At 72.3% G+C, this 55,560-nt stretch carries 53 protein-coding genes and 2 riboswitches (2 of these 55 only partly in view); of the genes, 20 read left to right on the top strand and 33 right to left on the bottom strand.

Features of this window, described 5'->3' with window-relative positions:
* The 3 genes in view from FHX45_RS20735 to FHX45_RS20745 are tightly spaced (at most 20 nt apart) and all read right to left on the bottom strand, a layout consistent with a single transcriptional unit that may run on beyond the window.
* Nucleotides 1-395, bottom strand: partial view of an ABC transporter substrate-binding protein gene (locus tag FHX45_RS20735; protein WP_167104564.1) — the 5' portion only. The gene continues 589 nt to the left of window position 1, outside the view; 395 of the gene's 984 nt are visible here — the first part of the coding sequence; it begins with the start codon at nucleotides 393-395; its stop codon lies beyond the left edge, outside the window.
* Between the two features lie 20 nt (nucleotides 396-415).
* Nucleotides 416-1,450 (bottom strand): FecCD family ABC transporter permease, encoded by a 1,035-nt coding sequence (locus FHX45_RS20740; RefSeq protein ID WP_167104566.1) that lies wholly within the window; start codon nucleotides 1,448-1,450, stop codon nucleotides 416-418.
* The gene (locus FHX45_RS20745) at nucleotides 1,450-2,478 is read right to left on the bottom strand and encodes an iron chelate uptake ABC transporter family permease subunit (RefSeq protein WP_167104568.1); all 1,029 of its coding nucleotides are present in this window, start codon (nucleotides 2,476-2,478) and stop codon (nucleotides 1,450-1,452) included. The genes FHX45_RS20740 and FHX45_RS20745 overlap by 1 nt, the downstream gene beginning before the upstream one ends.
* Before the next feature lie 197 nt (nucleotides 2,479-2,675).
* On the opposite strand from FHX45_RS20745, the gene FHX45_RS20750 reads away from it, so the two are divergent.
* A complete protein-coding gene (locus tag FHX45_RS20750) occupies nucleotides 2,676-4,130 on the top strand; it encodes a CehA/McbA family metallohydrolase (protein ID WP_341771551.1) in 1,455 nt (484 codons plus the stop codon).
* A gap of 63 nt (nucleotides 4,131-4,193) precedes the next feature.
* Here FHX45_RS20750 and FHX45_RS20755 read toward each other — a convergent pair whose 3' ends face one another.
* The 3 genes from FHX45_RS20755 to FHX45_RS20765 form a co-directional block, all read right to left on the bottom strand.
* Entirely contained in the window at nucleotides 4,194-4,757 is a 564-nt protein-coding gene (locus FHX45_RS20755) for a LysE family transporter (protein ID WP_167104570.1), read from the bottom strand.
* 123 nt (nucleotides 4,758-4,880) lie between these two features.
* Entirely contained in the window at nucleotides 4,881-6,392 is a 1,512-nt protein-coding gene (locus FHX45_RS20760; RefSeq protein ID WP_167104571.1) for an ATP-dependent DNA ligase, read from the bottom strand.
* Nucleotides 6,353-7,282 carry a DMT family transporter gene (locus FHX45_RS20765; RefSeq protein WP_167104573.1) on the bottom strand — a complete coding sequence of 310 codons (930 nt, stop codon included), beginning with the start codon at nucleotides 7,280-7,282 and terminating at the stop codon, nucleotides 6,353-6,355. Before FHX45_RS20765 ends, FHX45_RS20760 begins: the two co-directional genes overlap by 40 nt.
* Before the next feature lie 69 nt (nucleotides 7,283-7,351).
* Between FHX45_RS20765 and FHX45_RS20770 the strand changes: the two genes are divergently transcribed.
* Both FHX45_RS20770 and nicT read left to right on the top strand, forming a co-directional pair.
* Nucleotides 7,352-7,933, top strand: a complete 582-nt coding sequence (locus FHX45_RS20770; protein ID WP_167104576.1) for a TetR family transcriptional regulator — start codon at nucleotides 7,352-7,354, stop codon at nucleotides 7,931-7,933.
* Between the two features lie 87 nt (nucleotides 7,934-8,020).
* Nucleotides 8,021-8,190: riboswitch (cobalamin riboswitch) on the top strand.
* 26 nt (nucleotides 8,191-8,216) lie between these two features.
* The gene (gene nicT / locus FHX45_RS20775) at nucleotides 8,217-9,287 is read left to right on the top strand and encodes a Nickel transporter NicT (protein ID WP_424923817.1); all 1,071 of its coding nucleotides are present in this window, start codon (nucleotides 8,217-8,219) and stop codon (nucleotides 9,285-9,287) included.
* Here the strand turns inward: nicT and FHX45_RS20780 are convergent.
* Nucleotides 9,276-9,830 (bottom strand): sigma-70 family RNA polymerase sigma factor, encoded by a 555-nt coding sequence (locus FHX45_RS20780; RefSeq protein WP_167104578.1) that lies wholly within the window; start codon nucleotides 9,828-9,830, stop codon nucleotides 9,276-9,278. The genes nicT and FHX45_RS20780 overlap by 12 nt on opposite strands.
* 129 nt (nucleotides 9,831-9,959) lie before the next feature.
* Between FHX45_RS20780 and FHX45_RS20785 the strand changes: the two genes are divergently transcribed.
* Nucleotides 9,960-10,682, top strand: a complete 723-nt coding sequence (locus tag FHX45_RS20785; RefSeq protein ID WP_167104580.1) for a zf-HC2 domain-containing protein — start codon at nucleotides 9,960-9,962, stop codon at nucleotides 10,680-10,682.
* Here FHX45_RS20785 and FHX45_RS20790 read toward each other — a convergent pair.
* Complete coding sequence (locus tag FHX45_RS20790) at nucleotides 10,649-11,521, bottom strand: helix-turn-helix domain-containing protein (RefSeq protein ID WP_167104582.1); 873 nt, start codon at nucleotides 11,519-11,521, stop codon at nucleotides 10,649-10,651. The genes FHX45_RS20785 and FHX45_RS20790 overlap by 34 nt on opposite strands.
* Nucleotides 11,522-11,649: 128 nt before the next feature.
* Here FHX45_RS20790 and FHX45_RS20795 point away from each other — a divergent pair, with 128 nt between their 5' ends.
* Nucleotides 11,650-12,669: an aldo/keto reductase gene (locus FHX45_RS20795; protein ID WP_167104584.1), complete on the top strand. Its 1,020-nt coding sequence runs from the start codon at nucleotides 11,650-11,652 to the stop codon at nucleotides 12,667-12,669.
* A gap of 57 nt (nucleotides 12,670-12,726) precedes the next feature.
* Here the strand turns inward: FHX45_RS20795 and FHX45_RS20800 are convergent, their stop codons facing one another.
* On the bottom strand, nucleotides 12,727-14,124 hold the full coding sequence (locus tag FHX45_RS20800; RefSeq protein ID WP_167104586.1) for a class II fumarate hydratase: 1,398 nt from the start codon (nucleotides 14,122-14,124) through the stop codon (nucleotides 12,727-12,729).
* 105 nt (nucleotides 14,125-14,229) lie between these two features.
* Between FHX45_RS20800 and FHX45_RS20805 the strand changes: the two genes are divergently transcribed.
* On the top strand, nucleotides 14,230-15,204 hold the full coding sequence (locus FHX45_RS20805) for an NAD(P)/FAD-dependent oxidoreductase (RefSeq protein ID WP_167104588.1): 975 nt from the start codon (nucleotides 14,230-14,232) through the stop codon (nucleotides 15,202-15,204).
* Here the strand turns inward: FHX45_RS20805 and FHX45_RS20810 are convergent, their stop codons facing one another.
* The 6 genes from FHX45_RS20810 to FHX45_RS20835 all read right to left on the bottom strand — a co-directional run bounded on the left by FHX45_RS20810 (nucleotide 15,205) and on the right by FHX45_RS20835 (nucleotide 19,687).
* Nucleotides 15,205-16,080, bottom strand: coding sequence for a trypsin-like serine protease (locus tag FHX45_RS20810; protein WP_167104590.1), 876 nt, complete (start codon nucleotides 16,078-16,080; stop codon nucleotides 15,205-15,207).
* Nucleotides 16,077-17,147, bottom strand: coding sequence for a class II fructose-bisphosphatase (glpX, locus tag FHX45_RS20815; protein ID WP_167104592.1), 1,071 nt, complete (start codon nucleotides 17,145-17,147; stop codon nucleotides 16,077-16,079). Before glpX ends, FHX45_RS20810 begins: the two co-directional genes overlap by 4 nt.
* Before the next feature lie 85 nt (nucleotides 17,148-17,232).
* Nucleotides 17,233-17,448: an exodeoxyribonuclease VII small subunit gene (locus tag FHX45_RS20820; RefSeq protein ID WP_167104595.1), complete on the bottom strand. Its 216-nt coding sequence runs from the start codon at nucleotides 17,446-17,448 to the stop codon at nucleotides 17,233-17,235.
* Nucleotides 17,445-17,843: a hypothetical protein gene (locus FHX45_RS20825; RefSeq protein WP_167104597.1), complete on the bottom strand. Its 399-nt coding sequence runs from the start codon at nucleotides 17,841-17,843 to the stop codon at nucleotides 17,445-17,447. Before FHX45_RS20825 ends, FHX45_RS20820 begins: the two co-directional genes overlap by 4 nt.
* Before the next feature lie 3 nt (nucleotides 17,844-17,846).
* Complete coding sequence (gene xseA, locus FHX45_RS20830) at nucleotides 17,847-19,085, bottom strand: exodeoxyribonuclease VII large subunit (protein ID WP_167104599.1); 1,239 nt, start codon at nucleotides 19,083-19,085, stop codon at nucleotides 17,847-17,849.
* Nucleotides 19,082-19,687, bottom strand: coding sequence for a lipid droplet-associated protein (locus FHX45_RS20835; RefSeq protein WP_167104601.1), 606 nt, complete (start codon nucleotides 19,685-19,687; stop codon nucleotides 19,082-19,084). Before FHX45_RS20835 ends, xseA begins: the two co-directional genes overlap by 4 nt.
* 137 nt (nucleotides 19,688-19,824) lie before the next feature.
* On the opposite strand from FHX45_RS20835, the gene FHX45_RS20840 reads away from it, so the two are divergent.
* Nucleotides 19,825-20,778, top strand: coding sequence for a 4-hydroxy-3-methylbut-2-enyl diphosphate reductase (locus FHX45_RS20840; protein WP_167104604.1), 954 nt, complete (start codon nucleotides 19,825-19,827; stop codon nucleotides 20,776-20,778).
* A gap of 581 nt (nucleotides 20,779-21,359) precedes the next feature.
* Here FHX45_RS20840 and FHX45_RS20845 read toward each other — a convergent pair.
* The 3 genes from FHX45_RS20845 to rmuC all read right to left on the bottom strand — a co-directional run bounded on the left by FHX45_RS20845 (nucleotide 21,360) and on the right by rmuC (nucleotide 23,815).
* Complete coding sequence (locus FHX45_RS20845) at nucleotides 21,360-21,596, bottom strand: hypothetical protein (RefSeq protein ID WP_167104606.1); 237 nt, start codon at nucleotides 21,594-21,596, stop codon at nucleotides 21,360-21,362.
* A 137-nt stretch (nucleotides 21,597-21,733) separates the two neighbouring features.
* Nucleotides 21,734-22,744: a DUF6542 domain-containing protein gene (locus FHX45_RS20850; protein WP_167104609.1), complete on the bottom strand. Its 1,011-nt coding sequence runs from the start codon at nucleotides 22,742-22,744 to the stop codon at nucleotides 21,734-21,736.
* A 153-nt stretch (nucleotides 22,745-22,897) separates the two neighbouring features.
* On the bottom strand, nucleotides 22,898-23,815 hold the full coding sequence (gene rmuC / locus FHX45_RS20855; protein ID WP_167104611.1) for a DNA recombination protein RmuC: 918 nt from the start codon (nucleotides 23,813-23,815) through the stop codon (nucleotides 22,898-22,900).
* A gap of 164 nt (nucleotides 23,816-23,979) precedes the next feature.
* Here rmuC and FHX45_RS20860 point away from each other — a divergent pair, with 164 nt between their 5' ends.
* Entirely contained in the window at nucleotides 23,980-25,131 is a 1,152-nt protein-coding gene (locus FHX45_RS20860; protein ID WP_167104614.1) for an exonuclease SbcCD subunit D C-terminal domain-containing protein, read from the top strand.
* Nucleotides 25,128-28,091 carry an AAA family ATPase gene (locus FHX45_RS20865; RefSeq protein ID WP_167104617.1) on the top strand — a complete coding sequence of 988 codons (2,964 nt, stop codon included), beginning with the start codon at nucleotides 25,128-25,130 and terminating at the stop codon, nucleotides 28,089-28,091. Before FHX45_RS20860 ends, FHX45_RS20865 begins: the two co-directional genes overlap by 4 nt.
* 4 nt (nucleotides 28,092-28,095) lie before the next feature.
* On the opposite strand, the gene FHX45_RS20870 is transcribed toward FHX45_RS20865, so the two are convergent.
* On the bottom strand, nucleotides 28,096-28,605 hold the full coding sequence (locus FHX45_RS20870; RefSeq protein WP_167104620.1) for a methylated-DNA--[protein]-cysteine S-methyltransferase: 510 nt from the start codon (nucleotides 28,603-28,605) through the stop codon (nucleotides 28,096-28,098).
* A 20-nt stretch (nucleotides 28,606-28,625) separates the two neighbouring features.
* Entirely contained in the window at nucleotides 28,626-30,128 is a 1,503-nt protein-coding gene (locus tag FHX45_RS20875) for an AlkA N-terminal domain-containing protein (RefSeq protein WP_167104623.1), read from the bottom strand.
* 106 nt (nucleotides 30,129-30,234) lie between these two features.
* On the opposite strand from FHX45_RS20875, the gene ychF reads away from it, so the two are divergent.
* Nucleotides 30,235-31,317 (top strand): redox-regulated ATPase YchF, encoded by a 1,083-nt coding sequence (gene ychF / locus FHX45_RS20880; RefSeq protein WP_167104626.1) that lies wholly within the window; start codon nucleotides 30,235-30,237, stop codon nucleotides 31,315-31,317.
* A gap of 427 nt (nucleotides 31,318-31,744) precedes the next feature.
* Here the strand turns inward: ychF and FHX45_RS20885 are convergent, their stop codons facing one another.
* The 3 genes from FHX45_RS20885 to FHX45_RS20895 all read right to left on the bottom strand — a co-directional run bounded on the left by FHX45_RS20885 (nucleotide 31,745) and on the right by FHX45_RS20895 (nucleotide 35,265).
* Complete coding sequence (locus FHX45_RS20885; RefSeq protein WP_208406024.1) at nucleotides 31,745-32,005, bottom strand: SUMF1/EgtB/PvdO family nonheme iron enzyme; 261 nt, start codon at nucleotides 32,003-32,005, stop codon at nucleotides 31,745-31,747.
* 149 nt (nucleotides 32,006-32,154) lie between these two features.
* Nucleotides 32,155-33,420, bottom strand: a complete 1,266-nt coding sequence (locus FHX45_RS20890; protein ID WP_167104629.1) for an MFS transporter — start codon at nucleotides 33,418-33,420, stop codon at nucleotides 32,155-32,157.
* A 66-nt stretch (nucleotides 33,421-33,486) separates the two neighbouring features.
* A complete protein-coding gene (locus FHX45_RS20895; RefSeq protein WP_167104632.1) occupies nucleotides 33,487-35,265 on the bottom strand; it encodes a glycoside hydrolase family 3 protein in 1,779 nt (592 codons plus the stop codon).
* 186 nt (nucleotides 35,266-35,451) lie between these two features.
* On the opposite strand from FHX45_RS20895, the gene FHX45_RS20900 reads away from it, so the two are divergent.
* Nucleotides 35,452-36,561 (top strand): substrate-binding domain-containing protein, encoded by a 1,110-nt coding sequence (locus FHX45_RS20900; protein WP_167104635.1) that lies wholly within the window; start codon nucleotides 35,452-35,454, stop codon nucleotides 36,559-36,561.
* Nucleotides 36,562-36,869: 308 nt separating this feature from the next.
* Here FHX45_RS20900 and FHX45_RS27825 read toward each other — a convergent pair whose 3' ends face one another.
* The 3 genes from FHX45_RS27825 to FHX45_RS20915 form a co-directional block, all read right to left on the bottom strand.
* Nucleotides 36,870-37,487: a VldE C-terminal domain-containing protein gene (locus FHX45_RS27825; protein ID WP_341771552.1), complete on the bottom strand. Its 618-nt coding sequence runs from the start codon at nucleotides 37,485-37,487 to the stop codon at nucleotides 36,870-36,872.
* 425 nt (nucleotides 37,488-37,912) lie between these two features.
* Nucleotides 37,913-38,134, bottom strand: a complete 222-nt coding sequence (locus tag FHX45_RS20910; RefSeq protein ID WP_167104638.1) for a hypothetical protein — start codon at nucleotides 38,132-38,134, stop codon at nucleotides 37,913-37,915.
* Nucleotides 38,135-38,197: 63 nt separating this feature from the next.
* Nucleotides 38,198-38,488 (bottom strand): 4a-hydroxytetrahydrobiopterin dehydratase, encoded by a 291-nt coding sequence (locus tag FHX45_RS20915; RefSeq protein ID WP_167104641.1) that lies wholly within the window; start codon nucleotides 38,486-38,488, stop codon nucleotides 38,198-38,200.
* A gap of 33 nt (nucleotides 38,489-38,521) precedes the next feature.
* Nucleotides 38,522-38,631, top strand: a riboswitch (TPP riboswitch).
* A gap of 21 nt (nucleotides 38,632-38,652) precedes the next feature.
* Here FHX45_RS20915 and FHX45_RS20920 point away from each other — a divergent pair.
* The 3 genes from FHX45_RS20920 to FHX45_RS20930 are packed head-to-tail and all read left to right on the top strand — an operon-like array spanning nucleotide 38,653 to nucleotide 42,304.
* Complete coding sequence (locus FHX45_RS20920) at nucleotides 38,653-39,693, top strand: thiamine ABC transporter substrate-binding protein (RefSeq protein WP_167104644.1); 1,041 nt, start codon at nucleotides 38,653-38,655, stop codon at nucleotides 39,691-39,693.
* Complete coding sequence (locus tag FHX45_RS20925; protein WP_167104646.1) at nucleotides 39,690-41,291, top strand: ABC transporter permease subunit; 1,602 nt, start codon at nucleotides 39,690-39,692, stop codon at nucleotides 41,289-41,291. Before FHX45_RS20920 ends, FHX45_RS20925 begins: the two co-directional genes overlap by 4 nt.
* A gap of 2 nt (nucleotides 41,292-41,293) precedes the next feature.
* A complete protein-coding gene (locus FHX45_RS20930) occupies nucleotides 41,294-42,304 on the top strand; it encodes an ABC transporter ATP-binding protein (protein WP_167104649.1) in 1,011 nt (336 codons plus the stop codon).
* Here the strand turns inward: FHX45_RS20930 and FHX45_RS20935 are convergent.
* The 3 genes from FHX45_RS20935 to FHX45_RS20945 all read right to left on the bottom strand — a co-directional run bounded on the left by FHX45_RS20935 (nucleotide 42,301) and on the right by FHX45_RS20945 (nucleotide 45,375).
* Nucleotides 42,301-43,170: an ABC transporter permease subunit gene (locus tag FHX45_RS20935; protein WP_167104652.1), complete on the bottom strand. Its 870-nt coding sequence runs from the start codon at nucleotides 43,168-43,170 to the stop codon at nucleotides 42,301-42,303. The two genes, FHX45_RS20930 and FHX45_RS20935, sit on opposite strands and share 4 nt — an antisense overlap.
* Nucleotides 43,171-43,315: 145 nt before the next feature.
* Entirely contained in the window at nucleotides 43,316-44,320 is a 1,005-nt protein-coding gene (locus tag FHX45_RS20940) for an ABC transporter ATP-binding protein (RefSeq protein WP_167104655.1), read from the bottom strand.
* The gene (locus FHX45_RS20945; RefSeq protein ID WP_167104658.1) at nucleotides 44,317-45,375 is read right to left on the bottom strand and encodes a LolA family protein; all 1,059 of its coding nucleotides are present in this window, start codon (nucleotides 45,373-45,375) and stop codon (nucleotides 44,317-44,319) included. Before FHX45_RS20945 ends, FHX45_RS20940 begins: the two co-directional genes overlap by 4 nt.
* Nucleotides 45,376-45,518: 143 nt before the next feature.
* Between FHX45_RS20945 and FHX45_RS20950 the strand changes: the two genes are divergently transcribed.
* The 3 genes from FHX45_RS20950 to FHX45_RS20960 are packed head-to-tail and all read left to right on the top strand — an operon-like array spanning nucleotide 45,519 to nucleotide 47,955.
* The gene (locus tag FHX45_RS20950) at nucleotides 45,519-46,223 is read left to right on the top strand and encodes a response regulator (protein ID WP_167104661.1); all 705 of its coding nucleotides are present in this window, start codon (nucleotides 45,519-45,521) and stop codon (nucleotides 46,221-46,223) included.
* Between the two features lie 32 nt (nucleotides 46,224-46,255).
* Nucleotides 46,256-47,551 (top strand): sensor histidine kinase, encoded by a 1,296-nt coding sequence (locus FHX45_RS20955; RefSeq protein WP_208407370.1) that lies wholly within the window; start codon nucleotides 46,256-46,258, stop codon nucleotides 47,549-47,551.
* Complete coding sequence (locus FHX45_RS20960) at nucleotides 47,548-47,955, top strand: NUDIX domain-containing protein (RefSeq protein ID WP_167104664.1); 408 nt, start codon at nucleotides 47,548-47,550, stop codon at nucleotides 47,953-47,955. Before FHX45_RS20955 ends, FHX45_RS20960 begins: the two co-directional genes overlap by 4 nt.
* Nucleotides 47,956-48,042: 87 nt before the next feature.
* On the opposite strand, the gene trpS is transcribed toward FHX45_RS20960, so the two are convergent.
* Nucleotides 48,043-49,008 carry a tryptophan--tRNA ligase gene (gene trpS / locus FHX45_RS20965; protein WP_167104667.1) on the bottom strand — a complete coding sequence of 322 codons (966 nt, stop codon included), beginning with the start codon at nucleotides 49,006-49,008 and terminating at the stop codon, nucleotides 48,043-48,045.
* A 296-nt stretch (nucleotides 49,009-49,304) separates the two neighbouring features.
* On the opposite strand from trpS, the gene FHX45_RS20970 reads away from it, so the two are divergent.
* A complete protein-coding gene (locus FHX45_RS20970) occupies nucleotides 49,305-49,604 on the top strand; it encodes a YciI family protein (RefSeq protein WP_167104670.1) in 300 nt (99 codons plus the stop codon).
* On the opposite strand, the gene FHX45_RS20975 is transcribed toward FHX45_RS20970, so the two are convergent.
* Nucleotides 49,601-49,759 carry a hypothetical protein gene (locus FHX45_RS20975; protein WP_167104673.1) on the bottom strand — a complete coding sequence of 53 codons (159 nt, stop codon included), beginning with the start codon at nucleotides 49,757-49,759 and terminating at the stop codon, nucleotides 49,601-49,603. The two genes, FHX45_RS20970 and FHX45_RS20975, sit on opposite strands and share 4 nt — an antisense overlap.
* 144 nt (nucleotides 49,760-49,903) lie before the next feature.
* Between FHX45_RS20975 and typA the strand changes: the two genes are divergently transcribed.
* A complete protein-coding gene (gene typA, locus FHX45_RS20980) occupies nucleotides 49,904-51,826 on the top strand; it encodes a translational GTPase TypA (protein WP_208406027.1) in 1,923 nt (640 codons plus the stop codon).
* Nucleotides 51,827-52,025: 199 nt separating this feature from the next.
* Entirely contained in the window at nucleotides 52,026-53,753 is a 1,728-nt protein-coding gene (locus FHX45_RS20985) for an ABC transporter family substrate-binding protein (protein WP_424923818.1), read from the top strand.
* Nucleotides 53,754-53,863: 110 nt separating this feature from the next.
* Here the strand turns inward: FHX45_RS20985 and FHX45_RS20990 are convergent, their stop codons facing one another.
* Nucleotides 53,864-54,916, bottom strand: a complete 1,053-nt coding sequence (locus tag FHX45_RS20990; protein ID WP_167104678.1) for an ABC transporter ATP-binding protein — start codon at nucleotides 54,914-54,916, stop codon at nucleotides 53,864-53,866.
* Nucleotides 54,913-55,560, bottom strand: the 3' portion of a protein-coding gene (locus FHX45_RS20995; protein ID WP_167104681.1) for an ABC transporter ATP-binding protein. 438 nt of this gene lie beyond the right edge of the window; only the last 648 of its 1,086 coding nucleotides appear in the window; its start codon lies off the right edge, out of view; its stop codon occupies nucleotides 54,913-54,915. Before FHX45_RS20995 ends, FHX45_RS20990 begins: the two co-directional genes overlap by 4 nt.

A 55,560-nucleotide genomic window follows, 5' to 3' on the forward strand; every position in this document is an offset into this window, starting at 1 on the left:
GTCCCGGCGCTGTCCACCGGGTAGGCGTGGGTGAGGATCAGGTCCGGCTTCGCGGCGGCGAGGGCTTCGATGTCGATCTCGCCGTAGGTCCGGCCGACTTCCTTGACCTGGCTGAGGTCGCGGCCGCGGAAGTTCACGTCGTCGGCCATCGCCGTGTAGCCGAACGCGGCGGCGGGGGTGATCCCGTAGTTCCACAGCGACGCGACGGCGTCGGTGAGGCCGGCGATGCGCGCCGGACGGGCGTCGAGATCGACCTTGGTGCCCAGGTCGTCGGTGAACGACCAGGCGCCGCCGCTCGCGGCCGGGTTCGATCCGCTCGAACCGCAGGCGGCGAGGAGACCGGTCGCGGCCACGGCCAGGCTGCCGGTGAGGAATGTCCGGCGGGTGGTCGTCATGGAGTCACCTTTCTTCGGGGTCAACGACGTCGGAGGAGCAGCCAGATGAGGTAGGGGGCGCCGATCGCGGCGGTGATCAGGCCGACCGGGACCTCCCACCCGAAGGCGGTGCGGCCCAGCAGGTCGGCGGCCTGGACCAGAAGGGCGCCGCCGAGTGCGGACGCGACCAGCGGCGGCCGGGACCCGCCGGTGAGCCGCAGCATGATCTGCGGGGTCACCAGGGCGACGAAGCCGACCGGCCCGGCGGCGGCGACGGCCGCGGCGGTCAGCCCGACGGCCACCGCGATGGTCGTCAGCCGCGTGGTCTGGACGCGCACGCCGAGCCCGGCGGCCGCGTCGTCGCCGAGCTGGGTGACCGCGAGGGTGCGGGGCAGCGTGAGCGCGGCCGGGACGAGCAGCGCGGCGAGAACGATCAGCGGGACGGCCTGGTCCCAGCTGACCGCGCTGATGGACCCGACCAGCCACACCGTCGCCTGGGCGGCGCTGTTGATGCCGGCGAGGATGAGCAGCCAGTTGGTCAGCGCGGTGAGGACGGCGCCGCACCCGATGCCGACCAGCACCAGCCGGAAGCCGTCCACGCCGTGGCGCCAGGCGAAGCCGTAGACCGCGAGGGCCGCGAGGAGGCCACCGGCGAGCGCGGCGACGGGTACCCCGAGGGTGGTGATTCCGCTGGCCAGCCGGTAGGCGCCACCACCGGAGACGATCACCGCGACGGCGGCCGCGGACGCACCCCCGGTGACGCCGAGGAGGTCGGGCGTGGCCAGCGGGTTGCGCGAGATCGTCTGGGTCAGCGCGCCGGCCATGGCGAGGCACGCGCCGGCGAGGCATCCCGTGACGGCGCGCGGAAGCCGCAGGTCGAACAGGATGTGCCGGTCGATCCGCGCGCCGCCGCCGGCGAGGAGCTCGGGCAGTTGCCCGAGCGTGACCGGGTACTCCCCGATGGTCAGTCCGATGGCGGTGACCAGGAGCAACGCGCCGAGCGCGACGAGGCACACCGTGGCCGCGCGGATGTGCCGGCGCGCGCCGAGGGCGGCGGTGCGGGTGAGCGGCGCCATCAGAGCTTCGCCATCCGGGTGCGCCGGGCGATGACGACGAAGGCGGCACCACCGAGGACGGCGAGCGTGATTCCGGCCGGGATCTCGGCGGGCCCGGCGACCAGGCGCCCGACCACGTCGGCGAGCAGCAACAGCACCGCGCCGGCGAGCGCCGAGCACGGGACGAGCCACCGGTGGTCGGGACCGGTCACCGCGCGGACCGCGTGCGGGACGATCAGGCCCAGTGCGGCGATCGGGCCCGCGGCGGCGGTCGCGGCGCCGGCGAGCAGGGTGACCGCGGCGAGCCCCACCAGCCGGCTCACCGCGACCGACTGACCGAGCCCGCGCGCGGTGTCCTCGCCGAGCGAGACCGCGTTCAGGGCGCGCGCGTTGACCATGGCCAGGATCAGCCCGGCGACCACGAACGGCAACACGGTGACGCTGATGCTCGCGTCCCGGCCGCTGACCGAGCCGACGACCCAGCGGCGGTAGACGTCGAGGGTCGGGTTGTCGCTCAGGACGACCAGTGAGGTGAAGGTCGACAGCAGCGCCATCACGGCGGCCCCGGCGAGCGCCATCGGCACCGCGTTGAGCTGGCGCCCGCTGGACCCGATCGCGAACACCGCCGCGGTGGCGATCAGTGCTCCGGCGAATCCGAACGCCACCTGCCCGCGCGGGTCGCCGATCCCGAACAGCTGCGCGGCCAGTGCCACCGCGAGCGCGGCGCCCGCGTTGATGCCGAGCAGGCCGGGGTCGGCCAGCGGGTTCCGGGTGTGCCCCTGCATGAGGACCCCGGCGGCGCCGAGGGCGAGGCCGACGAGCACGCCGAGCGTGGTGCGGGGCAGGCGCAGGTCCCGGACGATTGTGGCCGCTTCGCTGCCGTCGTCGTGCAGCAGTACCCGGACCGCGGTGCCCAGCCCGAGGTCGTTGCTTCCCAGGACCAGGCTGAGCGCGACCGACACGGCCAGCGCCACCAGCAACGACATCAGGAGCACCGGTGCCCTGCGCGGCGTCCTGCGGGCCGGTGGGGACGACACGATCGCGTTCACGGTTCGCAACTTAGCTTAGCCGAACCTAAGTCGGAAGTGTGACATTCGTTCAGATTCTGGACACGCGGTGGACCGTCCGGCGGCCCGCGACGGTCACCCACCGCTGATGACATGGCCGCATGTGCATGAATTGCGGGGTTTCCCGGCGCGGCTTCCTCCAAGCGGCGTCGGTGGCCGGGGCGGTCACGCTCGCGCCGGTGACGTTCGCCGAAGCGGCCGAGGGGCAGGCCGAAACCAGGGTGCTGACCGGCCGGTTCGAACCGGGCACCGCGGACTTCGTCTACCTGCCGGTGGAGGTGCCCGCCGGGGTGAACCAGCTGTCGGTGGTCTACAGCTACGACAAGCCGGCCGTGCCCAGCGGGACGCCCGGCAACTCGTGCGACATCGGCATCTTCGACAACCGCGGCACCGCGCTCGGCGGTGCCGGCTTCCGCGGCTGGTCCGGCGGTTTCCGCGACCGCTTCACGATCAGCCGCACCGAGGCCACCCCGGGCTACCTGCCCGGTGACATCACGCCCGGCACGTGGTACATCGTGCTCGGCCCGTACATGATCGCCCCGCAGGGCCTGAACTACCGCGTCGAGGTGACCCTCACCCACGGCCCCGCGGGCGCCGCGTACCGGCCGAACTACCCGCCCGAGCGGACACGGACCCGCGGCCGCCGGTGGTACCGCGGCGACTGCCACCTCCACACCGTCCACTCGGACGGCAAGCGGCTGCCGGCCGAGGTGGCCGCGGGCGCGCGGGCAGCCGGGCTCGACTTCATCACCTCGACCGAGCACAACACGTCCTCGTCCCACGGCGTCTGGGGCGAATTCGCCGGGGACGACCTGCTGATCATGCTCGGCGAGGAGGTCACCACGCGCAACGGGCACTGGCTCGCGCTCGGTCTGCGGCCCGGCCAGTTCGTCGACTGGCGATACCGGTCCCGGGACGGCAAACTGCCCGAGTACCAGCAGGCGGTGCACCGTTCCGGCGGACTCTGCGTCGCCGCGCACCCGAACGGCCCGTGGGTCGCGAGCAACTTCAAGTTCGGCTACACCGGCTTCGACGCGGTCGAGGTGTGGAACGGCCCGTGGACGTGGGACGACGAGGCCACATTGGCCGACTGGGACAACGGCCTGGTGGAATCCCTGCGTGGCAAGGGGAACTGGGTTCCCGCGCTGGGCAACAGCGATGCGCACAGCCCCGACAACACGATCGGGCTGCCGCAGACCGTCGTCTCCGCCGACGCGCTCACCCGCGACGCGATTCTCGCCGGGATCAAGGCCGGGCGCAGCTGGATCGCCGAATCGGCGGGTGTCGACCTGTCGCTCGTCGCGACCGGGCCGCGCGGCCAGGCCGCCGGGATCGGTGACCGTCTCCCCGCGGGCGACGCCGACAAGGTGGCCGTGCGCCTGGACGTGTCGGGTGTGCCGAACGGAACCGTGCGGCTGATCACCGACGAGGGACAGGTGTTCCAGCAGAGCCTGCCCGCTTCCGGGAGCGGCAGCGTGACGTGGCTGACCACGCCCGCGGTGTCGGCGTACGTGCGTGCCGAGGTGCGTCACCGCCGTGCCGACGGTTCCGCGGGTGCCCCGGCCGTGTCGCCCGAACTGAACTTCGGACCCATGGCGGCGATGACCAACCCGATCTTCCTCGGCCGCGCGTGACGTCCTGATGATCCCGCGCGGCCAGGGGCGGCCGCGCGGGATGGGGCGTTGTCCGCGGCCTGCTCAGTGGTCGACGGCCAGCCGGATGCCGAGGCCGATGAAGATGCCACCGCTGGTGACCTCGATGCGGCGCCGTGCGGCGTGTTTGCGGCGCAGCCACCCGCCGATGCGGCCGGCCAGGACGCCGACGGTGCCGTCGACGATGAACTCGAAGGCGATCATGATCGCGCCGAGGATCACGAACTGCAACCAGACCCGGCCCAGCGCCGGGTCGATGAACTGCGGGAGGAACGCGATCGTGAAGGTCACCACCTTCGGGTTGAGCAGGTTGGTCAGCAGGCCGGACAGGTAGGCGCGGCGCCCCGGGACACCGGTCGTGTGTTCCTCGTCCGCAATGGTGCCGCGCTTGCGGATGGCCTGGACACCGAGGTAGATGAGGTAGGCGGCGCCGACGATCCGGACGACGGTGAACGCGACGGGCACGGCGGCGAACAGCGCGGCGAGCCCGGCGGCGACGGCGACGTGCCGCTCGGTGCAGGCGAACCGTTTTCCGCCGGCACCACATCCGGCGGCCGGTCGCCGGCCGGGGCACGGCCGCAACCCCCGGCGGCCATTGCGTCGGGGCACGGCTTGATCATCGTCGCCCGCGCGGAGCGCACCGGCGGCAAGCCGCCGTGGACGAGACCGGCTGGTCCCGCGTTGTGCCACGCCGAGGTGCACGGAATTAGCCCCGCCACGCACGGCAGTTATTCATCCGCGCAACGTGGCACGGACCGCGTCGATCGTGTCCGCCTCCCCGGGGTCCTTGTCCGGGCGGTACCGCACCACGCGCGCGAACCGCAGTGCGACGCCACCCGGATAGCGGGTGCTCACCTGCGCACCGTCCAATTCGATCTCGACGACCAGCTCCGGCCGGACGTACACCGTCCACCGGTCGCGGTGGGACTCGATCTCCTGGAACACCCTGGTCTGCCACGCCAGGAGCTCGTCGGTCAGCCCCTTGAACGTCTTGCCCACCATGATCGGCGGCCCGCCGTCCGGGTCCCGGGCACCGAGGTGCAGGTTCGACAGGTAACCGGTGCGGCGGCCGTGGCCCCACTCGGCGGCGAGGACGACGAGGTCGAGCGTGTGCACCGGCTTCACCTTCAGCCACGCCCGGCCCCGCCGCCCCGCCGCGTACGGCGATTCGAGCGCTTTCACCATCACACCCTCGTGCCCGGCATCGAGGGCGGCCGCCAGGATCGCGTCCGGATCGGACGGTTCGGACCGGCCGGGGATGAGGTGCTCGCCGGCCACCCGGCGCAGCGCCTCGTTGCGGTCCCGCAACGGCTTGTCCAGCAGGTCCGTGCCGTCCAGGTGCAGGCAGTCGAAGAAGTACGGCCGCAGCAGCAACGCGCGCACCTGCTCCTCGCGCGTGCTGCCGAACCGGCTCATCGTCTCCTGGAACGGCCGGGGCCTGCCGTCATCGGCCAGCGCGAGCGTCTCGCCGTCGAGCACCACCGACCGGCACGGCAGTGCGCGCACCAGCGACACCAGCTCGCCGACGTGCTGGGTGATCTCCCGCAGTGTTCTCGTGTAGACGTGCACCTCGTCGCCGTCGCGGTGCACCTGTATCCGCGCTCCGTCCATCTTGTACTCGACGATGGCGGACGGGTGCTCGCGCACCGCCTCGCCGAGTGATTCCGCCGGGGACGCCAGCATCGGCCGCAGCGGACGCCCCAGCTCGAGCCCGAACCGCCCGAGCGCGGCCTCGCCACCGGTGACCGCGGCCAGCGCGGTGACCGGCAGCCGCCCGGACAGCATGAACGCGCGCCGGACCGCCTCGGCCGGCACGTTCGCGGCGGCGGCGATGCCGTCCAGCATCACGCCCTCCAGCGCTCCCTGCCGCAGCTCCCCGGTGAGCAGGCGGAACAGGAACTGCTGTTCGGCCTCGGTGGCGCGGGTGAACAGCTCCGCCAGCAGACGGGCCCGGCGCCGGGCCGATCCGCTGCCGGAAGCGGCACCCACCTCACCGAGGACCGCGTCGACCTCGGCCACCGTGAGGTTCGCGGTGTCAGCCGGGCTCGCGCCCAGCTCGGCCAGCGTGCGCCACCCCGTCCCGATCCGGCCCTGGGTGGGCCGTCCGGTCAGGAACGCCACGACGGCTGGCAGCTCCCGCTCATCCGCGCGGTTGAGCAGGTCCGCCAGCGTCGTGATCTTCGCCTTGCGTGAGCGGGTGGCCGCTAGCGCGGCGGAGGCGGTGACGACGTCGGCGAGGAACATGCCGACATCATCTCCCGGTCCACCGACAATTTCCGCGGACGGCGCAGGACCACCACCACTGCCGCCAGGCACACCACCAGGCCGAGCAGACCACGCGGCGTGATCGTGTCACCGAACATGATCCAGGCGAGCACCATCGTCGTCGGCGGGGTGAGGTACAGCAGGGTGGACACGGTGGTCACCGAGCTACGCCGGAGCACCAGCCAATAGCAGCCGTATCCCCCGAACGTGGAAAACAGCACGACCCACCCGATCGCGACCCAGAATTCCGGGACCGGCGGCGGGGTCAGCCGGCCGGTCGCGGCCGCGATGCCGGTGAACAGCACGGCGCTCGTGACGCACTGCACGACGAGACCGTCCATCAGGGGCACGTCCGGCGCCGTGCGGCGTTCGAGGAAAGTGGCGGCCACCAGGGCCAGCATCGCCAGGAACGGCAACCCGTAGGCCAGTGCCGGGGTGCCCGGGCGTCCCGAGAGGTCGCCGCCCACCACCAGTGCGACCCCGGCGAGCCCCGCCACCAGGCCCGCCCATCGCCGCACCCCGGCTCGTTCCCCGAGCACGAACTGCCCGAGCACCACCGCGGCGATCGGCTGCAGCGCGGCGATCAACGCCGTCGTGCCTGGCGGCACACCGAGATCCGCCGCCGCGTACGTGAAGTACAGGTACGCACCCTGGGAGAGCACGCCGAGACCGACGTGGACCGCGACGTCGCGTGGCCGCATCGAGCGCCGCCGGACCAGCCACCACGCCCCGAGCAGCAGGCCCACCACGATGAACCGCCAGGCGAGCAGGGTCACCGGACCGCTGGACCGGGCACCCAGCGTCGCGCCCACGAACCCCGAGCTCCAGAACAGGACGAACCCGGCTCCGGGGATGACGTTCCGGCCCATACGGTCTCCTCCCAGGTATACAGATCGGTATAGCTACCGTAGCTATACCGGTGGGTGTACTGTCAAGCCGTGGAGACGAAGAAGCCGCTGACCCCAGCCGCCGAACGGATCCTCACGGTCGCCGAGGAACTGTTCTACGCCAACGGGATCCACGCGATCGGCGTCGACACGATCGCCGCCGAGGCGGGGGTCACGAAGAAGACCCTCTACGACCGGTTCGGGTCGAAGGCCGAACTGGTCGCGCTCTACCTGCGCCGCCGGGACGAGCGGTGGCGGGAATGGGTGCACGGGTACGCGGACCCGCGCTCGGCACCGCAGCGCCGCCTCCTGCGCGTGTTCGACGCCCTCGCCGACTGGATGCGCATGGCGAACGCGCGCGGTTGCGCGTTCGTGAACGCGCACGCCGAGCTGCCCGCGGCCGACCATCCGGCGCAGCAGGTGATCGCGGCCTCCAAGGAGTGGCTGCTGGACTACCTGCGGCAGCTCGCGGCCGAGGCCGGGGCGCGCAACCCGGCACGACTGGCGGAGGCGTTGCTGATCCTGATCGAGGGAGCCACGGTGGTGGCTTCGCTGGACGTGCTGCCGACGGCGGTGGCGGCGGCGAAGCGGGTGGCGAAGTCGCTGATCGACGAGGCGACCGCGGCGCGCTGACCGGTGGACCAGCCGATCCCGGCCAGGCGGACGGGACGTGCGGTGCTGGTCACCGGGATGGCTCTTGCCCCGGCCCGCCGGCGAACCGTACGGTGATCGAGCCGTGGTGCTCGGGAAGTCCGGTGAAAAACCGGCGCGGCCCTCGCCACTGTGAACGGGAAGTCCCGGCCCGGGACAGCCACTGGACGCGAGTCCGGGAAGGCGGGCCGCGGATGTCGATCCGGAGCCAGGAGACCGGCCACGGCGCGAAGGACCATCCACGAGGTGCTGGAAGGCGGTCTCCATGGGGACTTCACGCGCGCTGTCCTGGCGTCGGCAGGACACCTACCGAACCGGTCTGCTGCTGCTGGCGATCGTCGCTGTGCACGTGGTCGCGTTCGGGATCCTCGCGCTGCTCGTCGTGCCCGGCCACTACACGGTCGGCACGCAGGTGTTCGGTTTCGGGCTGGGCATGACCGCCTACACACTCGGCATGCGGCACGCGTTCGACGCCGACCACATCGCCGCCATCGACAACACCACCCGCAAGCTGATGGCCGAGGGCAAGCGCCCGGTGTCGGTCGGGTTCTGGTTCGCCCTCGGGCACTCCACGGTGGTCGTCGTGCTGGCCGTGCTGGTCGCGGTCGGCGCGAAGGGGGTTCTGAGCTGGACCGAGGAGGGCTCCTCGGCCCACCGGGTGCTGGGCTTGGTGTCCACCGGCGCCTCCGGCGGCTTCCTCTACCTGATCGGCGTGCTGAACCTGATCGCGCTGGCCGGTATCGCCAAGGTGTGGCGCGAGCTGCGCCGCGGCCGGTTCGACGAGGCCGAGCTGGAGGCCCGGCTCGACTCGCGCGGGTTCGTCAACCGCTTCCTCGGCAGGCTCACCCGCTCGATCCGCCGTCCGGGTCAGATGTACCTGGTCGGGCTGCTGTTCGGCGTCGGGTTCGACACCGCGACCGAGGTGCTGCTGCTGGCGCTGGCCGGGTCCGGTGCGGCGGCCGGCCTGCCGTGGTACGCCGTCCTGTGCCTGCCCCTGCTGTTCGCCGCCGGGATGAGCCTGTTCGACACGCTCGACGGCACGTTCATGAACTTCGCCTACGACTGGGCCTTCGCCAGTCCGGTGCGCAAGATCTACTACAACCTCGTCATCACCGGGCTGTCCGTCGCGGTGGCATTGATCATCGGCACGATCGAGCTGGTCGGTGTCGCGCGGGACGACCTGGGCTGGTCCGGTGCGCTGATCGAGTGGATCGCGGACCTGGACCTGGACAACGTCGGCTACATCGTCGCCGGGTTGTTCGTCGTGGTGTGGGCGGTGGCGCTCGCGTACTGGCGGCTGGCCCGCGTCGAGCACCGCTGGAGCTCAGCCCAGTGACGCGGCCCGGCGGGCCGGGCTGAGCGCGGCGGTCAGGTCCTCGCGCGCGCGGAACACGCGGGACCGGATGGTGCCGACCGCGCACTCGCACACCGCAGCCGCGTCCGCATAGGACAGACCGACGACCTGCGTGAGCACGAACGCCTCCCGGCGTTCCGGCTCCAGCCCGGCGATCAGCGTGCGCAGCACGACGAGCCGGCCGTGGTCCGGCGTGTGCGCGCCGCTCTGTTCGGCGGTCGCGACCCAGTCTTCGACCTGGTTGGTCCGCGGGCGCCGCCGGCCGGTGCGCAGGTGGTCGGCGGCGACGCGCTTGGCGATCGACAGCAGCCACATCCGGGCCGGTGACCGCCCGGCGAAGGACGGCAGGGCGGCGAAGGCGCGCAGGTAGGTTTCCTGCACGAGGTCCTCGGCCACGCCGGGGTCGGACAGGTAGGTGAGCAGCCGGTGCAGCTGCCGCTGCGTCGCCGACACGAAGCGCTCGGCGGCCACCTGATCGCCGCGGGCCGCCAGGAAGGCGTGCCGGGTGATCTCGTCGTCGTCCACTTCGCGTTCCTCCCGCGAGCTTGATCCTCGGGCGTCCATGGAACCGCACACCCCGGGAAATCCCAACCGGTCCCACATCGCGGGGCGGCGCGGCGGAACTATCCCACCGCCCGTGACGACCAGGCAGGTATGGACTGTGCGACCGCGCGCGAGGCGATCTCGGCCACTCTGGACGGTGAGGACCCCGGGGTGGCTCCCGCCGCGCTGGACGAGCACCTCACGCGCTGCGCGGCATGCGTGGTCTGGCAGGACGAGGCCGCGGCCGTGACCCGGCTGGTGCGCCTCGAACCGGCCGCCACCGCGCCGGATGTGACCGAGCGTGTGCTGGGCCACGTGCCGTCACGCACCACCGGAGGCGACTGGCCGCGCTGGGCACTCGGGCTCGCCGCGGCCGCCCAGATGTCGATCGCCGTGTCGCTGCTGTCCGGGCCGCACGCGATGGCAGGCGGGATGGCGGTCCAGCCCGGCTCCCACCTGGAGCACGAGTCCGCGGCGTTCAACTTCGCCGTCGCGGTCGCGCTGCTGTGGGCGGCCGTGAAACCGGGGCAGGCCCGCAGCCAGCTACCGGTGCTGCTCAGCTTCACCGCCGTGCTGGGCGGGCTGTCCCTGCTGGACGCGCTGGGCGGCCGGGTCGGCTGGGAACGCCTGGCCAGTCACCTGCCGCTGGTGCTCGGCGTGTGCTGCGCGGCGCTGATCGCGCGCCGGGACGGCCGGTGGCCGTGGCCGGGCAACCGGGCGGGCGCCGGGCCCGGGCGCAGAGCGGGCCGCGGCGGCAGCGCGCACGAGCTCGCCGAGCCGCGCACGCCGTCCCGTGAGCATCAGCCGCCGGCGGCCCGCCGCAGGGTGGCCTGATCGACGTCCTCGGTGCTGATCCAGCTGGCCAGCAACCCCAGCGCGCGCTCGGACTCCGAGCCCGGCTCCGCCGTGTAGGTGATCAGCGCCTGGTCGGGTTCGTCCGGCAGGCGGAACGTCTCGTACCGCAGGTGCAGCTCGCCGACCAGCGGGTTGTGGATGAGCTTGTGGCCGTGGGCCTTCTCCCGCACGTGGTGCCCGGCCCACAGCCGCCGGAACCGGTCGCTGCCCAGCGACAACTCACCGATCAGCTGGGGCAGCCGCGCATCGTCCGGGCACCGGCCAGCCTCGGCCCGCAGGTTCGCCACCAGGTCCTGGCAGACCTGGTCGAACTCGGGGTGCAGGGCACGGGCCTCGTCCTCGTTGAGGAAGAACAGCTTGGCCATGTTGCGGTCCTCGGCCCGCACCGAACCGAAGTCGAAGGTGAGGATGCCGCCGAGGTCGTTCCAGGCCAGCACGTCCAGGTAGCGGCCGAAGACGAACGCGGGCACGGCCAACGCGTCCAGCAGCTGCTGCAGCGCCGGCCGCACCTGCTGGGCGGGGCACCAGCCCGGCCGTTTGTGCCGCGGGACGGCGAGGTTGTGCAGGTAGGTGCGTTCGTCCGGAGCCAGCCGCAACGCCCGGGCGAGCGCATCGAGCACCTCGTCCGACACGTTGCGCGCGCGCCCCTGTTCCAGCCGGGTCAGGTAGTCGACGCTGATCCCGGCCAGCTGGGCCAGCTCCTCGCGCCGCAGCCCGGGCACCCGCCGCCGGGTGACTCCCTCGGGCAGTCCCAGCTCGCGCGGATCCAGCGCCGCGCGCCGCGCCTTGAGGAATGCCCCGAGATCAGCTCCGTCCATGCCACCCAGTATCCCAGGGTCGCAGCCCGTTGCCTGGTACTGCCGGACCCAGGCTGGACGTTGCCTGGTCCGCTCCTCCCGCCGGCGGCAACGTGGTCGGCACAGGCACTACGAGGGAGGAACCCGACATGCGACGACGGATTCTCGGCGGCACCGGCATCGAGGTCAGCGAGTACACACTGGGCGCGATGATGTTCGGCGCGTGGGGCAACCAGGATCACGACGAGTCGATCCGGATGATCCACACCGCGCTCGACGCCGGCATCAACTTCGTCGACACCGCGGACATCTACTCCGACGGCGAGAGTGAGGTCATCGTCGGCAAGGCGCTGAAGGGGCGCCGCGACGACGTGGTCCTGGCGACCAAGGGGCACTTCGAAAGACTCGGCGGCAGCGGCAGCAACTCCCGCCGCTGGCTGACCAAGGCACTGGACGCCAGCCTGCGGCGCCTCGGCGTCGACCACGTGGACCTGTACCAGGTCCACCGGCCCGACCACCTGACCGACATCGACGAGACCCTGTCCGCGCTCTCGGACTTCGTGCGCGCCGGCAAGGTGCGCGCGATCGGCTCGTCGGTGTTCCCGGCCGAGCAGATCGTGGAGGCGCAGTGGGTCGCCGAGCGGCGCGGGCACGTGCGGTTCCGCACCGAGCAGCCGCCGTACTCGATCCTCAACCGGGGCATCGAAGCGCACGTCCTGCCGACCGCCCAGCGTTACGGCATGGGCGTGCTGACCTGGGGACCGCTGGCGGCGGGCTGGCTGTCCGGCCGGTACTCGGCACCGTCCGATGTGGACCTGCAGGCGGGCCGGGTCGCCCTGCAGAACCACAAGTTCGACCCCGCCATGCCGGGGAACGCGGCGAAGCTGGCGGCGACGAACGAGCTGAAGAAGGTCGCCGCCGAGCTGGGCCGCCCGCTGACGCACCTGGCGCTGGCGTTCGTCCGCTCGCACCCGGCGGTCACCTCGGCGATCATCGGGCCGCGCACGCCGGAGCAGCTCACCGACCTGCTGGCCGGTGCGGACCTGGTGCTCGGCGACGACGTCCTGGACCGGATCGACGAGATCGTCCCGCCGGGCGTCGACCTCAATGCGGCCGACCCCGACTACACGCCGCCCGCGCTCGCGGAGAAGTCCCTGCGCCGCCGCTGACCACGGCGTGCTGACAACGGCGTGGAGGCCACCCGCTCGGGTGGCCTCCACGCCGGCTCACCTGCCGCCGCGCGCCATCCGGAGCACGTCGAGGGCCTCGTCGAGCTGGGCCTCGGTCAGCTTGCCCTGCTCGATGTAGCCGCGCTCGACCACGACCTCGCGGATCGTCTTCAGCTCCTTGAGCGCCTGCTTCGCGACCGCGGCGGCCTCTTCGTAACCGATGTACTTGTTCAGCGGCGTCACGATCGACGGGGAGCCCTCGGCGTAGGCCCGGGTGCGCTCCCCGTTGACCGTGATCCCGGCGATCACCTTGTCGGCCAGCAGCCGGGACACCGCGGCCAGCAGGCGCGCCGACTCCAGCACGTTCCGGGCGATGACCGGCAGGTTCACGTTGAGCTGGAAGTTGCCCTGCGAACCGGCGTAGGCGACGGCCGCGTCGTTGCCGATGACCTGCGCGACGACCTGCAGCGTCGCCTCCGGGATCACCGGGTTGACCTTGCCCGGCATGATCGACGAGCCCGGCTGCAGGTCGGGCAGCTGCAGCTCGGCCAGACCGGTGCGCGGACCGGAACCCAGCCAGCGCAGGTCGTTGGCGATCTTGGCCAGCGACACCGCGACCGTCCGCAGGTGACCGGAGGTCTCGACCACGCTGTCCTGGCTGGCCTGCGCCTCGAAGTGGTTGCGCGCCTCGGTCAGCGGCAGCCCGGTGACCGTCGCCAGCTCCCCGGCGACGGCGGCGCCGAAGCCCTCCGGCGCGTTCAACCCGGACCCGACCGCGGTACCACCGATCGGCAGCTCGCCCAGCCGGCCCAGTCCGGACTCCAGCCGTTCGATGCCGAAGCGGACCTGCGCCGCCCACGCCCCGGCCTCCTGGCCCAGCGTGATCGGCACCGCGTCCATCAGGTGGGTGCGGCCGGACTTGACGATGTCCTGCCATTCCCCGGCGCGCCGCTCGATCGTCTCGGCGAGGTGCGTCAGCGCCGGGATGACCTCGGTGAGCACCGCCTCGGTCGCGGCGATGTGGATCGTCGTCGGGAACGTGTCGTTCGACGACTGCGAGGCGTTGACGTGGTCGTTCGGGTGCACGTCGATGCCCAGCGCGCGGCTCGCCAGGGTCGCGATGACCTCGTTGGTGTTCATGTTCGACGAGGTGCCGGAGCCGGTCTGGAACACGTCGATGGGGAAGTGCGCGTCGTGCTTGCCCTCGGCGACCTCGTCGGCGGCCGCCGCGATCGCGGCCGCCAGGTCGTCGTCGAGCACCCCGAACCGCGCGTTGACCCGCGCCGCGGCGGCTTTGAGCAGGCCGAGCGCGCGGATCTGGGCGCGCTCGAGGCCCCGGCCGGAGATCGGGAAGTTCTCGACGGCGCGCTGGGTCTGGGCCCGGTACAGCGCGTCCGCGGGCACCCTCACCTCGCCCATCGTGTCGTGTTCGATCCGGTATTCCTGTTCAGCCATAACCCGAGTCTGGCCCTTCCGCCCGGTGCTCGCTTCGTGTGTTTGCGCACCCGGAATGGTTGAATCGGACGTGTCCTGGATCACTGCGAAAGGGTGGCCGCGCGGATGGCTCTGTCAGTGGACGTGCTGATCGTGGGGGCGGGTCCGACGGGCCTGTTCGCCGCCTACTACGCCGGGTTCCGCGGTCTGTCGACGGCGGTCGTGGACTCGCTGCCCGAGGCAGGCGGTCAGGTCACCGCGATGTACCCGGAGAAGCTGATCTACGACGTCGGCGGGTTCCCCGCGGTGCGCGGCCGGGACCTGGTCAAGGGCCTGCTCGAACAGGCCGCGCCGTGGCACCCGCGGTACCTGCTGGGGCGCAAGGCCGAGGAGTTGCGCCGCGGCGCGGACGGGCTGGACGTGGTGCTCGACGGCGGTGAGGTGGTGCACGCGCGCGCGGTGCTGATCACCGCCGGGATCGGCGAGTTCACGCCCCGGCCGTTGCCCGCCGGGGACGGCTGGCTCGGCCGCGGCATGGTCCACTTCGTGCCCTCGCTGGACGCGCACGCCGGGCAGGACGTCGTGGTTGTCGGCGGCGGCGATTCGGCGTTCGACTGGGTGCTGGCGCTGCACCCGCTCGCGGCGAGCGTGACGCTCGTGCACCGCCGGTCGAAGTTCCGCGCGGCCGAGTCGATCGTCACCCAGGCCCGCGAACTGGGGACGCGGATCATCACCGACGCCGAGGTCACCGCGCTGCGCCCGGGGCCGGACGGCGCGCTCGCCGAGGTCGAGGTGCGGGTCAAGGACGCGGAGGCGCTGGCGCTGCCCGCGCAGGCGGTGGTGGCCGCGCTCGGGTTCACGGCCGATCTCGGGCCGCTGGAGAACTGGGGCCTGGACATCCACCAGCGGGCCATCCGCGTCGACTCGACAATGGCGACCGGGGTGGAGCGCGTGTTCGCCGCCGGTGACGTGGCGGCCTACCCCGGCAAGGTCAAGCTCATCGCGACCGGGTTCGGCGAGGCCGCGACCGCGGTGAACAACATCGCCGTCGCGCTCGACCCCGAGGCCCACCTGTTCCCCGGGCACTCCAGCAACCCGTGATCAGGCCGCCGGCGCCGTGGTCGTCGGCGGCGTGGTCGTCGGCACGGTGGTCGTCGGCGGCGCGGGGCTCGGGGCGGGAGCCGGGCTGGGTGCCGGCGCGGGTGCGGGTGCCGGGGCGGCCGGCGGGGGAGCGGTCTGCTCGGCGATCCACTGCGTGTACGCCACCGCCGAGGTGTAGATCGACGGCGCGGTCGTGCAGGTCGAGTCGTTGTTGCCGGAGCGGCTGGTCAGGCCGAGCAGCAGCCACCGGTCACCGGCGCGGAGCAGCTCCGGTCCGCCGGAATCGCCGTAGCACGCGCCGGACTTGCCGCCCGGGGAGTCCGTGCACAGTTCCGTCGCGGCGTCGATCGCCGCGCACCGCGTCTCCTCGACCAGTGTCGTGTCGAGCTGCTGCAGACCGGTCGGTGCGGCTCCGCACCCGGGAGCCGGGCAGGTCTGGCCCCAGCCGAGCAGCCGGACCGGCGTGCCGGCCGCGGCCGGCGTACCCAGCCCGACCGGCGCGGCCTGCACCGGGCTCGCCAGGTGGACCAGCGCGATGTCCCCGCCCGGGCCGTTCGGGTTGTAGTTCGGGTGCGCGACGATCCGGTCGGGGCGGCCGATCTCGCCGCCCTGCGTGCGATCGTTGCTGCCGACGCGGGCCGTGAACGCGTTCACCGTCTGGTCGTGCACGCAGTGCGCGGCGGTCAGCAGCCACTGCGGCGCGATCAGCGACGCCCCGCAGAAATGCCGGCCCGCGGTCGTTTGCAGCGACGCCACGAACGGGTAGGACTGGTCCGCGGACACGCCGCCGACCAGGTCCGGCCGGGCCGCCGCCGGCTGTCCGAGCACGCCCAGGGCGAGCAGGCAGGCGGCGGCGGCCAGCAGGAGTCGTCTCACGGCAGCGGGGGCACCACGTCGTCGTCGGGGGAGCCGGTCAGCACGCCGTCGAAGTCCACCGACGAGTAGGCGCGCAGCTTGGTCAGGCGGTGGTAGCCGTCGATCATCCGCACCGTGCCCGACTTGGACCGCATCACGATCGACTGGGTCGTCGCGCCGCCGGCGCGGTAGTGCACGCCGCGCAGCAGGTCGCCGTCGGTGACGCCGGTCGCGCAGAAGAACACGTTGTCGCCGCGCACGAGGTCGTCGGTGGTGAGCACGCGGTCGAGGTCGTGGCCGGCCCCGATCGCCTTCTCGCGCTCGGCGTCGTCCTTCGGCCACAGCCGGCCCTGCAGCTCCCCGCCCAGGCACTTCATCGCGCAGGCGGTGATGATGCCCTCGGGCGTGCCGCCGATGCCGAGCAGCATGTCCACGCCGGTGGTCGGGCGGGCCGCGGCGATCGCGCCGGCGACGTCACCGTCGGAGATGAAGCGGATCCGGGCGCCCGCCTCGCGGACCTCCTGGACCAGCTTCTCGTGCCGCGGCCGGTCCAGGATGCACACCGTCACGTCGGACACGTCGCTGTGCTTGGCCTTCGCGACCCGGCGGATGTTCTCCGCGACCGGCGCGGACAGGTCCACCACGCCCGCGGCCTCCGGCCCGACGGCCAGCTTCTCCATGTAGAAGACCGCCGACGGGTCGAACATCGCGCCGCGCTCGGCGACCGCGAGCACCGCCAGGGCGTTCGGCATGCCCTTCGCCATCAGGGTGGTGCCGTCGATCGGGTCCACGGCGACGTCGCAGGCCGGGCCGTCCCCGTTGCCCACCTCCTCGCCGTTGTAGAGCATCGGGGCTTCGTCCTTCTCGCCCTCACCGATGACGACGACACCGCGCATCGAGACGGTCGAGATCAGCTGGCGCATCGCGTCGACGGCCGCACCGTCGCCGGCGTTCTTGTCACCCTTGCCGACCCACCGTCCCGCCGCCATCGCGGCGGCTTCGGTGACGCGCACCAGTTCCATCGCGAGGTTGCGATCCGGCGCTTCCCGGCGTCTGGTCGTGCTCGGGGAATGGGTGCCGCTGGTCATTGCTGCCCTCCACGGTCGTGCTGGCGCGGGTAACGATTCTCGCAGACTCGCGCGGGCTCGCAGGGCAGCGGCGTGATGGTGAATGTCACCCCTCGTCGCCGGTCGAGTCCTCCACGGACTTCAGGGCGTCCTCGATCCGGTGACGAGCGCCTTCCAGGTGCCGCTCGCAGAGCTTCGCGAGGTGTTCGCCCTTCTCCCACAGCGCCAGCGACTGCTCCAGGGAAAGGCCGCCCGCCTCCAGCTCGCGGACGACCTCGATGAGCTGGTCGCGGGCCTGTTCATAGCCGAGTTCTTCGGTCACCGGGTTGTGCTCCTCGCGGGTCGACGAGCGCACACTACCGCGCTCGCCATCGCGTGGTCGTACCCGGCGAAGGCGGTCGCGAACTCCTGACCGTCACCTTCGGTGATCGCCAGTTCGATGTCGCTCTGCGCGTGGGCGACCCGCCTGCGGTGCGGCGCGCCATCGTTGAACCACCACTTCGTGCCCACATACGCCGAGGTCGCCTCGGACAGCTGCCGCAGGCGGACGTCCAGGTCCCAGCGACCGGGCACGGCGCACCCGGCCAGCAGCGACACCCAGCAGGCGCCGGCCGCGGCCTCGGCGGCACCGGCCCGGTCGAGGACGGTGCGGGCACCGGCGCGCGCCGCGGCGTCGGTGGTGAGCGGGAGGAACGTCGCTCGGGCGGAACGCAGCACTTCCTACTCCCCGGGTTCAGTCGAGTGCGCGACCGCGTGCACCGATCCGTCGACAACGCGCACGCGCAGCGGGGTTCCCTCCACCACTTCGGAGATGTGCCGGAGCACCTGGAGGTTGCCCGCCTCGTCGCGGTACTGCACGACGGCGTACCCGCGCTCGAGGGTCGCCGCCGGGCCGAGCGCGGCCAGTTTGCCGCGGGCGCCGGCGATGGCGGCCTGTTCGTGCGAGACGAGGTTGAGCATCGCGCGCCGGCCGCGTTCCCGGTGCAGCTCGATCTCGTCGGCCCGGCGGTCGACCGGGCCCAGCGGATCGGCCAGGACGGGGCGGCTGCGCAGCTGGTCGAGCAGGCGGCACTGGGTGTCCACCCACCCGTGCAGGGCGCGCCGGGCCCGGTCCCGCAGCTGCCGCACCCGCTCGGTCTCCTCCTTGACGTCCGGCACCACGCGCTTGCCCGCGTCGGTCGGGGTGGAGCAGCGCACATCGGCGACGTGGTCCAGCAGCGGCGTGTCCGGCTCGTGCCCGATCGCGCTGACCACGGGCGTGCGTGCCGCCGCGACCGCGCGGCACAGGGTCTCGTCGGAGAACGGGAGCAGGTCCTCCACGCTGCCGCCGCCGCGCGCGATGACGATGACCTCGACGGACGGGTCGGCGTCCAGCATGTGCAGCGCCTTGACGATCTGTGGCACGGCCTGCACACCCTGCACCGCGGTGTTGACCACCTGGAACGGCGCGGCCGGCCAGCGGGCGTGGGCGTTGACCAGCACGTCCCGCTCGGCGGCCGACGCGCGGCCGGTGATCAGGCCGATGCCCTTGGGCAGGAACGGCAGGCGGCGCTTGCGTTCCGCGGCGAACAGGCCCTCGGCGGCGAGCAGGCGGCGCAGCCGTTCGATGCGGGCGAGCAGCTCACCGATGCCGACCGCGCGGATCTCGCTCGCCCGCAGCGAGATCGTGCCGCGACCCAGGTAGAACGTCGGTTTGGCGAAGACGACCACGCTCGCGCCGTCCCGCAGCGGCGGTTCGATGCCGCGCAGCAGGCCGGTCGGGCAGGTGACGGTCATGGACACGTCGGCGGCCGGGTCGCGCAGGGTGAGGAACGCGGTCTGCGTGCCGGGCCGGGCGTTGACCTGGGTGACCTGGCCCTCGACCCACACCGAGCCGAGCCGGTTGATCCACTCGGCGATCTTGCGGGCGACGGTGCGGACCGGCCACGGGTTCTCCGCGCTGGTGGGTTCGGCGCTCACTCCGCGTCGGCGTCCCCGGTGGCGTTGGCGCGCTGCACGTTGGTGATGCGCCGGGCCAGCATGCCCACGAACTGCGCGCGGTTGGCGTGGGCGCGCTCGTAGGCCAGCAGTTCCTCGAGCTCGTCCAGGGAGAAGCGGCGCAGCCGGGCGCGCAGCTGGGGCAGCGTGAGCTCGTCGTAGTTGTCCAGGCCGAGCGGGCCGTCGCCGGTGCCGGCCGGGCTGTCGAACTCGCCCTCGGCGTGCTCCTCACCCAGGGCGCGTTCCTCCTGCTCCCAGGGGCTGTCGGCGACATCGGCGAGGACGGCGTCCGGGCGGTGGCCGTTGCCGAGCGGTTCCTCGGCCGGCGACTGGTCCGTGGTCAGGTCCTCGTCGAAGGTGGCCCAGCTGGGCGCCTCCTCGACCGGACGGAGTGACGAGAGGGCGTCGTCACCGCGGATGGCGAGCTCGGTGATCTGCTGCTGCATGCGCATGGAGAACTGGAGCACGCCGGAGATCACCGTGACGGGCAGGCCGAGCAGCGTCTTCGGCAGGTCACGGGCACGCTCGGCGGCGGTCACGGCGAGGCCTGCGGCGACGCGGAGGGGAAGCGGGAACGGCTTCATGGGTACAGCGTGCCGCACCTGGGCCGGTCAGCCCAACCGGCGCGGCGGGCAGAGGTGACCGGACGCACAGATTCCGGGTGGGAAGCTGGCCGGTGGGGGCACGGGCGGGGCGGGCGGCGGCCCGTACCCTTGGAGGTATGACTGCTGTCTCCGAGCCCGTCAAGCGTGTGCTGCTGGCCAAGCCGCGCGGCTACTGCGCCGGTGTCGACCGGGCCGTGGTCGCCGTGGAGAAGGCGCTCGAGTTGTACGGGCCGCCGGTGTACGTGCGCAAGGAGATCGTGCACAACCGCCACGTGGTGGAATCGCTGCGTGCGCGGGGGGTCGTCTTCGTGGACGACACGTCCGAGGTGCCCGAGGGTGAGCTCGTGGTGTTCTCCGCGCACGGCGTGTCCCCGGCCGTGCGCGCCGAGGCGGAGGAGCGCAACCTGCGCACCATCGACGCGACGTGCCCCCTGGTGACCAAGGTGCACAAGGAGGTCAACCGGTTCGCCGGCCAGGACTACGACATCCTGCTCATCGGGCACGAGGGGCACGAGGAGGTCGAGGGCACCGCGGGCGAGGCGCCCACGCACGTGCAGCTGGTGGACACGGCCGAGGACGCGGCGAAGGTCGAGGTGCGTGACCCGTCGAAGGTCGTGTGGCTGTCGCAGACCACGTTGAGCGTGGACGAGACGATGGAGCGCGTCGACCAGCTCAAGGGCCGCTTCCCCAACCTGATGGACCCGCCCAGCGACGACATCTGCTACGCCACGTCGAATCGGCAGACGGCCGTGAAGGCGATGGCCCCGGAGTGCGACCTGGTGCTGGTGGTGGGCTCGACGAACTCGTCGAACTCGCAGCGCCTGGTCGAGGTGGCCAAGCAGGCCGGCGCGAAGGACGCGCACCTGATCGACTTCGCCCACGAGGTGGATGAGTCGTGGCTGGCGGACGTGACGACGGTCGGTGTCACGAGTGGCGCCTCGGTGCCCGACGTGCTGGTGATGGACCTGCTGAGCTGGCTGGCGGACCGCGGCTGGGGCGAGGTCGAGGAGGTCACCACCGCCAACGAGAAGATCGCCTTCGCCCTGCCCCGGGAACTGCGCCGCGCCTGAGCGGAGCTCGCTGCCACGGCCGCGTCGCCGCTGTCGCGGGTTGCCGGCCACCGCGGCACCGAGGTGACGCGTCGGGGCTGCTGGTCGGCCCGCGGTGCGCGACCGTGGGTGCTTGCTCGGCGGTGAGGTGTGGCGCGTGCGGTGCTGCTCGTGGGTCTGTGGGGCGCCGGCCTGGTGGCTTGTTCCCAGCGCCTCGGGTAGCCCTGCTGAGTCGCTGGCCGGGGCTCCGCGCTCCGCGCGCACTCGTGTGCTGATCTCGGCTGCGCCCCTGCTCGGTGCGCGTCTGGCTTGGCAGGCGCTGCTGTGGGCCGACCTCGTTGGCGCCCCGACGGCCGCTGCGGTGAGCCGCATCCTGATGCCGGGGTGGCCGCTGCGAGAGTCGTGGCCGGTGCCGGGTAGCTCGCTGGGCACGAGCCTTGCGGCGTGCCCGTGCAGCTGTGAGCCCACGCGGTGCGGGTTTGTCGACACGGGGAGTGCGCGACGAGCCTCGCGGCGCCTCGTCGCCGGCGCTGCTCTCCGCCTGCCTGGTGGGAGCCGGTTGGTCGCCGCGGTGAGCCTTCGTGGTGCCCCGTGGCCGCTCCTCACCGCTGCGTGCCGCGGGAGTGTGCTCGGCCGTCGGTTCGGGCGGCCGGGTTGTCGCGTGCTTGGCCGCGCGGCTTCTGGGCACCGCGCGGTACGAACTGCCGCTGCCGGCCGGGAGCGCGGCCGCGGCGCACGTCGTCCGAGGAATCGAGGAGCATCGCCGCGGCCCGGGGAGCGTACGCGGCGGCTCGCACCAGCCCGATCAGCCGCTGAGCCTGCGCCGCAGCGTGCGTCACGCCGACCAGGGACCGTGCACGCGAAGGCTCGTGGACCCGGTCAGCGGCGCGCCCTCCCCAGCACAGGACCTACGGCCCGTCGATGACCCGGCACCATGCCGTTCCGCGCAGCTCGCTCTCGGGCTTGTTGGCGGAGGTCAGGCGTCGTCGTCCCAGGGGCGGCGGCGTGGCGGGGTTCCGCGGCGGCCTTGTGGGGCGCGGCGTGGCTCCTGGACCGGGTCGCCTGCCCGCGGTGGGACCCGCCGGGCACGGTTGGCGGCACCGCCGGACCGCGGCTCGCCGCCGCGGCGATCGTCCTCCTCCGGCGGCACGCCCCGCTGACGAGGGCGCCGGCCCACCGACGGTGTCTTACCGCCGCGCGCCGCGGGATCCCGGCGCGGCTCGTCCTCCCCGGCGCGGCGACCACCGGAGTCCCCGCCGGCACGCCCCCGCCGAGGGGTGTCCGTGGCGCGACGAGGGTCGTCCTCCGGCGGCAGCCGGCGTCCCGGGCGTCGCCCGGCCGACGCGCGGCCGGCAGCCGCCGCACCACCGGTGCGACCCTCCTTCGAGCCGCCGGCGCGGTCCTCGGCGCCGCCGGGCCGGTCGGCGGCCGGCCGCCGACCACTTGATCCGGCGTCGCCGCGACCCGCGCCACCAGGACGCTTCGGGTCCGTCGGCCGCTTGCCGTCCCCGGTTTTGGCTGTCAGATCCGGGTTTCGCTCGCGGTAGATGCGCACGATGCCCAGTACCAGGGTGCAACCCGTGGTGACCGCCATCGTCGGAAACCCGTTGATCAGCGGCGTCCCGATGGCCAGCGCCTTACTCAGCATGTCGCTGTTCTCCGGCATCCCGGACACCATCAGCACCACTCCGGGCACCGTGATTCCGAGGATGAGCGGAGGCTGCACCATCGGCCCGAACAGGCTGCGCCGCTGCACAGCGCAGACCGCCGCGACCGCGCCGATGAAGTACGCGCCCTTGAACAGCCATCCCAGCTCATGCCGGGTCTGCATGTCGATGACCGCACCGGCCACCGCCAGCCCGAAGGCGAGGAGCACAGCACCCCACCACGGCAAGCCGCGGCGGTCACCGACGATGGGACGCTGATCCCACGGCAGCGGCACGTCGTCGGCGTCGGAATCGCTCCGGCGATCGGGAATGGCGGTCACGAGGCAACACCGTAACCTGTAGCGCGCATCACCGGCTCCCCATCCCGCCGAGGATGGGGTCAGGCCACTGCTTCGGCCCGCCCGGAACGGGCCTGATCAGCGGTTTCGGCGCCGATGACCGTGTTGGCGGGCCGCCGGTAGCCCAGGATTTCGCTAACTCGCTGCGATCTCGTCCCCCCTCCGGATGGGGGCGACCTCGGTGGGGCTCCCTGCCGCGTCCGACAGCGGCGCCACCGCTGCCCGGAACCCTTCGAGCGCATCCAGCTCCCGCCGTCGCGCCGACAGAAACCGCTGCAGGTGGGTGCTGCTGAGGTTGAGCGCTTCGACCGCGTTTCCTGCCGCCCGGTGTGCCGTCGCCGCACCGGCCCGCACCCGCTCGATGTCCTCCACGACCGCCCGGTCGCTCGCGGCGAACAGCGCGGCAGACGCCACCACCGCGAACCCGGTCGGCCCGCACAGGAACACCCGCCGGTCGAGCATCCAGCGCAGCAGTTCCGGATCGGTGTCCAGCGCCGCCACCACGGCCGCGTCGGAGGGCACGAACATCACCGTGCCGTAGATCGCGTCGGCCCAGCGCTGGTATCCCTTGCCGGCCAGTTCGGCGGCCCGGGACCGCAGGTTGCGGACGTGCACCCGCAGCGCGTCCATGCGCTCGTCCGGATCGTCGGTCTCGACCGCTTCCGCCCAGCACGCGAGGCTGGCCTTCGCGTCGACGGGCACACTGCGGTCGCCACCGACCCGCAGCACCATGTCGGGTTTGGCCGAGCCACCGCCGCCCAGGTCGGTCTGCAGTGTGTAGTGCAGCCCCTCGCGCAGCCCCAGCGCCCGCGCCGTCTCGGCCAGGACCTGCTCACCCAGCTCGCCCCGGCCGCTGATCGAGGCGAACGCGACCTCGTACCTGCGCAGCGCCGCCTGGTGCTGATCCACGCGTGACCGCTCGGCTTCGACCAGGCGAGCCGCGGCGTCGGCGCGGCGCACGCTGTCGCCGTAGAGCCGCCACAGCAGGGCGATCGCCACGACCAGGACCACAGCGATCGCGACGGCTGCCGTGGTGATCACGGTGGAGGCCACTGCCGCCCTCCTTTCTTGATCGTCGAGAACGTGACCGCATCATGGCGGAGGGCACCGACAAAAACCGGGCCCGCCCTTCCCGATCTTCTCCGAACGCACGTTCGGGTGAAGCTGAGCGGTGTGTCTGCGGGTTTCTGTCGGACCCTCCTCCTAACTTGGGCCACGTGAGACTCCTGCACACCTCCGACTGGCACGTCGGACGCACCTTCCACGGGCTGGACCTGCTCGCCGAGCAGGACGCCGTGCTCGCGCACCTCGCGGACCTCGTGGCCGCCGAGGGGGTCGACGTCGTCCTCGTCTCGGGCGACATCTACGACCGGGCCGTGCCCTCGGCCGAGGCCGTGCAGGTCGCCAACCGCGCTCTCGGGCGCCTCCGGCACGCGGGTGCGCAGCTGGTCCTCACGTCCGGCAACCACGACTCCGCGCCACGGCTCGGTGCGTTCGGCGAGTTCGCCGCGGCCGGCGGCCTGCACCTGCGCACCACCATCGATCGGATCGCCGATCCGGTCGTGCTCGACGATGCCCACGGTGCGGTCGCGATCTACGGCATCCCCTACCTGGAGCCGGAACCGGCCCGGCAGGCGCTCGGCGTGACGGGTGCGCGCGGGCACACGGCCGTGCTCACCGAAGCGATGCGACGGATCCGGGCCGATCTCGCGGAACGGCCGCCGGGAACGCGGTCGGTCGTGCTCGCGCACGCGTTCGTCACCGGGGCCGCGCCCACCGAATCGGAACGCTCCATCGCTGTCGGCGGGGTCGAACAGGTGCCGGGTTCGGTGTTCGACGGGGCCGACTACGTCGCGCTGGGGCATCTGCACGGGCCGCAGACGCTCGCCGAGCACCTGCGGTACTCGGGCAGCCCCGTCGCCTACTCGTTTTCCGAGGCACAGCAACGGAAATCGGTCTGGATAGTCGATCTCGACGGCTCGGGCCTGGCGGATGTCCGGCGGCACGAGCTGCCGGTCCCGCGCCGGCTGGCCAAGCTCACCGGCCGCCTGGCGGACCTGCTGGCCGACCCGGCGCACGACGAGCTGGCCGAGTGCTATCTCTCGGTCACGCTCACCGATCCGGTGCGTCCCGTCGAGGCGATGCGGTCCTTGCGCGACCGCTTTCCACACGCAGTCCACCTGGAATGGCAGCCGGAGAACGGGAAGACATCGTCGGCGCTGCGGTACGCGGCCGCCGTGCGCGGGCGTTCGGACCAGGAGATCGCCCGTGGCTTCCTCGACGACTGCCGCGGGGCGCCGCCGAACGAGCGGGAGGCCGGGTTGCTGCGCGCGGCCCTGGAGAAGGCGGACCGGGAGGACGCGGCATGAGACTGCACCGGCTGGAGGTGGCGGCCTTCGGCCCGTACCGGTCCCGGCAGGTCGTCGATTTCGACGCGCTCGGGGCCGACGGGCTGTTCCTCCTGCACGGCGACACCGGCGCGGGCAAGACCACGCTGCTGGACGCGGTGGCGTTCGCCTTGTTCGGCACCGTTCCCGGCGCGCGTGGGCAGGTCAAGCGGTTGCGCTGCGACCTCGCGGATCCGGAGGAGCCGACCGAGGTCGTGCTCGAGCTCACCGTGCAGGGGCAGCGGTTGCGCATCGCGCGCAGCCCGGAGTACCAGCGTCCGAAGCGGCGGGGCGAGGGGACCACCACTCAGCAAGCGAAGGCCGTGCTCACATGGATCGGTGTACCGCCCGCCGGTCAGCCGGCCGAGGGACTGACGCGCATCGACGAGGTCGGGCGCACGGTGCAACGCCTGCTGGGGATGAGCGCGGATCAGTTCTTCCAGGTCGTGTTGCTGCCGCAGGGCGAGTTCGCCCGTTTCCTGCGCGCCGACACCGACGAGCGCGAGAAGCTGCTGGAAAGGCTGTTCGGCACCAAGCGGTTCGCCGACGTCGAGGCGTGGTTCCGCGAACGGCGGGCGGAGCAACGGCGCGAACTCGATCAGCAGCGCCAGGAGCTGCGCGAGTGGACCGCCCGATTCGCCCAGGTGGCCGGTGCGGACGCGCCCGAGGAGGACGTCGCGGGCTGGGTCGCGCGGACCGGCGAGCGGATCCGGGCCACGGTTGAGCGGGCGCGGGAGGACGAGCAGCGTGCGCGAGCCGCGCGCGAGTCGGCCGACGAGCTGCTGGCCGAGCGGCTGTCGGCCGCCGAGCGGGTGCGCCGGGTCCGGGAGGCGCACCAGCGGCTCGCGGTGCTGGCCGAGCAGGAGGACGAACGCGCCCGCTGGGCGGAGGAACTCGCCGCGGCGCGGCGAGCGGCGACCGTCGTGGCGGTCGCGGCACAGGCCGACCGGTGCGCGACGCAGCTCGACGAAGCCCGGCTCGCCGAGGATCACAAGGCCCAGGCGCTGGCGGCGACCGGTTTCGTGAACGCGGAGGTGGACACCGCGGAACTGCGCAAGCTGTCCGGGCAGTTGCGTGAGGAGGCCGGCGCACTGGCCGGACTCGTCGCCGAGGCCGAACAGCAGGCGCGGGATCAGCGGGACATCGAGCGCTTCGCCGAGACGGCGGCGGACGCGCGAGCGCGGGTCGAGGTGCTCGGCGAAAAGCTCGCCGGTATCCCGGAGCGCGCACGGGATCTGCGGGAGCGCCTCGACGTCGCGATCGACGCCGAAGCGAAGCTCGGTGAGGTTCGCAAACGGGAGGCCGACCTGGTCGCTGCTGTCGCGGACGCGGAGCGCCTGCCCGCGGCGCGGCGAGCCCTGGCCGACGCGGAAGCGGCTGCCCGGGAGGCGATCGACCGGCATCAGGAGGCACGCGAACGGTTTCTCGAGCTGCGCCGGTGGCGGCTGGACGGCATGGCGGCCGAGCTCGCCGCGCGTCTGACATCCGGATCGCCGTGCCCGGTGTGTGGTTCCTCCGACCACCCGGCACCCGCGATCGCGGCGCCCGAGGCCGTCTCACCGGAGCAGGAGCACGCAGCCGAGGAGGCCGAGGCCCGGGCGGAGCGGCAGCGCAAGGTGGCCGAGGCGGCCCGGTACAACGCGGAAACCAAGCTGGCCGCGCTGCGCGAACGCTTGCGGGGCCGGGATGGCGCTCAGCTGGGCGAGGAGCTGTCCGCGTTGCGCAAGGAAATCGCCGGATTGGATGCGCTGGCGGAACAACGTGCCGCACTGGCCAAGCAGGTGCAGGCGACCGAGACCGAGCAGCGGGAACTCGAAGGGAAACGTGCGGCGGAACTGCAGAAGGCCACCGCGGCGGAAACCCAGCGGCAGGCGTTGACCGAGCGCGTCGCCGAGCGTGCGCGACGGCTCGACGCGGCACGCGGCGAGCACACGGACGTCGGCGCGCGGCGTGCCCATCTGACCGGGATCGTGCGGGCACTGGACGAACTGGCCGAGGCGCGTGCCGCCACCGCGAGCGCAGCCGGGCAGCTCGAGCGTCAGCGCGTCGAGGTGGGGGAAGCCCTGCGCCGCGCCGGCTTCGAGACGGTTGCGGAGATGCGGGCCGCCGCGCGGGACGAGGTGACGATCCGCGACCTCGAGCGGCGCCTCGCCGAGGCCGATGCTGCCGAGGCGGCCGCGCGGGCCACCCTGAGCGAGCCGGACCTGTCGGGGGTCGGGCCGGACGACGAGGTCGACGTCGCTTCGGCGAAGGCCGGGGCCCAGTCGGCGCGAGAACGGGCCGAAGCCGCGTTCGCCGTCCTGCGATCGGCGGACGCACAGGCGGACGCGCTCGGCACGCTCGCCGAACGCCTGAGCGCCGCGACCGAGCGGTTACGCCCGCTGGAGGAGGAGTTCGCCGAGCTCGACGCTCTGACCGACGTGGTCAACGGGCGCGGGCAGAACGCGCGGAAGATGTCGCTGCGGTCGTACGTCCTGGCGGCTCGGCTGGAAGAGGTCGCCCTCGCCGCTACGGCGCGGTTGCAGACGATGAGTCAGGGACGCTACTCGTTCGTGCACTCCGACGCCGCCGGATCGCACGGCACGAGGGGTGGCCTGGGACTGGACGTACTGGACGACTTCTCCGGCACGGTCCGGCCGGCCAAGACCCTGTCCGGCGGGGAGTCGTTCCTCGCGTCGCTGGCGCTGGCCCTGGGGCTGGCGGATGTGGTCGCCGCGGGGACCGGTGGCTCGCTGCTGGACACGCTGTTCGTCGACGAGGGGTTCGGCACCCTCGACTCGGAGACGCTCGACGTGGTGATGAACATCCTCGACGAGCTGCGGGCCGGGGGCCGGGTGGTCGGCCTGGTGTCCCATGTGGAGGAATTGCGGCAGCGGATCCCGACCCGGCTGCGGGTGCGCAAGTCCCGCACCGGGTCGAGTTTGGAGCTGCAGATGGCCTGATTTCTCAAGCGCGATAAGGGGTTTCGTGGTCGAGCAGCCAGCGCTTGACATCGACACCCCAGCGGAAGCCACCCAGCGCGCCACCGATGCGGAGCACGCGGTGGCAGGGCACGAACAGCGCCGCCGCGTTGCGAGCGCAGGCCGAAGCCGCGGCCCGGACAGCGGCGGGACGGCCGGCAAGCGCGGCGTACTCGCTGTAGGTGACCGGCTTTCCGGCGGGCACGGTGCGCAGCACGTCCCACGCGTGCTGCAGGAACTCGCCGGACCGCTGGCGCACCGGAATGTCGTCGATCGCGTCCAGTTCGCCCTCGTGGTAGCGGCGGACCGCGGTGCTCACCGCGCCGAGGTCACGCTTCTCCTGCAGGCCGGACGGGCGCAGTGCGGGGGAGATCTGGGGAGTCAGCAGGTCCAGGTCGGCCGTCCAGCCGGAGGCCAGCACGGCCCCGTCGCCGGCGACGATGGCGGTGAACGGGCCGATCGGGGTGTCGGTGGTGGCCCAGTGGGCGATGCTCATGTCGGTTCTCCTTGCGGGTTTCAGGCTTGGCTCGAGCGCCACAGGTACATGCCGGCGTAGGACCGCCAGGGCCGCCATGCCTGCGCTCGTTCGGTCAGTGCGGGGATGTCGTCGGCGATGCCGAGGGCGGCCGCGCCTTTGCGGAGCACGAGGTCGCCGGTGAGCAGCACGTCGGGAACGCCGAGGACGCGCATCAGCACGTAGTCCGCCGTCCACGGCCCGACGCCGGTGAGCTCGAGCAGTTCGGCCCGCAGTTCGGCGGAGTCGCGGCCGACGTGCACGTCCACCTCGCCGGAAGCGAGCGCGGCGGCGGCGGCCAGGATGGCGTCCACGCGGCGCTTCGGGCCGCGGAGCACCTCGTGACCTCGCTCGGCGACCGCCTCGGCGGTGGGGAACAGCAGCACCCCGTCCTGCCATGGGACCGGATCACCGAGCGCGGCGGTGAGCCGGGCCGCGGCGGTGCGCGCGGCGGCGACCGACACCTGCTGGCCGAGCATCGCGCGCAGCACCAGCTCGGGACCGTCGGCCGCGCCCGGGACCCGGATACCCGGGGTCGCCGCGACGGCGGGCGCCAGCGCGGGGTCCGCGCCGAGCACGCGCGACACGGCCTCGGGGTCGGCGTCGAGGTCCAGCAGGCGCCGCGCGCGGGTGACGGCGGCCCCCAGGTCGCGGACGTCGGCGAGCTGCAGGTCGCAGCGCACGTGCCCGTCCCGTGGCGTCAGTGTCACGGACGCGGCGCCGTGCGGGAGCCGCAGGGTGCGGGCGTAGCTGTGCTCGTCGGCGTACTCGACGCCGGGCACCGCCCGTGCGGCGAAGAAGCCGAGTAGCCCGGCCGCGTCGAACGGCGGGCGGAACGGCAGCCGCAGGGACAGCCGGGTCCCGGCGGTGCCCGCCTCGGGCTCGACGGCACCCGCGCGCCGCCGAGCCGCGGCGGCTGCGGCGCGCAGCTGCGACGGCGTGCGGGCGAAGACCTCGCGGATGGTGTCGTTGAACTGCCGGATGCTCGCGAACCCGGCGGCGAAGGCGACGTCGGCCAGCGGCAGCTCGGACAGCTCGATGAGCAGCCGCGCCGAATGCGCCCGGTGGGCCCGGGCCAGGGCCAGCGGTCCCGCGCCGAGCTCGGCGGTCAGGACCCGGCCGAGCTGCCGCTCGGAGTAGCCGAGCCGGCGGGCCAGGCCGGGCACGCCTTCACGCTCGATGACGCCGTCCGCGATCAGCCGCATCGCCCGCGCGGCGAGGTCGGCCCGCACGTTCCACTCCGGCGAGCCGGGCACGGCGTCGGGCAGGCAGCGCCGGCAGGCGCGGAAACCCGCGGTCTGGGCCGCGGCCGCGGTCGGGTAGAACCGCACGTTCTCCTGCCGCGGCGTGAGCGCCGGGCAGGACGGCCGGCAGTAGATGCCGGTCGTGCGCACGGCCGTGATGAACTGGCCGTCGAAGCGGGCGTCGCGCGAGGCGACCGCGCGGTAGCAGCGCTCGGCGTCCCGCCAGAGAGCCTGGTCGGCTGGTGCCACGGTGGCTGTCATGGGTTCGATACTGCCAGCAGGTCAGCCGCTCGACTGGCGGAAATCCGACATAGGCGTGAACGGGCGGCCGGGCCGGGTGCGGGACCCGCCCCGTAGACTTCGGGCCGTGAGTCTGACCCTCGGTATCGTCGGCCTGCCCAACGTCGGCAAGTCGACCCTGTTCAACGCGCTGACCCGCAACGACGTGCTCGCGGCGAACTACCCGTTCGCGACGATCGAGCCGAACGTGGGCGTCGTGCCGCTGCCCGACGAGCGGCTGGACAAGCTCGCCGAGATGTTCGCCTCCGCTCGCACCGTACCGGCGACGGTATCCTTTGTGGACATCGCGGGAATCGTGAAGGGTGCCTCCGAGGGGGCCGGACTTGGCAACAAGTTCCTCGCCAACATCCGCGAGGCCAACGCGATCTGCCAGGTCATCCGGGTGTTCGACGACCCCGACGTGGTGCACGTCGACGGACGGGTCGACCCGTCGTCCGACATCGAGACGATCAACACCGAGCTGATTCTCGCCGATCTGCAGACCCTGGAGAAGGCGCTGCCGCGGCTGGAGAAGGAAGCCCGGACGAAGAAGGAGAACCGGCCGGCGCTGGAGGCCGCGCAGAAGGCGAAGGAGATCCTCGACGGCGGCCGGACGTTGTTCTCCGCCCAGCAGGAGGTCGACTCGTCGCTGCTGCGCGAGCTGAGCCTGCTGACCCTCAAGCCGTTCCTGTACGTGTTCAACGCCGACGAGGGTGTGCTGACCGACCAGGCCAAGCGCGAGGAACTGACCAAGCTGGTGGCTCCGGCGGACGCCGTCTTCCTGGACGCGAAGGTCGAAGCCGAGCTGCTCGAGCTCGACGACGAGGAGTCGGTGCGGGAGCTGCTGGAGTCGGTCGGCCAGGCCGAGCCCGGCCTGCACGCGCTCGCCCGCGCCGGCTTCCACACGCTGGGCTTGCAGACCTACCTGACTGCCGGTCCGAAGGAGTCGCGTGCGTGGACGATCCCGCAGGGCGCCACCGCGCCGCAGGCCGCGGGCGTCATCCACACCGACTTCGAACGGGGCTTCATCAAGGCCGAGGTCGTCTCGTTCGACGACCTGATGGAAGCCGGTTCGATGGCGGCCGCGCGCGCAGCCGGCAAGGTCCGGATGGAAGGCAAGGACTACGTCATGGCCGACGGCGACGTGGTCGAATTCCGCTTCAACGTTTAGCGGGTGACATACCGCCACCACGTCGCCGCTCTGACTGAAGGGGTCCGACTCGTTGGAGTCGGGCCCCTGGTTTTTCCCGTGCTGGGATCGTGCTGGGAGGCCGGTGAGACTCCCGTGCTGGTTCGTGGGCCGCCACTCCGGCAAGTGGGGGTGCGAGTGCCGCCGAGTAGCCGGCGCTGTGCAGGAGCGCTTCGACCGGCTGGTAGTCGGCCCAGGGGCCGGAGCCGGTGAGGTAGGCGCTGCGCCGTCCTCGCCCGCATCGCCTGCAGCCACTTGTTCCTGGCGGGTGCCGTGGCGCTGGCCGTCACCGTGCTCGTGGCCGGTCCGCGCACCCTCGCCCTGAGCGACGCCGACCACCCCGCGGACGCCCGCCCGTCGCGGGACCGTACAGGGCCGGTCGGCGAGGAAGGTGTGGCTGCTGGGCGCGCTACGCGGCCGGTGCCGCCACGCGGAAGCCCACGCCGATCGCTTCCAGGTCCGGCTCGTAGGCGCCGTGCCGACAGGCGCACCGGGCCAGGTCCCGGTCGTGGCGGAACGCGCCGCCTCCGGTGATGTGGCGGTCGAAGGCCCGGTCTCCGGTGCTCCCTACCCCTGCGGGCGCGCCGGGGTAGGGAGCGTAAAGGGTGGAGGTCCACTCGTCGGCGTTACCCGCCATGTCCAGCACACCGTTGCCCCTCAACCACGACACCGATCTCGATGAGGAGCGAAACACTGACGAGCGCCTGATGAACCGGAAGGCGTGGCGGGATCGCCGCCCGCTCTGGCAGGACTCCCTAGAGCTACCGAGCCGGACTCCGGTTTCGCACCTTCGTGATCACGCCTCGCCTCGTCATGGCCCTAGCGCACCTTGCGGATGCGGGCCAGGACGGGCCAGCCGAGCAGGGATAGTGCACCGCTGATGAGGAACAGGGCCGTGTAGTTGGAGCCGTGGCCGATGGCGAGAGCGGCGGGGGCGGCGAACGGCACGAGTGAGAACGGCAGTGTCAGGGCGACGTTGACGAGGCCGAGGTCGCGAGCGACGTTGGTGCTGTTCGGGAGGGTGGCCATGGCGAAGCTGAGGTAGATGCCCGACAGGCTTCCGTAGCCGGCGCCGACCAGGGCGATGCCGGCGTAGAGCCAGGGCATGCTGCCGCCGAGGACCATCAGCGTGATGCCCGCCGTGACGAGGACGGCGGCGAGCGCGAACAGGGGTTTGCGTCTGCCGAGGCGGTCCGAGACGTAGCCGGAGAGGAAGGACACCGCGGTGTTGACGGCCATCAGCACCAGGTTGGCGCGGAATGCGGCGCTCGCCAGGTCGGCGGCGGCGATGTTCAGCCGGTCTTCCAGGAAGTACACGAGGTAGGTACTGACCACGCCGATGCCGATACAGATCAGGAACAGGGACAGCAGGAACCAGGCGAAGTCGGGGGCCCGGCGCGGGTTGATCCAGAAGGTCCCGGCGAATTCCTTGGCGCTGAAGTCGGGGCGTTCGGCCTTGTTCAGCCGGCGGTCCTTCAGCTGGGCGGCGAACAGCGCGAAGAAGATCAGTGCGGCGGCGACGGGGATGCCCATCTGCAGCAGCGGCTGGGTGGGGAACAGCTGGACGAAGAAGGTGCCGAGGACCACGGAGCCGCCGCTGGTCATCCCGGCCAGGCCGCCCATCAGGCCCTGCTGTTCCTCGGGCACCTGATCGCCCATGACGGCGAACGTGCTGGCGATGGCGGCGTTGGCGAAGGCCTGCATCAGCACCCAGCCGACGATGACGCCGGTGAGGCCGGTGCTGAGCCCGACGATCACCGCGCCGACCGCGGTGCCGAGGATGCCGATGATCATCCAGGGGCGGCGCATGCCGAAGCGGCTGATGGTGCGGTCGCTCAGTCTGCCGAAGAGGGGGTTGGCGATGACCGCGATCAGGGTGCCGATGCCGCTGACCATCGAGTAGCTGGTGTTCTTTCCGGTGGGATCGACGTCACCGACGCGGAGCGCCAGCGTCACCATCGCCGGTGTGTTGATGGCCATCCAGATGCCCAGGGTGGCCAGCGTGAACAGAACGATGAAGCGGGCGCCGACCCGGGGCGGTGCGGGCTCGGAGGACGCGGCCTCGGCGCTCAGTGGTGTGCTCATGGGAGTTTCTCCTTCGACACTGCCATGGACAGATACGGCTGGGGCGGGTCGGGGGTGAGGCGTGTGTCACTTGCCGTAGTGGAGGCCGAAGCCGAAGCGGTGCAGGGGCTCGTTCGTGTCGAAGGGGGTGTCCTCGCGGGAGGCGGCGACGGCTTCGGCGGAGGAGGGCAGGTCGAAGGGCAGGCTGCCGCGGGGTTCAGCGGCGCCGGTGAGGATGTCGGCGAGGGCCGTGTCGTTGCTGCCGAAGTCGCCGAGCACGGCGGTGGCGGCCGTTTCGATGCTGGTCAGCACGGCGGGGCGTTCCAGGTAGACCGAGACGACGGTGGGGACCTGCTTGGCGAGCTGTCGCACGTTTTCGGTCTGCGCGGCGGGGAATTCGAGGGTGCCGCGGTGGAAGAAGGAGGCGATGCCCTCCTGGTCGGGGTCGTAGGGGGCGTGCAGCCGCACGACGGCGACGTCGGCGTCCTCGGGGGATGACACGGTGGTGGCGCGGCCTGCGAAGGCGGCGGTGTCGATGCCCTCGGCGTAGACGCGCGTGCCGGGGCGAAGGGGCAGCAGTGAGCCGTCGTTCTTCAGCAGTACGACGGAGTCGCGCTGGGCGGCTTCGCCGCGCTCGCGCAGGGGGGCGGCGCCCACGATTTCGGCGGCTTTGTCCGGGTCGACGTAGCGGTGCTCGAAGAGACCCATGCGGAACTTCTCGCGCAGTACGCGGCGCACGGAGGTGTCGATGCGTGCTTCGTCGACGCGGCCGTCGCGGACCAGTTCCACGATCAGTTCGGTGCAGCGGTCGCCGCCGAACTGGTCGACCCCGGCGTCCAGGGCACGCTCGATGCGCTCGGCCGGGGAGGCGTCCTCCAGGCCGTATGCGTTGGGGCCGAAGCTGATGCCGCCCATGGAGGTGGAGCCGATGACGTGCCAGTCGGTGCAGACGATGCCGTCGAAGCCGAGCTGCTCGCGCAGCAATCCCTGCACGACGGGCCGGTTGAACGCGAAGCCGACTTCGTCCCAGCCGCCGGCGCCGAGCGGGCGGCCGTAGTAGGTCATCACCTGCCGGGCGCCGGCCTCGATGGAGGCGCGGAACGGCTCCAGGTGCAGTTCCTGCTGGCCGCCGGGGTAGACCTGGTCGGGGTAGCGGGAGTCGTGGGCGTCTTCGCCGTCCTTCTGCGGGCCGCCGCCGGGGAAGTGCTTGACCATCGCCGCCACCGATTCCGGGCCGGGGCCGGGGCCCTGGAGGCCGCGGATGAAGGCGGCGGACAGGCGGGCGACGGTGGCCGGGTCCTCGCCGAAGGTTCCGGAGCCGCGTGACCAGCGGGGGTCGCTGAAGATGTCGGCCATCGGGCCGAGCGCGACACGGATGCCGAGGGCCAGGTACTCGCGGCGGACGATGTCGCCGTACTCCTCGACACGCCGTTCGGCGTCGGGAAGGGCCGCCAGGCCCGAGTGCTCGGGCCAGCGGGACAGCGCCTGCGTGGACATGCCGGTCAGCGGCGAGGAGAAGACACCGTGGCGCGGGTCGGTCGACACGGTGACCGGGATAGCCAGCCGGGTCCCGGCTGCCTGCTCCTGGAGCCGGTTGTGCCACTGCGCGATCGTCCGGGCGTCACCGCCGTTGATCAGGTTCATGTGCGTGATGTGGCGCTCGACGACCAGCTCGTGGGTCGTGGGCATGCCGTAGCCGGGCCGCGGCTCCTCGAGCAGCGTGCCGTCATCGCTCATCAGCGTGCCCGGATGAAAGAGCTGGCCCGCCTTCTCCTCAAGGGTCATCCGGGCCAACAGGTCCTCGACGCGCTCGTCGATCGGGGCCTCGGGGTCGAGGTAGCGGGGTGCGGGGGAGGCGGCAGCCATGACGCTCCTAGTGTCGATGAGGAACATTTCCGGAATCGATTCCGGAATCGGCGTCACCGTAGCCTCGCGGTGGACCCTCGACAAGGCACTGTGACCAGCATCGCTGCTGATAGGTTCGAAAGGCCGTTCCGGAACGCGCCGGAGTTCGGCCGCTGTACGCCCGTCGAGACCGAAGAGAGGTGGACTGTGACCCGGACCTGGCGCAAAGACACCGCACATCCCGAGGCGCCGCCCAGGAGTCGCACCACCATCGCGGACATCGCCGAGGCCGCCGGGGTCAGCAAACCGACCGTCTCACGCGTCCTCAACCAGCGCGGCGACGTCGCCCCCGCCACCCGCCGCAAGGTTGAGGAAGTCGCGGCCGAGCTCGGCTACGTGCCCAGCCCGGGCGCCCGGGCCCTGCGCACCGGCCGGCACGGCGCCCTCGGCCTGCTGCTGCCGCCCGAACCGTGGGGCGGCCTCGTGGACGTCGTCTACGGCGTCTCCGAGGAAGCGGCCGCGCGCCAGATGAACGTGATGGTGTTCCCGCTGCCTGCTGAGCGGGAAGCCCAGCGCAGGTTCGCCACCACGACGCTCCCCCACCTGCCCATCGACGGCCTCGTGGCGCTCATGCCCGACGGCATGCTCCTGCACCGCGGCGCTATCCCGCTGTCCGGGGCGCGGATCGTGGCCTTCGACGACCGTGGCATCCGACCGGGCATTCCGTACGTGGAGACCACCAACCGGGAGGGCGTGCGCGACGTTGTCGGCCACCTCGTCGCGCACGGCTGTCGTCGCATCGCGTTCACCGGTGGCACGGCCGAACTCGCCTTCGCCCAGGCCCGCTACGAGGGCTACCTGGACGGATTGCGCGACGCCGGCCTCCCGTACGTACCGGACAGGGTGCTCCGCAGCGACGACGACGTGCCCTCCGAAGTGGAGATCCGCCGGCTGCTCACCGCCGAGGAGCCTGACGGGCCGCCCGACGCCGTCGTCGCCGCGTGGGACGAGATCGCCACAGCCGTCGGCCACGTCGCCTACGAGCTCGGACTCCGGCCGGGCCGGGACCTGGCGCTCACCGGTTTCGACGACCGCCCCGAGGTCGAGCTCATGTTCAACGGCCTCACCACCGTCCATCAGCCGCTGCGCGAGATGGGCCAGGCCTCCGTCCGGCTGCTTCTGGAGATCCTCGACCACGGCCCGGGCCCCGGCAACGCCACCGTCCCCACCCATCTGGTCGTCCGTGAGAGTTGCGGCCCCCACGCCGCCGATGGCACTCCCCTGCCGCTCAAGTCCCCCTTGCAGAACGAATCCTGACGCGCGGCCCCCGTTCCGGGCGCTGTTTCTCGGGCCTCCCGCCGGGAAAGGGCCGTTGAAGTCAGTCTCGCCCCAGGGGGCGTGGGGACCTGACGAACGCGGAGTGGAAACGGCTGAACGAGTTCCTGCCGCGCGGAGGAATGCGTAGAAGCCGGTGGAGTGATCCGCACGGTGGCACCCGGGCATCGAACAGTTCGCCGGCCTCGGCGTCGAATCCGCGACGGCCCGGCGCACCGGATGCCCAGCACCGGCCTGGACGGCACGGAACGCCCAGGCCGGGGATGCCTGGGCGTTCCGCACCACCGAGGTCAGCAGGTCACGTTCACGGTGCCGCTCGGTTCGAAGGAGACGTGCACGTGGTCGTAGTGGTTGGCCGTGGCGTCGCCGCGGTCTTCCATCGCCGACCAGCCGCTGCCGTCGTTGTAGCGCTGCCGCCAGATCACGTACTTGACGTTGAACTCCGCCCGGTGGGCCAGCACGTAGTCGGCGATGGCGTTGCCCTTCGCCGTGTCCACCATGAAGTCCAGGGCCAGTCCGCTCGGGTGGTCGCTCGTGCCGGAGCGGCCCGCCCGGCCGCCCACCTCGGCCACGTCGAACTTCGCCTTGATGTGGTTGCCCACCTTCGCCACGTGGGGCAGCGTCCCGGCCAGCACCGGGGAACACGCGTTCGCCGCCGTGGTCGTGGTTGTCGGCGTCGTCGTGCTGGACTTCAGGGTCGCGGTGGTCGTGGTGGTCGTCGTGGGGACCGGGGGTGGCGGCGTGGTCGTCGCTGGGGGAGGTGGCGGGGTGGTTGTCACGACCGGGGCCGGGGTGGTGGTAGCCGGCGGCGGCAACGGCGCCATCTGCGCCGCCAGGCCGGAGGTGTCCGTCCGGCCGAGGTTGCCGGTCAGCCACACGGCGAGGCCCAGCACGAGTGCCGCGGCCAAGCCGATAACCAGCGGAACCGTCAAGGATTGCGTTTTGGATCTATGTCGACCTGCCATTGCGGAAGATCACCAATTTCGGGGAGGGGACTTATTCAGCCATTCGGGGGATGGCGCCGGTCAGATTACGAACCGGGCACGAAGAAGTCACCGGCGAGTGGCTAGGCACACAGATCATCAGCGCCGGAAAAACGGCCCGCCGGAAGTTCCGGCGGGCCGTTTTTCCGGCTGGGCTCAGCCCAGAACGGCGAGTGCGAGGACGGCGACCAGGGTGATGGCGGTGGCCAGTCCGGTGACCCAGGCGCGCTGGACGGGCGACAGGGCGGGCGTGCTGTGCATGGCGACCTCGGGGGTGAGCAGGTACTTCCGCGCGTGACAGCGCCCGCGGGGCCCCGGTTGTTACGGCCCGGTCGCCGGTGTGACCTAATTCACTCCTGAGATCCTCGATGTCGGGCGGTGTACCAGAACACCCCGCCCGCCGCGGCGATCATCAACCCGAACGACAGCACCGCGACGACGACCGCCTGCGTCTCGCCCGCGGCGCTGCCGTGATCGGACGGCGTGACCGCCTGCGCCGTCCCGGCCAGTACTGTCAGCAACAAGGCGACCGCGGCTCCCAAGCCGGCCAGTCGCGCGACAACCTTTCCCATGGTGCGTTCCCTCCAGCCTGGAAACGCACCGGGCCGGCCCCGGAGTTGCCGGTCCGACGCAGATCACAACGCGTCGATCGTGCTGTCGATCTGCCCGGCCAGCGACACGTCCTGGGCGGTGATCCCGCCCGCCGAGTGCGTGCTGCACCGGAACGTGACGGTGCGCCACCGGATGTCGATGTCGGGGTGGTGGTTCACGCTCTCCGCGATCTCGGCGACCCGGTTCACCACCGCGATCGCCTGCGCGAAGTCGGCCAGCTCGGCCGTGCGCTCCAGCACGTCGCCCGAGCGCTGCCAGTACGGCAGTTTGTTGAGGGCTTCGGAGATCTCCGTGTCGCTCAGTAGTTCCGCCATGTGCTCCATGGTGGTACCGCGCCGGGTACGCTGCACGGTTGCCACGGGAGTCCGGGTTGTCCGGGCTGAGAGGCGGGCCCGTCCCGCGACCGTTCGCACCTGATCCGGATCATGCCGGCGCAGGGAGGCCCGACTCCTCTCGCCGGCCCGAGCGAGGAGTGGTCATGAAGTTCCGCACGGGCGTCCTGGTGGGCCTGGTCGCCGCCCTGACCGCCGGTTGCACGCTGGCCGGCAACGACAGCGCCTCCGGCCCGTCCACGGTCACGCTCGTCACCCACGACTCGTTCGCCGCGCCGCAGCAGGTGCTCGACGCGTTCCAGCAGCAGACCGGCATCAAGATCAACGTGGTGAAGAAGGGCGATGCCGGCGCGCTCACCAACACGCTCGTGCTCACGAAGGCCAACCCGATCGGCGACGCCGCGTTCGGCGTCGACTCGACATTCGCGTCCCGCGCGCTGAGCGAGGGCGTCTTCGCGCCCTACACCAGCCCCGAGGCCGACCGCGGCCCGCAGCGCTACGCCGTGGACTCCGAGCACCGCCTCTCCGCGGTCGACCTGGGTGACGTGTGCCTCAACATCGACACCGGCTGGTTCGCCCAGCACGGCGTCCCGGCGCCGGCGACCTACGACGACCTGGTCAAGCCCCAGTACAAGGACCTGCTGGTCGTGGAGAACCCGGCCACCAGCTCGCCGGGGCTGGCCTTCCTGCTCGGCACCGTCGCCCGCTACGGCGAGCAGAACTGGCAGCACTACTGGACCCAGCTCCAGGCCAACGGCATGCGGGCCGACGCGGGCTGGGAGGAGGCGTACGGGCAGGACTTCTCCGGCTCCTCGGGCAAGGGCCCGCGGCCGATCGTGGTGTCCTACGCGTCGTCGCCCGCGGCGGAGATCGGCGATGACGGCAAACCGCGCACGAAGGCGCTGCTGGACACCTGCTACCGCCAGGTCGAGTACGCCGGTGTGCTGGCCGGCTCGCCCAACGCGGCCAACGCGCAGAAGGTGATCGACTTCCTGCTGTCCCAGCAGTTCCAGGCGACGGTGGCGGAGAACATGTACGTCTACCCGGCCCGCGAAGGCGTGCCGCTGCCCGCGTCCTGGACGACGGCCGCCCCGCTGCCGCCCAACCCGGCGAGCCTGCCCGCGGCGACCGTGCAGTCCGGGCGTGAGCAGTGGATCTCACAGTGGCGCTCGTTGCTCGGCCAGTGAGCCGCGCCGGGCTCGGGCTGGCGGCACTGGCCGTGCTGCCCCTCGGGTTCCTGGTGGTGTTCTTCGCGTGGCCCGTCGGGGCGATCCTGCGGCTGGGGTTTGCCGGCGGCGGGGTGTTCGCCGCGCTGGCCGAGGGCGAGACCTGGCGGCTGGCCTGGTTCACGCTCGCCCAGGCCGCCGGCTCGACCCTGGTCGCGGTGGCCGCGGGCATGCCGGTGGCGTTCCTGCTGGCGCGCGTGCGGCTGCCCGGGGTCGGGATCGCGCGCACGCTCGTGCTGGTGCCGTTCGTGCTGCCCACGGTGGTGGTCGGCCTGGCGTTCCGCGCCCTGTGGGCCGACGGTGGCTGGTTGTCGATCGTGCTGGCCAACGCGTTCTTCAACGTCGCGGTGGTGGGCCGGACGGTCGGCGGGCTGTGGGCACTGCTCGACTCGCGTGCCGAGGACGCCGCCCGCGCGCTGGGCGCCTCCCGGTGGCGGGCGTTCCGCTCGGTGACGCTGCCCGCGTTGATGCCGGCGATCACGTCCGCGGCAGCGGTGGTGTTCCTGTTCTGCGCCACCAGTTTCGGCGTGGTCCTGATCCTCGGCGGCGCGCGCTACCGGACGCTGGAGACCGAGATCTACCTGCGAACCGAGAACCTGCTCGACCTGACGGGCGCGGCGGCGCTGTCGCTGGTGCAGATCGCCGCCGTGCTGGCCGTGCTGCTCCTCGGCGCGGCGGCGCGCCGGCGCCGGGAGGGCGCGTTGCGGCTGCGGTCCCGCCGGGAGACCGCGCGCCGCCCGGTCGGTGGTGAGTGGGCGGTGGTAGCGGCCGCGGTGGCGGTGCTCGGGCTGTTGCTGACCCCGATCGTCGCGTTGCTGGTGCGCTCGGTGTCCACCGGCGGCGGCTGGAGCCTGGCCGGCTACCGGGCGCTGGCGGGCACCGGCAACGACGGCACGTTGCAGGTGTCCGGCTGGGATGCGGCGCTGAACTCGCTGCGCACCGCCACCGACGCGACGGTTCTCGCGATGGTCGTCGGTGTGTCGGCGTCGGTGCTGCTGGTCGCGTTGCGGCGGTCGCCGGGGCGGGTGGCGCGCGGGGTCGGCGAGTCGATGGACGCCGCGCTGATGCTGCCGCTCGGCGTGTCCGCGGTGACCGTCGGTTTCGGGTACCTGGTGACGCTCGACGCGCTGCCCGGCGACCTGCGCCGGTCGCCGCTGCTGGTGCCGCTGGCGCAGGCGCTGGTGGTGATTCCCCTGGTGGTCCGGACCGTGCTGCCGGTGGTCCGCTCGATCGACGACCGCCTGCGGCAGGCGGCGGCGACGCTCGGTGCGAGCCCGCCACGGGTGTGGCGGGAGATCGACGTGCCGCTGGCGATGCGCGCGGTGATCGCGGCGGCGGGTTTCGGCTACGTGGTCGCCCTCGGCGAGTTCGGCGCGACGAGTTTCCTCGCGCGCCCGCAGACGCCGACGCTGCCGGTCGCGATCGCGGCGCTCATCGCGCGGCCCGGGCAGCTCAACAACCAGATGGCTTACGCGGCCTGCGCGCAGCTCATGCTGGTCACCGCGGCCGCGGTGATCGTGATCGACCGGCTCGCGTCCGGCCGGGTGGGGGAGTTCTAGCGATGGCGTTGACCGTGTCCGGCCTGACCGTGCGGTACGGCCCGTTCACCGCCGTCACCGGCGTGGACCTGGAGATCGCCGACGGCGAGGTGCTCGCGCTGCTCGGCCCGTCGGGGTCGGGCAAGTCGACTCTGCTGCGCGCGATCACCGGCCTGGAACCGATCAGCGCGGGCAGTGTGCGGTGGGACGGCGCGGACCTCGCCCGCGTACCGGTGCACCGGCGCGGGTTCGGGCTGGTGTTCCAGGACGGTCAGCTGTTCCCGCACCGCGACGTCGCCGGGAACATCGCGTTCGGGCCGCGCATGCACGGCGTGCCGGCCGCGGAGCGGGCGGAGCGGGTGAGCCGGCTGCTGGACCTGGTCGGCCTGGCCGGTTACCAGCGACGTCGCGTCACCGAGCTGTCCGGTGGTGAGGCGCAACGCGTGGCGCTGGCCCGTGCGCTGGCGCCCGAGCCGCGCCTGCTGCTGCTGGACGAGCCGCTGTCCGGGCTGGATGCGGGGCTGCGCGAGCAGCTGGCCGTGGACCTGGCCGAGGTGCTGCGCACCGCGAAGATCACCGCACTGCTGGTCACGCACGACCAGGAGGAGGCGTTCACGCTGGCCGACCGGGTGGCCGTGTTGCAGGCCGGGCGGATCCGTCAGGTCGGCGCGGTGCGGGAGGTGTGGCGCCGTCCCGCCGACGAGAACGTGGCCCGCTTCCTGGGTGTCACCACCGTGACCGGCGGCGAGGCGGCGGCCGGAGTCGTGCGGTGCGCCTTCGGCGAGGTCGCGGTGCCCGACGCGGCGGACGGGCCGGTGCGGCTGGGGCTGCGCCCGAACGGCTTGCGGCTGGCGGCGGACGGCGTCGCCGGTGCGGTGCTGAGCAAGGTGCACCGCCGCGACCACGTCCGGCTGTCGGTGCGCACCGGCGCGGGCACGGTGGACGCGGTCGCGGCGGTGTCCGCCGACGTGAACCCGGGCGACGAGGTCCGGCTCGCACCCGACGCGGACGGCGTGGCCCTGCTCGGCGACTAACCGTCCTTCGTGGACAGCCGGGCGTAGGCCAGGGACAGGCCGATCACGATGTAGCAAGCGGCCCGGATCGCGCCCTCGGTCAGCTGGCCGGTGGGTATCGGATCGCGCAGGAGGTCGGCGAGCCCGTTCCACGACTTCGGCAGCAGGAACGGGTGCAGCCAGTCCACCGCCGACAGCAGGAGCAGCACCGTCGACACCACCGTCCCGGCCAGCACCGACACCACCACCAGCATCGGGTGCTCGGTGCACGCCGAGATCGCCAGTGCGATCGCCCCGACCGCCCACAGCTGCAACGTCACCCAGGCCGCGGCCAGCGCGACGCGCCCCAGGGCGTCTACAAAGGACAGTGTGTTGCCGGACAGGGTGAACAGGGACCCGGTTCCGTTGATGACCAGCCCGGTCAGCATCGCGACCACGGCCATCAGCAGCGCGGCGGCCAGCGTGAAGGTCGCCACCCCGAGCGACTTCATCAGCAGCAGCCTGCCCCGGCTGACCGGGGCGAGCAGCAACCCGCGCAGGGTGCCCACCGACGATTCACCGGCCAGTGCGTCGCCCGCCGACATCGCGGTGATCAGCGGCAGCAGCAGGTTCAGCGTGAGGCCGAGCGTGGCCACCGGCAGGACCAGCGCGTTCCCGGCCGCGGTGGTGAGCAGTGAATCGCCGCCACCGTTCCCGCCGCCCGGGCCGGCGCCGGTGTTCGCCGCGATGGTCAGGCCGATGCCGATGATCACCGGGATCAGTGCGAGCAGGCCCAGCACGATCAGCGTGCGGGGGCGGCGGAAGATCCACCGCAGCTCGGCGCGGTAGAGCCGGTGGAACGGCACACTCCACCGCTCCACCGGCGCCGCGTCCAGTGTCGCCGGCATGCCGCCTCCTTGTCGGCCCGCGGGCATGGTGTTCGATGATTCGCTCGCAAGCTCGCTCATGCCGCCTCCTTGTCGGTCGCGGCAAGCCGCGGCAGTGTCATTACGTCGGCGGGCATGGTGTTCGATGATTCGCTCGCAAGCTCGCTCATGCCGCCCCCTCGTCCACATCCGGCAGGCCGCCGGGCTCGGCATCGCGCTGCGTCAGCCGCGCGAACAGGTCCTCCAGCCCGGTGCGGGCCCGTTTCGCCTCGTGCACGGCGATCCCGGCCCGCACCAGCACCTCGATCACCTGCGGCGCGGTGGCCGCGGTCAGGTCCGCGCGCACCCCTTCCGGCGTGAGCCGGGCCGCGATCCGGTTGTCGCGCAGGGCGCCGAGCGCCCGGTCACCGTCCGGAGTGGACACCGCCAGCGACGGGGTGCCGGATTCCAGCAGGTCGGCCAGTTCCCCCTGCGCCACAACCGTGCCGTCGTGCAGGACGGCCACGTGCGTGCACGTCGCCTCCACCTCGGCGAGCAGGTGCGAGGACACCAGCACCGTGACGCCTTCGGCGTGCAGCTCCGCGATGATGTTGCGGATCTCCCGGGTGCCGGCGGGGTCCAGGCCGTTCGTCGGCTCGTCCAGCACCACCATCCGCCGCGGCACCAGCAGCGCGGAGGCGAGCCCCAGCCGCTGCTTCATGCCCAGCGAGTACCCCCGGTAACGCCGGTGCGCCGCGTGCCCCAGCCCGACCCGTTCCAGCGCGTTCTCGACCGCCCGCGGGATCGCCGCCGACGACAGCCGCGGCTCGGCCGCGGCGACCCGGCGCAGGTTCTCCCGCCCGGACAGGAACGGGTGGAAACCGGGCCCCTCGACCAGGGCGCCGACCTCCGGCAGGGCGCGCGGCGCGCCCTCCGGGATCCGGTGACCGAGCAGCTGCACCTCACCTTCGGTGGGGCGGACCAGGCCGAGCAGCATCCGGATCGTGGTGGTCTTGCCCGACCCGTTCGGGCCGAGCATGCCCAGCACCGCGCCTTCCGGCACGTCCAGATCGACCTGGTCCACCGCGACCGCGGTCCGGTACACCTTGCGCAACCCCCTGGTTCGCGCGGCCAGTGCCGGACCCGCCGTGGGTGCCCCGGCCGGGGCACCCACGGGCAGTGTCTCCGTCATTTCGCTCCCAGCGCCTCGGTGAGCACCTGCTCGGGCACCGCGCCGACGGCGAAGCGGCCGTCGTCGGTGACCAGTGCGGTGGCGACCTTGGTGGTGATCACGTAGCCGGTGCCGAAGGCGCCGCTGACCGGCTTGCCGAGCCGGGCGAGCAGGGCCCTCGGGTCGACGCTCTGCCCGCCGCCGTTCTGCTGCGGGGCGAGCGCCTGCGCCGGCAGCGTGCCGGTGAGCACGGTGTCCCAGCCGTCGCCGTGGGCCTGGACGGCGTTGTCGGTGCCGGTGCCGTCCGGGCGGCCGGCGGGCGGCTGCTCCTCGGTCACCTTCGCACCCTGCGGCGGCGTGAACTGGAAATCGCTCGCCGGCTGCGGGGTGAACGCGATGTCGCTGAACGCCACCTGGAACGCCGGGTCGGCGGTGCCGTAGGTCATCACGGCCAGCCGCAGCGGCACCCGCTTCTCGGCGTCCACCGCGACGCGCACCTCGCGCAGCAGCGTCCGCTCGGTGGGCTTGGGCGTCAGCACCAGCTCGTAGGCCGGGCGATCGGCGACCCGGGCGGTGCCCTCGACCGTCACGGTGCTGCTCTCCCGGACCTTGGCGAGCAGCTGTGCCGCGGCCGTGGCCGGGTCGCTCAGCTGATACTGCTGCGGCTTCTGCAGCGCCTCGGCCGGAACGGTGGTCTTGGTGGCCGCGTTCTTCGCCGAGTCGTAGGTCCACAGCGTGGTGCCGTTGCGCACGATCGTGTGCACGTTCGCGCCCTGCTCGATCGAGACCTTGCTGTCGCCGGCCCCGTCGTTGACCACGCGCGCCCCGTCGATGTTGAGGTCGATGCCGCCGGGCAGGCTCGAGACCGGCAGCCCGAGGTTGTTCGTCACCGCGACCGACCCGGCCAGCGCCGGGGTCTTCGTGGTGACCACCGACTGCACCAGCTCCTCGGCGCTGATGGACGGCAGCTGGGGCGCTTCACCGGCGGTGGCCGGCATGGCGAGCCAGGCGAGCCCGGCGGCGCCGAGCGCGCACCCGCTGACCGCGGCGGTGATGGCCTTCGTCTTCGGCTGCATTGCTTCTCCCTGTGTCAACGAGCACCAGTGTGCTCCTTCCCCGCCGCAGACACTCCACTCTTGGTCCTGAGATGGGACTGAGATGCTGAGAGAGCGCTGAGAGCAGGCGCCCCGGCGGGGGAAACCGGGCATGCTTGGGCACTGTGAACCCACGGATCCTGGTCGTGGACGACGAGCCTGGCGTGCGCAAGGCCCTGCACCGCGGGCTGCGTGCGGAAGGCATGGACGTCGTCACCGCCGCGGACGGCCCGAGCGGGCTGCGCCTGGCGCAGACCGGCTCGTTCGACGTGCTGCTGCTGGACATCATGCTGCCCGGGCTGTCCGGGTACCGGGTCCTGCAGGCGCTGCGCGCGCAGGGCGTCACCACACCGGTTCTGCTGGTGTCCGCCAAGGACGGTGAGGTCGACCAGGCCGACGGTCTCGACCTCGGGGCGGACGGATACCTGGTCAAGCCGTTCTCGTTCGTCGTGCTGGTCGCGCAGATCCGGGCGGTGCTGCGCCGGGCCGCGGCGGACGGGTCGCGCGGGCCGTTGCGCCTCGGCGGTCTGGTGGTCGACCGTGCCACGCGCGAGGTGCGCTGGCACGACGACCCGGTCCCGCTGAGCCCGCGCGAGTTCAGCCTCCTCGAGGTGCTGGTCGGGCGTGCCGGGACGGTGGTCACGAAGGACGAGCTGCTGCGCGCGGTGTGGGGTGACGCGCAGGCCGCGACCCGCAACGTCGTCGAGGTCTACGTCGGGTACGTGCGCCGTAAGCTGGACGCGGTCGGCGCCGGTGCCCTGGTGCGCACCGTGCGCGGCCACGGCTACCTCGCCTCCGACGCCGCACTGGACGAGGTCCTGCCCGGGTGAGCTACCTGCGCCGGTGGTGGGAACGCCGGTCCATGCAGTTCCGGATCACGGCGCCGGCCGCCGCGGTCACGCTGCTGTTCCTGCTGGGCCTCGCCGTCGTGGCCGGGCGGGGGCTGGGCCCGCTGCGCGATTCGTCCGTCGACACCGAGCTGTCCGAGGCGCTGGGTCCGGCGGCCGTGGCCGTGTCGGCGGGGCGGGTGCCCGCGCCGCCGGACGGGGTGGTCCTGCGCGTGCTGGACACCGCGGGCGCGCCGGTCGACGCCGGGCCGCCGCCCGGGCTCGGGCCGGGCGAGGTGCGCGCTCTGGAGGCCGGCCAGCCGGTCACCGTGGCACGGATGCGGTGGCTGGGCTCGGTGGTGACCGCACCGGGCGGCCAGTTGCGGCTCGTCGCCGCCGGCACCGGGCTGGTCGGCCAGCGGGCGGCGGTGCAGCGGGCGGCCGGGTGGCTGCTGGGGGCGGCCGGGATAGGCGCCGTGTTCGCCGCCGTCGCGACCTGGCTGGTGGTGCGGTTCGCATTGCGGCGCGTCAGCGGCCTGCGCCGGACGGTCCGCGCGTTGCCGCCGGGCGAGCGGGTGCCGCTGCCGGAGGCCGACGACGAGCTGCGTGCCCTGGCCGCGGACTTCAACGCGTTGCTGGCACGGCAGGAGGAGGCGAACCAGCGGTTGCGGCGGTTCACCGGGGACGCCGCGCACGAGCTGCGTTCGCCCGTCGCGTCGATCCGGGTGCAGGCCGAGGTCGCGGTGGCCAATCCGGATCCGGAGCTGGCGCAGGAGACGCTGGCCGACATCCTCGCCGAGGCGGAGCGGCTGTCGGCGTTGCTGGACGGGTTGCTGACGCTGGCCCGGTCGGATGCCGGTGAGCTGCCCCCGGCCGAGGCGGTCGAGCTGCTCACCGAGGCGCGGGCCGCCGCGGATCGCCTGCCGCCCGGTTCACCCGCCGTGCGCGTCACCGGCGTGGTCGGCCAGGCTTGGGCGCACGCGGCGCACTCCGAGGTGGAGCTGGTGCTGAACAACCTGCTGCGCAACGCCTGCCGGTACGCCGCCGCGCAGATCGTGGTGTCGGTGCTGCCCGGGCACGCCACCGTGCGGCTGGTGGTGGACGACGACGGGCCGGGTATCCCGCCCGAGCACCGCGACCGCGTGTTCGACCGGTTCTACCGCGTCGGCGACGACCGGGCCCGCACCTCCGGCGGGACGGGACTCGGGCTCGCCATGGTCGCCGAGGCGGTGCGGCGGCGCGGCGGCCGGGTGTCGGTGGGCGAATCTCCCGAGGGCGGCGCCCGTTTCCAGGTCGTGTGGCGGTCGGCCGGTAACGTCTCGGCCTCGTGAAGGTGATCGTGGGAGCGGCCATCGTGCGGGACAGGTCCCTGCTCGCGCAGCAGCGCGCGTATCCGCGTGAAGTGGCGGGCCTGTGGGAACTGCCGGGCGGCCGGGTCGAACCCGGGGAGTCCGAAGTGGACGCCCTGCGCCGGGAGTGCCGCGAGGAGCTCGGGGTGTCGGTCGCCGTCGGCGACCGGGTGGGGCCGGACGTGCCGCTGCGAGCCGGACTGGTGCTGCGGGTGTTCGCCGCGGAGCTGGTCGAGCGCCACGCGCGGCCGCGGGCGCTGGACCACCGGGCGCTGCGCTGGCTGGACGCCGCCGGCCTGGACACCGTCGAGTGGCTGCCCGCGGACCAGGTGCTGCTTCCCGAACTGCGGCACCTCCTCGGGTCCGGACACGCCGGCGGCGGATGAAGCCCAGGCGTTGCACCTGCCACGTCCGGTTCTGCTCCGCGCCCTGCCGCCACCGGCCCCGCGCCTGTTTCGCTGCTCGGTGCCCGCTCAGGTACCCGCGCCGATCAGCCGCATCGCCGAGCTCAGCCGGTGCTCACCCCGCTCGGCGGCGCGGGCCGCGCCCGCCTTGCGGATCCGCGTCAGCTCGCCCGGGTCGTCCAGCAGCTCCACCGTGCGTTCCCGGACCGGGCGCAGCTCCTCGATCACCGCCTCGGCCACGGCTTCCTTGAGCGCGCCGTAGCTGGAGAACTCCGCCGCCAGGTCGGCGGGCCGGCCGCCACGGCAACCGGCCAGGATCTCCAGCAGGTTGGCCACCCCCGGGCGTTCCCCGGGCGCGTACTCGACGCCGGTGAACCCGTCCGTCACGGCGCGCCGCACCTTGCGCCGGATCAGGTCGGGCTCGTCCAGCACGAACACCACGCCCGCCGCGTCCGCAGCCGACTTCGACATCTTGCTCGCCGGGTCGCCGAGGTCCCGCACCCGTGCCCCGGCTGGTGGCAGCACCGCGCGTGGCACCGTGAACACCTCGCCGTAGGTCCCGTTGAACCGGCGGGCCAGCGCCCGCGCCAGCTCGACGTGCTGGTTCTGGTCCTCGCCCACCGGAACCTCCGCCGCGCCCTGCAGCAGGATGTCCGCCGCCATCAGCACCGGGTAGGTGAGCAGGCTCAGCCGCACGCCCGGCTGCCCGCTGCCCTTCTCCTTGAACTGGATCATCCGCGCGGCCTCGCCGTAGCTGCAGGTGCACTCCAGGATCCAGGTCAGCGCGCCCAGCTCGCGGGACAGGTCCGACTGCACGAACAACCGCTCGGCCGGGATACCGGACGCGACCAGGATCGCGAGCATCTCGCTGGTGCGCGCCCGCAGCCTGGCCGGGTTGTGGGTGGTCGTCATCGCGTGCAGGTCGGATACGAAGTACAGGTCGTCCGGTCCGCCGCCGGACGCCCAGCGCTGCACGGCACCCAGGTAGTTGCCGAGGTGGGTGTGGCCGGACGGGGTGATCCCGGAGAGTCGCATCGAGGGTTCCTCAGGTCGGTGACCGCCCCGCCCGGACCCCGGAACCGCCGAAGGCCGCCTGCGCGGGCGGCCTTCGGGTTGGCTGATCTTCAGCGCACGTCGGAGGGACCGCCTGCCGGCGGCCACCACGAGCTCACGTTCGTGCGCATGCGGTCAGGGTAGCAGCGCCCGGGAGTAAGCTCACCATTGCACTTCGAAAAGCCATTCTTTGGAATGTGGTACCGGTGTTGCACAAGTTACCGAAAAGCCGGCGGGAAAGATTTCCCGGGGGTCGTTTTCGGGTCTACCGTGGAGTTATGTTCATCGTGCTGATCGACTACACGGCTCCGGTGGAAGAAGTCGACTACCTCCTCGCTGACCACGCGAAATGGCTGGATCGCCACTTCGGCGCGGGCGAGTTCCTGGCCGCCGGGCGGCGCGCCCCGCACTCCGGGTGCGTCATCGTGACCAGGCCGATGCCCCAGGTGAAACTGGAGGCGATTCTCGCCGCGAACCCGATCGTGCAGCGGCGTCTGGCGCAGTTCCGGATCATCGAATTTAACGCCACCCGGACCGCGCCGGAGCTCCGTCTGGTGAACGAGGCCCTGGTCGTCTAGGCGGCTGCCTTCCCCAGGTCCGCCTTCGCCCGCTGGAGTGCGAGAACCGGGCACTTCTTGCAGCGCGGCCGCGAGCGGCAGCACTTCTTCTTGACCTTGCCGGCCTTCATGAGCTTGCGGACGACCTTGCGCGGGTCCGCGGTCTTCTTGCCCACACGCCACTCCACATGTCGGGGGTCGTCCCCTTAGGTTAGGTGAACCTAAGTGTTCTCCCACCGTGGGCCTGGTCACAGCGGGGCACCAGGTATCCTGAACGGGATCGCGTATGCCACAGCGGGCCCGCGATTCATCCCTTCGAAATGTTCAGGAGCCCTCGCGTGCCCACAGCAACCGCCGAGAAGGTCCGCACCGACCTGCGTAACGTCGCCATCGTCGCGCACGTCGACCACGGCAAGACAACCCTGGTCGACGCCATGTTGCGGCAGTCCGGCGCCTTCGGTGAACGTGCCGAGGTCGTCGACCGGGTGATGGACTCGGGCGAGCTGGAACGTGAGAAGGGCATCACGATCCTCGCCAAGAACACCGCCATCCGCCGGGAGACCCCGGACGGCCCGGTCACCATCAACGTCATCGACACCCCCGGCCACGCCGACTTCGGCGGCGAGGTCGAGCGCGGCCTGGCCATGGTCGACGGTGTGCTGCTGCTGGTCGACGCGAGCGAGGGTCCGCTGCCGCAGACCCGGTTCGTGCTGCGCAAGACGCTGCAGGCCGGCCTGCCCGTCGTGCTCGTGGTCAACAAGGTGGACCGTCCCGACGCGCGCATCGCCGAGGTCGTCGAGGAGACCCACGACCTGCTGCTCGACCTGGCGGGCGACATCGAGGACCTGGAAGACACGGACCTCGACTCCGTTCTCAACCTGCCGGTCATCTACGCCTCGGCGCGCGCCGGCAAGGCCGCCCTGGAGCAGCCCGCCGACGGCGCGCTGCCCGACAGCGAGAACCTCGACCCGCTGTTCGACGTCCTGCTGCGCCACGTGCCGCCGCCCAAGGCCGATCCGGAGCGCCCGCTGCAGGCCCTGGTGACCAACCTCGACGCGTCCAACTTCCTCGGCCGCATCGCGCTCATCCGCATCCACGCCGGCAAGCTCCGCAAGGGCCAGACGGTCGCGTGGCTGCGCGAGGACGGCGCGGTGCAGAACGTGCGCATCTCCGAGCTGCTGGTCACCGAAGCCCTGGAGCGGGTGCCGGCGCAGGAGGCGTCGGCGGGTGACCTGGTCGCGATCGCCGGTATCCCGGACATCACGATCGGCGACACGCTGGCCGACGTGGACGACCCGGTGGCGCTGCCCCGGATCACCGTCGACGAGCCGGCGATCTCGATGACGATCGGCGTGAACACCTCGCCGCTGGCCGGTCGCAACGGCGGGGACAAGGTCACCGCGCGGCTGGTGAAGGCGCGGCTGGACCAGGAGCTGATCGGCAACGTCTCGATCCGCGTGCTGCCCACCGAGCGCCCGGACACCTGGGAGGTCCAGGGCCGCGGTGAGCTCGCACTGGCGATCCTGGTCGAGCAGATGCGCCGCGAGGGCTTCGAGCTGACCGTCGGCAAGCCGCAGGTGGTCACCAAGACCATCGACGGCAAGCTGCACGAGCCGTTCGAACGGCTGACGGTGGACATCCCGGAGGAGCACCTCGGCGCGGTCACCCAGCTGCTCGCCGCCCGCAAGGGACGCATGGAGGACATGACCGGGCACGGCACCGGACGGATCAAGCTGGAGTTCGTGCTGCCGGCGCGCGGCCTCATCGGGTTCCGCACCGACTTCCTGACCGAGACCCGCGGCACCGGCATCGCGAACCACGTGTTCGAGGGCTACCACCCGTGGGCCGGGGAGATCCGCACCCGGCACAGCGGTTCGCTGGTCGCCGACCGGTCCGGCCCGGTGACCTCGTACGCGATGATCCAGCTGGCCGACCGCGGTACGTTCTTCGTCGAGCCGGGTGCCGAGGTGTACGAGGGCATGGTCGTGGGCGAGAACCCGCGCGCCGAGGACCTCGACATCAACATCACCAAGGAGAAGAAGCTCACCAACATGCGTTCGTCCACCGGTGACGAGCTGGAGCGGCTGGCCCGCCCCCGCAAGCTCGGCCTGGAGGAGGCGCTGGAGTTCTGCGCCGTGGACGAGTGCGTCGAGGTCGCGCCGAACGCGGTGCGGGTGCGGAAGGTGACGCTGGAGCTGACGCAGCGGGCCAAGGAGCGGTCGCGCGCCAAGTCGCGCGGCTGATTCCGCCCGGCCGTGGCAGGGGACGTTCATGCGATGGACGTCCCCTGTTTCCGTCGGGGAGGGGAACCCGGGCACCCTCCGCGACGTCCTCCTTTCGGCGGTACCTGATCCGGTGACAGCGCGTCCCGGTCGGTCTGGCACTCTCGGTACCGCGGCCAGTGGCCTTGTGACACCATCATGGGCTCATCAGGGAGGCAGCGTGCGGACGAGCGGTAAAACGGCGGCACTGATCACGGTGCTGCTGACCGCGTTGGCCGCCTGCACCAGTACCCCGCCGCCCCCGGTCGTGACGTCACCGGTGGCCCAGTCGTCGACCCCCGCGGTGCCGGCCGCCTCGCAGATCGTGATCGGCGTGGACGACATCGGGGGTGGCTACAACCCGCACAACCTCGCCGACCAGTCGACGATCACCACCGCGCTGTCGCAAATGCTGCTGCCGTCGGTGTTCCGGCCCGACGAGCAGGGCGAGTACCAGCTCGACACCACACTGATGCGCTCGGCGGAGGTCACCTCTACCGAGCCGTTCACGGTCACCTACCTGATCCGGCCGGACGCGTCGTGGTCCGACGGCGCGCCGATCGCGGTGGAGGACTTCGTCTACCTGGCCGACTCGATGCGCGACCAGCCCGGTGCCGTGCAGCCCGCCGGCTACCGGCTGATCAGCAACATCCAGCCCAGCGAGGGCGGCAAGGGCGTCCAGGTGACGTTCTCCCAGCCCTACCCCGGCTGGAAGACGCTGTTTTCGAACCTGCTGCCGCAGCACCTGCTCAAGGACGCGCCCGGCGGCTGGCAGAGCGCGCTGCAGGACAGCTTCCCGGCCTACGGCGGCCCGTTCTCGATCAAGATCCGGGACAACGCGCGCGGCGAGATCATCCTGGAGCGCAACGAGCGCTACTGGGACAAGCCGGCCGCGGTGGACCAGATCGTGCTGCGCCGCTCCGACGCCGCCGGTCTCGCCGGTGCCTTGCGCAGCGGCAACGACCAGTTCGTCATGTCCCGCACGGACGCCGCTGGTCTGAACCAGTTCCAGGCGCTCGGCCCGGCTGTCCGGCTGCAGACCGTGGCGAGCCCGCGGCTGGCCGAGGTGCTGCTGCGCCCGGCGAACGGCCCCCTGGTCGACGAACGCGTCCGCGAGGCCGTGGCCGCGATCATCGACCGCGGCAAGCTCATCGACGAGGGTGCCGACGGCGGCCCGTCAGCCGGCCTGCGCGCCGACGCCCAGGTGCTGGCCCCCTCGTGGCCGGGCTACGCGCCGACCATCCCGGCCGGGTACGGCGTACCGGATCCGGCGAAGGCCGAGCGGTTGCTGACCGAGGCGGGGTACGTCAAGGAAGCCGGGATCTGGCGCAAGGACGGCAAGGCGCTCACGCTCGTCGTGGCCTCGCCCGGGCAGCAGGAACCGTACGCGGGCATGGCCAAGGAGCTGAGCACCGAGCTGATCGCGGCGGGTGTCCAGGTGAACCGGCTGAACCCCCAGCCGCGGGACCTGTTCGCCAACCTGCTGGCGTTGCCGGTCAGCCAGGGCTCGACCACCCCGACGGGCAACACGGGCGCGGTCGGGGTCGACATCGCGGTCGTGCCGGTGCCGGCGGGTGGTGACCCGGCGACGGTGCTCGCCTCGACGTTCGGGTGCCGTCCCGGCCAGTCCACCCCGTCGGCGAACGTCTCGGTGATCCCGGCCAACCCGGCCGCGATCTGTGACGAGAGCCTGCAGAAGACGATCGAGGAGGCGCTGACCGGTGCGAAACCGCTGCCGGAGGCGCTGACCGAGCTGGAGCCGAAGCTGTGGGCCCAGCACGTCGCGGTCCCGTTGTTCCAGCTGGCCGACACGCTCGCCACCGGGCAGGGGATCTCGGGACTGACCGCGGGCCCGCCGATGCTGGGTCCGTTCGGCGAAGCCGTGAACTGGACACGCATCGGCCGCTGACCCCCCGCCGGCAAACACGCCACCACCACCGGCGAACACGCCGCCGCGAGCGTGTTTGCCGGTTCGGGTGGTGAGTTGGGCGTTCCGGGCGGTGAGTTGGCCGCCCGGCGTCAGATCAGCTGCCGCGCCTCGGCGTAGTGACAGGCCGACGGGTGTCCCTGCCCGTGGTCGACGAGCAACGGCTCCTCGTCGATGCACTTCGTCCGCTCGGCGTCCGACAGCTCGTTCGCGAACTTCGGGCACCGCGTGCGGAACCGGCAGCCGCTGGGCGGGTTCGCCGGGCTGGGCACGTCACCGGTGATCACGATCCGCTCCCGGCTGCGCTCCTTGCGCGGGTCGGGCACCGGGATCGCCGAGATCAGCGCCTGGGTGTACGGGTGCGCCGGATTGGAGAACAGCTCCTCCGACGGCGCCATCTCCACGATCTTGCCGAGGTACATCACCGCGATGCGGTTGGCGATGTGCCGGACCACGGACAGGTCGTGCGAGACGAACAGGTACGACAGGCCGAACTCCGCCTGCAGGTCCTGCAGCAGGTTCAGCACACCGGCCTGGATGGACACGTCCAGCGCGGACACCGGCTCGTCCAGCACCAGCAGCTTCGGCTGCAGTGCGAGCGCCCTGGCGATGCCGATGCGCTGCCGCTGGCCGCCGGAGAACTCGTGCGGGTACCGGTTGCCGTGCTCGGGCCGCAGGCCGACCGTGGCGAGCAGCTCGCGCACCCGCTCCCGGCCGCCCTTCTCGTACAGCCCGTGGATGCGCAGCGGCTCGGCGATGATCTCGTTGACCGGCATGCGCGGGTCGACCGACGCGTACGGGTCCTGGAACACGATCTGCATCTGGCGGCGCAGGGTCTGCATCTGCTTGCGGTTCAGCTTGTGCAGCTCGGTGCCTTCGAAGAACACCTCGCCGCCGGTGGCCGGCTGCAGGTTCAGCACCACGCGCGCGGTGGTCGACTTGCCGCAGCCGGACTCGCCGACCAGGGCGAGCGTCTCGCGCTCGAAGATGTCGAACGACACCCCGGACACGGCCTGGACCTCGCCGATCTGGCGCCGGATCAGCCCGCCGCTGCGCACCGGGAAGTGCTTGACGACGTTGCGGGCGGACAGCACCGGGGTCCGCTGGTGCTGCTCGGGCAGCACGCCGGTCGCGCTCTCGCTCATTCGGTCTTCTCCCCGGGGATCACCGCGGCCACCGCGTCGACGTCGTCGACCGAGGTGGGGTTGAACAGATCAGTGGCGTCACGGCCGGCCAGCTGGTCGCTGAAGTGGCAGGCTGCGGTGTGCCGGTCGTCGGTGGTCGGTTCGAGCACCGGCTCCTCCTGGTCGCAGATTTCCGCGGCCATCGGGCAGCGCGGGCTGAACGGGCAGCCCGGCGGCATGTTCACCACCGACGGCGGTGAGCCGGCGATCGGGGTGAGCCGGTCGGTTTTGATGTCCAGCCGCGGCAGGCTGCCGAGCAGTCCCAGCGTGTAGGGCATGCGCGGGGTGTAGAAGATGTCGTCGACCGTGCCGGACTCGACCACCTTGCCCGCGTACATGACCTGCACCCGGTCCGCTTGCCCGGCGATGACGCCCAGGTCGTGCGTGATGAGCACCATCGCGGCGCCGGTCTCCTGCTTCGCTGCCTGCAGCGCGTCCAGGACCTGCGCCTGCACGGTCACGTCCAGCGCGGTGGTCGGCTCGTCGGCGATGATCACCTCTGGCCGGTTGGCGATCGCGATCGCGATCACCACGCGCTGCCGCATGCCGCCCGAGAGCTGGTGCGGGTACTCCGTCGCCCGCTGCTTCGGGTTCGGGATGCGGAC

Origin of the sequence: Amycolatopsis granulosa (assembly GCF_011758745.1) — a bacterium.
Classification (GTDB): domain Bacteria; phylum Actinomycetota; class Actinomycetes; order Mycobacteriales; family Pseudonocardiaceae; genus Amycolatopsis_E; species Amycolatopsis_E granulosa.

Coding starts and splice junctions, on each gene's coding strand:
- FHX45_RS20740 (WP_167104566.1), bottom strand. CDS start 1,450: ATGGCGCCGCTCACCCGCACCGCCGCCCTCGGCGCGCGCCGGCACATC.
- FHX45_RS20760 (WP_167104571.1), bottom strand. CDS start 6,392: ATGTTCCTCGCCGACGTCGTCACCGCCTCCGCCGCGCTAGCGGCCACC.
- FHX45_RS20765 (WP_167104573.1), bottom strand. CDS start 7,282: ATGGGCCGGAACGTCATCCCCGGAGCCGGGTTCGTCCTGTTCTGGAGC.
- nicT (WP_424923817.1), top strand. CDS start 8,217: ATGGGGACTTCACGCGCGCTGTCCTGGCGTCGGCAGGACACCTACCGA.
- FHX45_RS20785 (WP_167104580.1), top strand. CDS start 9,960: ATGGACTGTGCGACCGCGCGCGAGGCGATCTCGGCCACTCTGGACGGT.
- FHX45_RS20790 (WP_167104582.1), bottom strand. CDS start 11,521: ATGGACGGAGCTGATCTCGGGGCATTCCTCAAGGCGCGGCGCGCGGCG.
- FHX45_RS20795 (WP_167104584.1), top strand. CDS start 11,650: ATGCGACGACGGATTCTCGGCGGCACCGGCATCGAGGTCAGCGAGTAC.
- FHX45_RS20800 (WP_167104586.1), bottom strand. CDS start 14,124: ATGGCTGAACAGGAATACCGGATCGAACACGACACGATGGGCGAGGTG.
- FHX45_RS20805 (WP_167104588.1), top strand. CDS start 14,230: ATGGCTCTGTCAGTGGACGTGCTGATCGTGGGGGCGGGTCCGACGGGC.
- glpX (WP_167104592.1), bottom strand. CDS start 17,147: ATGACCAGCGGCACCCATTCCCCGAGCACGACCAGACGCCGGGAAGCG.
- FHX45_RS20835 (WP_167104601.1), bottom strand. CDS start 19,687: ATGAAGCCGTTCCCGCTTCCCCTCCGCGTCGCCGCAGGCCTCGCCGTG.
- FHX45_RS20840 (WP_167104604.1), top strand. CDS start 19,825: ATGACTGCTGTCTCCGAGCCCGTCAAGCGTGTGCTGCTGGCCAAGCCG.
- FHX45_RS20865 (WP_167104617.1), top strand. CDS start 25,128: ATGAGACTGCACCGGCTGGAGGTGGCGGCCTTCGGCCCGTACCGGTCC.
- FHX45_RS20870 (WP_167104620.1), bottom strand. CDS start 28,605: ATGAGCATCGCCCACTGGGCCACCACCGACACCCCGATCGGCCCGTTC.
- FHX45_RS20875 (WP_167104623.1), bottom strand. CDS start 30,128: ATGACAGCCACCGTGGCACCAGCCGACCAGGCTCTCTGGCGGGACGCC.
- FHX45_RS20890 (WP_167104629.1), bottom strand. CDS start 33,420: ATGAGCACACCACTGAGCGCCGAGGCCGCGTCCTCCGAGCCCGCACCG.
- FHX45_RS20895 (WP_167104632.1), bottom strand. CDS start 35,265: ATGGCTGCCGCCTCCCCCGCACCCCGCTACCTCGACCCCGAGGCCCCG.
- FHX45_RS20910 (WP_167104638.1), bottom strand. CDS start 38,134: ATGGGAAAGGTTGTCGCGCGACTGGCCGGCTTGGGAGCCGCGGTCGCC.
- FHX45_RS20915 (WP_167104641.1), bottom strand. CDS start 38,488: ATGGCGGAACTACTGAGCGACACGGAGATCTCCGAAGCCCTCAACAAA.
- FHX45_RS20920 (WP_167104644.1), top strand. CDS start 38,653: ATGAAGTTCCGCACGGGCGTCCTGGTGGGCCTGGTCGCCGCCCTGACC.
- FHX45_RS20930 (WP_167104649.1), top strand. CDS start 41,294: ATGGCGTTGACCGTGTCCGGCCTGACCGTGCGGTACGGCCCGTTCACC.
- FHX45_RS20935 (WP_167104652.1), bottom strand. CDS start 43,170: ATGCCGGCGACACTGGACGCGGCGCCGGTGGAGCGGTGGAGTGTGCCG.
- FHX45_RS20940 (WP_167104655.1), bottom strand. CDS start 44,320: ATGACGGAGACACTGCCCGTGGGTGCCCCGGCCGGGGCACCCACGGCG.
- FHX45_RS20945 (WP_167104658.1), bottom strand. CDS start 45,375: ATGCAGCCGAAGACGAAGGCCATCACCGCCGCGGTCAGCGGGTGCGCG.
- FHX45_RS20955 (WP_208407370.1), top strand. CDS start 46,256: ATGCAGTTCCGGATCACGGCGCCGGCCGCCGCGGTCACGCTGCTGTTC.
- trpS (WP_167104667.1), bottom strand. CDS start 49,008: ATGCGACTCTCCGGGATCACCCCGTCCGGCCACACCCACCTCGGCAAC.
- FHX45_RS20970 (WP_167104670.1), top strand. CDS start 49,305: ATGTTCATCGTGCTGATCGACTACACGGCTCCGGTGGAAGAAGTCGAC.
- typA (WP_208406027.1), top strand. CDS start 49,904: ATGTTCAGGAGCCCTCGCGTGCCCACAGCAACCGCCGAGAAGGTCCGC.
- FHX45_RS20990 (WP_167104678.1), bottom strand. CDS start 54,916: ATGAGCGAGAGCGCGACCGGCGTGCTGCCCGAGCAGCACCAGCGGACC.